Genomic DNA, 52,410 nt, shown 5'->3' on the forward strand with positions numbered 1-52,410 from the left:
ATGGAAAGAGACCTGTAACTACGGGTGAACATTCTTAAGCGGAGCCGGCAGGACCTGTTCTGTTACGGGCTGTTTCCACCAGCGCTGCGGCCGGCTCTTCCACAGTGCCGCCAGCCACCAGACCATCAGTCCCACTCCCCAGAAGACACCTGCACTGGAGGCCATGAGCCACGCCTCGGGCAGCTGGGAATCGAGGTCCGGCGCCCCCATAAGCCACCCGATGGCCTTGGGCGAAAGCAGGAAAACGACAAAGGACGAGCCCAGCAGGACCTTGCCCCAGATGCGCACCCCTGTTCCGGGCTGCGTAAAGTCCGCGATGTTCCGCCAGAGGACCGGGATGAAGAGAGCCACCCACACCCAGTGGTGGGACCAGGAAACCGGTGAGATCAGCAGCATCAGGAGCGCGGTTGCCGACAGGGCGGTGACCAGGTCTCCGCGGTTGCCCGCGAGCCTGATGATGACGGCCGCGGCGGCAGTCATCAGCAGGGACAGCAGCAGCCAGGGCAGGTCCACGGGGAAGTCAGGTCCGGTGAAGTGCAGGATGGCGCCCTTGATGCCCAGGTTGTCCACGTATCCGGCGCCGCCGATGCGGGAGGTGTCGGGCAGCAGCTCGGCCCAATACGTGCGTGATTCCCGGGGCAGAATCAAGAAGCCCAGCCCGAAGGTGGCCAGGAAGCCGAAGGTCATGTTGCGCAGGCCGCGCCAGTCTCCCCGCGCCAGGTAATACAGCCCGAACACCAGCGGCGTGAGTTTCAGGCCAGCGGCGACGCCGGTCAGCAGCCCGGTGGGCCAGGTGTCCCGTTTGATCAGGAAGTCCGCCATAATCAGCCCGAACAGCAGGATATTGATCTGCCCAAACGCCAGGGTTTCCCGCCAGGGCCCCAGCAGGACAACGAAACCAATGCCGGCCAGGGCCAGCGGGCGCAGCCACTGGTGCTTCAGGACGGCGCGCACTCCCGGCTGCCGGGAGGCATAGGCAACACCCAGCACGGCAGTGGCTGCGGCGATCAGCAGCGAAATTGCGGTGAAAATATTGAGTCCGAGGCTTTGCCCGAACGGCGCCAGAACGGCAAAGAGGAGCGCTGAAAAGGGTGGATATGTGAACAGGAGACTGCTGCCCTCGCGGTACTGCACTTCCTTGGTGTAGAGCTGGCCTCCGGCGTCGATGACGCTCTGCCCGCCGGTCAGGTACACGCTGAAATCCAGCCCGTGCCGGGGTGAAATCACAAAGGCTGCCGTGATCATGAGTGCTGCGGCGACCAGTGCCGCCAGGGTTACAGCCAGCCGGGCCATTCCGGATCGGGTCTTCAGGCCCATGATTCTCCCTGCACTACAGCCAACTGACGTATTAACGCTCGCTAGTCTACCGGGGGCCGCCCGTCGGTGAACTGTCCGGGGCACAGGATAGGCTGGGCGCAGTCAATCCACCTTCGGAAGGTTGCTCATGTCCGCACCGCTTTTGGCCATCGTTAATGCCCGCGTTGTTCCCGTCACCGCGCCGCCGTTTGACGGCACGGTTTTGCTGGAAGAGGGCAGGATCCGGGAGCTTGGACCGGATGTCACCGTTCCGGAGGACGCACGGGTGATCGACGCCGGCGGCGGGTGGCTGCTGCCCGGCCTCATTGACGCGCACACGCATCTCGGCGTCCATGAAGAGGGTGAGGGCTGGGAAGGCAACGACACGAACGAGATGACGGATCCCGTGATGGCCGGAGTCCGCGCCATCGACGGCGTCAACCCGCACGATCTGGGTTTCGATGATGCGCTCGCCGGAGGAGTCACCGCCGTAAACATCAACCCCGGATCAGGCAACCCGATCGGCGGTCTGGCCGTGGCCCTGCACACGCACGGCCGTTACGTGGAGGAAATGGTCCTGCGCTCCCCCAGCGGCCTGAAGTCCGCCCTCGGCGAGAATCCCAAGCGGGTCTACAACGACAAGAAGCAGACCCCGTCCACCCGCCTGGGCACGGCGCTGGTCATCCGCAAGGCGTTCATGGATGCGCAGAACCACATGGGAAAGAACGACGACGACGACCGCGACCCCCAGCTCGAAGCCCTCGCCATGGTGCTGCGCCGGGAAATCCCGTGGCGCCAGCACGCCCACCGTGCCGACGACATTGGCACGGCCCTCCGGCTGGCCGACGAGTTCGGCTATGACCTGGTCCTGGACCACGGCACCGAGGCCCATCTGCTGGCCGACATCCTGGCCGAGCGCGGGGTACCGGTGCTGATCGGCCCGCTGTTTACCACCCGTTCCAAGGTGGAGCTGCGCCGGCGGAGCCTGGAAAATCCCGGCAAGCTGGCCGAGGCCGGGGTGGAAATCTCCATCATCACCGACCATCCGGTGGTTCCGATCAACTTCCTGATCTATCAGGCGGCGCTGGCGGTGAAGGAAGGACTGGATCCCGAGACAGCCCTGCGTTCGGTCACCATCAATCCCGCCAAGGTCCTGGGCCTGGCAGACCGCATCGGATCGCTGGAACCGGGTAAGGACGCCGATGTGGTGCTCTGGAGCGGAGATCCGCTGGATGTCATGCAGCGGGCGATGACCGTGTGGATCGGCGGACGCGAGGTGTACCGCTACGACGCCGAGACCCGTACGCCCGTGGTGGCCGGCCGGCAGTGATCAGACCCGCAGCCCGCACACCTGCTCCGGGCAGTCCCCGCCCTCCCCTGCCCGGGATTATCCGCGCCGCGTTTGGAGCATGGCTGGCCGCCGCCGTTCTGGTGGCCGTGGCGGGGGTTTCCTTCATCACCTCAGCGCAGACCCAGCACCGCGACGGCGCCGCGCTCACCAGCTTGGGGCTGGTGACCTTGTCTGTGGCGCTGGTGATCGGGTTTTATGCGCTGCGCCTGCGGACCGGCAAACGCAGCGCACGCGAAACACTCACGACCGTGGGCATGATTGTCGGGATACCGCTGCTGTTCCGCGGCCCGGCACTCATCGCCCTCGGAGCCGTCCTGCTGCTCTGTGTACTGCTGCTGTGGCTGCCGCAAAGCAGCAGATTCTTCCAGGCACGCGATCCGAAGGCCCGCCGCCGGCTGCCGGGCCGGCGGCGGCCCTAGGGCTGCGGGTCTCCGGACTTCCTACAGCCGGCCCAATGCCTGCTCCAGGTCCGCGATCAGGTCTTCGAGATCCTCGATGCCCACCGAAAGCCGCAGCAGGTTCTCCGGAACGGCAAGCTCGGTGCCCTTGACCGACGCGTGCGTCATCTCCGACGGGTAGTTCATCAGCGACTCGACCCCGCCCAGGGACTCAGCGAGCGTGAACACGCGGGTGGATTCGGCCACCTTCCGGGCTGCTGCCTCGCCGCCCTTGAAGGACACCGAGACCATGCCGCCGAAATCCTTCATCTGGGCCTTGGCCAGATCATGTCCGGGGTGATCCTCCAGCCCCGGATACAGCACGTTTTCCACGGCCGGCTGATCCTTCAACCATTTGGCCACAGCCATGGCGTTGGAGGAATGCCGGTCCATCCGCACGCCCAGGGTCTTCAGCCCGCGGGTGGTCAGCCAGGCTTCCATCGGAGCGGACACCGCGCCGACAGCAAACTGGATGAAGCCGATCTTCTCGGCGGCGTCGTCGTCGTTCAGGATGACCGCGCCGCCCACCGCATCGGAGTGACCTCCAATGTATTTGGTGGTGGAGTGCACCACGATGTCCGCGCCCAGGGCCAGCGGCTGCTGAAGGTACGGGGAGGCAAAGGTGTTGTCGACAACCAGCCAGGCCCCGGCGCCGTGCGCTGCCTGTGCGACGGCGGCGATGTCGGAAATCTTCATCATGGGGTTCGACGGCGTTTCCAGCCACACCATTTTGGTGTTGCCTGCCGCGATGGCGGCGGTGAGGGCGGTGGTGTCGGACATGTCCACTGCGGTGTTGGTGATGCCCCAGGCCGACAGGACCCTGTTGATCAGCCGGTAGGTGCCGCCGTAGGCATCGTTGCCGAGCACGATGTGGTCCCCGGGGGCCAGAAGGGCGCGGATCAGGGCGTCCTCGGCGGCCAGGCCGGAGCTGAAGGAGTACGCGTGGGCGCCGCCTTCCAGTGCGGCCAGCTGATCCTGCAGCGCATCGCGGGTGGGGTTGGTGCCGCGGCCGTACTCATAGCCGTTGCGCAGTCCGCCAATGCCGTCCTGGGCGTAGGTGGTGCTCTGGTACAGCGGCGGAATGACCGCGCCCGTGGCGGGGTCGGGGGCCTGGCCCGCATGGATGGCGCGGGTGTTGAAGCCTTCGCTCATGGTTTACTCCCTTGCTTCAGGATGGATGTCGGTTAGGCGCTCAAGTAGGACAGCAGGTCATGCCGCGTGAGTATTCCCACGGGCGCACCTTCCGAGGTGACCATGACGGCGTCGTTCTCCTGCAGTTTTTCCTTGGCGGCGGCCACCGAGTCACCGGTGCCGACCATGGGCAGCTGCGGTCCCATGTGCTCGCGGATGCTGTCCGTGGGCTTGGCCTCGCCGCGGAACAGCTTCTCCGTCAGCGAGCGCTCGTCGACCGATCCGAGGACCTCGCCGATGCGCACCGGCGGTTCCTGCGACAGGACCGGGATGCAGGAAACGCCGTACTCGTTCAGGATGTTGATGGCATCCAGGACCGTTTCGTTGGGATGGGTATGCACCAGGTCCGGCAGCGAGCCGTCCTTGGCCGCGAGGACGCGGTGCACGGAGGCTTCCTGTTCCGCACCCTGCAGGAAACCGTAGGAGCGCATCCACTCATCGTTGAAGATCTTGCCCATGTAGCCGCGGCCGCTGTCCGGCAGCACCACCACCACAACGTCGTCGGGTCCCAGGTCCCTGGCGGCGCGCAGGGCGGCCACTACTGCCATGCCGGAGGATCCGCCCACCAGCAGGCCTTCTTCCCGGGCGAGCCGGCGGGTCATGGCGAAGGACTCGGCGTCGTTCACGGGAATCACCTCGTCGGGGACGGACGGGTCATAGTTGCCCGGCCACATATCCTCGCCCACGCCCTCCACGAAGTAGGGGCGCCCTGTACCGCCGGAGTACACCGATCCCTCGGGATCAGCGGCGATGACGCGGACGGGACCGGAGGGACGGTCCGCGGAAATGTCCTTGAGGTACCGGCCGGTGCCCGTAATGGTGCCCCCGGTGCCGGCACCGGCAACGAAGTGGGTGACCAAGCCGTCGGTATCCGTCCAGATCTCCGGCCCGGTCGATTCGTAATGGCTTTGGGGCGCGGAGGGATTGGAGAACTGGTCCGGCTTGTAGGCTCCTGGGATTTCCCGGACCAGGCGGTCGGAGACTCCGTAATAGGAGTCGGGGCTGTCGGGTGCCACGGCGGTGGGTGTCACCACCACCTCGGCACCGTAGGCGCGCAGCACATCCCGCTTTTCCAGCCCCACTTTGTCCGGTGTGACGAAGATGCAGCGGTATCCCTTTTGCTGTGCCACCAAAGCCAGGCCGACGCCGGTGTTGCCGCTGGTGGGCTCAATGATGGTACCGCCGGGCTTCAGTTTGCCTTCCCGTTCAGCGGTCTCAATCATCCGGACCGCGATGCGGTCCTTGATGGATCCGCCCGGGTTCAGGTATTCCAGCTTCACCAGCACCGTGGCCGCGATGCCCTCGGTGACATGGTGCAGCTTCACCAGCGGGGTCTTGCCGATCAGGTCCAGGACAGTATCTGCAAACTTCATGTGCAACACGTTACTGGTTCGCTTCCACGGGTCCAGCTTTCGCCGGAACCCGGCGTAGCAAAAGCCACACCGCCCGGACCCTTCCCCGGCCCCGGCCTGTCAGAGCTGCGTGCAACCATGGAGATATGTCCTTCTCCGTACCGGCTTCCGCCCCTGCGGGAACCGGCGCCCGCTCCGGAGCCGGGCCGCTCTCCATGCTCTGGGAGTCGGACCGGCCGTTGAGCCTGGCACAGTCGCTGGGTATCCTGGCCCACGGCCGAAAGGATCCGGCGGTGCGGATTGGCCCCGGGGCGGCGTGGTTGGCCTTTTCGACGCCGGAGGGGAATGCCACGCTGGCACTCAGCGAGCAGCCCGCCCCGGCACCGGGCTCACGCGTGCTGGCCCGGGCCTGGGGTCCGGGTGCCGGGGCGGCGCTGGCCGGTGTACCGGCGCTGCTCGGGGAACGTGATGACTGGACGGCCTTTGACGACCCCGGGTTCGCCGCGGCCCTGCCTCCCGCAGTGGCGGAAACCCGGCGCCGGAATCCCGGTCTGCGTTTGCCCAGCACGGGCCGGATGCTGGACAGCATTGTTCCCGTCATTCTGGAACAGAAGGTCACCGCCATGGAGGCCTACTACGCATGGCGGTATCTGGTGACCAAATACGGTGCCGATGCTCCGGGACCGGCACCCGCCGGTATGAAAGTTCCGCCCCGCGCCGAAACCTGGCGCCGGGTTCCCAGCTGGGAGTGGCACCGTGCCCGGGTGGATTCCCACCGCTCCGGCACCATCCTAAGGGCGTGCGGGGTGGCTTCCGGCCTGGAACGGCTGTCCGGAGTTCCGCTCGGCACGGACCTGACGTCACGGCTGTGCTCGGTCCCCGGCATCGGCCCCTGGAGCGCCGCGGAAATCAGCCAGCGCACCCACGGCGCCCCGGACTCAGTGTCCGTAGGCGACTACCACCTGGCAGCGTTCGTGGGCGAGGCGCTGACCGGACGCCGGACGGACGACGCCGGGATGGTGGCGCTGCTGGAGCCATGGCGGGGCCACAGGCAGCGCATCGTGCGGCTGCTGGTGCTCAGCGGCTTCCGGAAGCAGGCCTTCGGGCCCCGGCTGGCGCCGGAGGACCACCGCGGCCGTTAGAACACGGATTTCCCGGCGGGCGGGGCCGGAAGCTCCGTCGCCGGAACCAGCTGTTCCACCACTTCCTCGCGCATCTGCACCTTTCGGATCTTTCCAGACACCGTCATGGGAAAGCTGCTCCTCACCTGTACATAGCGGGGAATCTTGTAGTGCGCCAGCTTCCCCCGGCAGAACTCGGCAATGGACGCGGCGTCCGGTTCCGGTGCGCCGGGAACCGCGATGATGCACGCCATCAGTTCCTCTCCGTAGCGCTCATCCGGGATGCCGATGACCTGGACGTCCGAGATGGAGGGATGGGAGTAGAGGAACTCCTCGATCTCACGCGGATAGATGTTCTCCCCGCCGCGGATGACCATATCCTTGATCCGCCCCTCGATGCTGACGTAGCCTTCCTCGTCCATCCGGGCCAGGTCCCCGGTGTGCATCCATCCCTCGGAGTCGACCGCTTCGGCGGTCTTCTCCGGCTCATTCCAGTACCCGGCCATCACGCTGTAGCCGCGGGTGCACAGCTCGCCGATTTCTCCGAACGGAACGGGGCGTCCGGTCCCGGGATCCACCACCTGGTTCTCCAGGTGGGGCATGGTCCGCCCCACGGTGCGGGTCCGGCGTTCCAGTGAATCCCCGCGGCGGGTCATAGTGGATACCGGGGAGGTTTCAGTCATTCCGTAGCAAATGGCCACTTCCGCCATATTCATGTCCCTGATGACCCGCTTCATGATTTCCTCGGGGCAGGGGGACCCGGCCATCACTCCGGTGCGCAGGGAGGAGAGGTCATACCGGTCAAAGTCTTCCAGTCCCAGTTCGGCAATGAACATGGTGGGCACCCCGTACAGGGAGGTTGCCTGCCGGCTCTGGACAGCCTCCAGCGCCGCGGCGGCGTCGAACGTTCGGGACGGGATGATGGTGGCGGCGCCGTGGGACAGGGCGGCCAGGTTTCCGATGACCATCCCGAAGCAATGGTAGAACGGGACCGGCAGCACCACCCGGTCTTTTTCCGTGTAGCCCAGGAGCTCTCCGATGAAGTATCCGTTATTGAGGATGTTGGAGTGTGTCAGTGTGGCGCCCTTGGGAAAACCGGTGGTGCCGGAGGTGTATTGGATATTGATGGGATCCCCGGGCTGCAGTGTGGCCATCCGCTCTGCCACGGGACCGCCCCCGTCCGGAGTGCCTGCGGCGGCTCGGCGACCATCCGCTGCGAGGGCGGCCAAGCCGTCGGTCCCCGCCCCGGCCAGGTAAACGACGTCGAGTAAGTCCGCCTGCTGCTGTGCGTTGCGGGCCATGACCTCGTAATCATTGCGGGGATCCCCGGGTGCAGTGAACAGCATCCGCATGCCGCTTTGATTCACGACAAAATCGAGTTCACTCTGCCGGTACGCAGGATTGACGTTCACCAGCACAGCCCCGGCCTTCGCCGTCGCATATTGAAGAAGGGTCCATTCAGCACAGTTCGGCGACCAGATTCCCACCCGGTCCCCCGCCCGGACGCCCCGCGCCAGGAGTCCCGCGGCGAGGTCATCGACATCGCGGTTGAATTCCGCATACGTCCAGGACCGCCCCGTGGGGACATCGATCAGCGCGTCGGCGTCCGGAAAGCGGCTGGCGTTCCGCTCCAGGTTGGCTCCGATGGTTTCGTTCAGGAGCGGGGCGGGAAAGGGTGAAGCGGCGTAAGAGGGCAAGGCACAGACTCCTTCGGCTGCGGGGCAATGACTGCCCCGAACGCTACCAAGACTTGCCCCGCCTGCGAAGGGCTAGTAGGGCGTAATCGTTAATCGGTAAATGGACGACGGCCCCGCACCGAAGCGTTTCAGCACTGCCACCACGGCTTCCTCGTGCTCGCTGTCAACGGCCACCTGTGCGCGCAGCCGGTCCTCGAAATCCATTTTCCGCTGGTTGCCGCGGAAGGTCTCCGTGCGGAGCCTGTCCGAGTACACCGCGGAGTCTGACAGTTCCAGGGACCGCGCGCCTGCCAGCAGCAGGGCATCACGGAGGCCGTCGATGCGGTCGGTATTAACGAGCGCGCTGAGCACATAGTCCGGGATGCCGGAAGGGCGGCGAGTGCCGTCTTCGGCCGTCGAGGTCATATCGGAGCCCCGTCCCCGCGTGGTGGGACGTGAGGTGATCCCGCTGAGCGCATAACCGGAAGCTCCCTGCTGGACCTGGTCCAAATCGTCCTGTTCCGGGCCGGGCTCGCGCAGTCCCATGCTGCGGCTGATGATCGCGGCGATGATCCAACTCAGGGTGAAGGAGAACAGGACCACGCAGACAATGGCCACCACCTGATGCCAGAGCAGCAGTCCTCCGCCGCCGTTGAAGAGCCCGTCGTCGCTGACGGCGTTCACTGAGCTGTCCGCGAAGAAGCCGAGCAGGAAGGATCCCAGCACGCCGCCCACAAAGTGGACGGCGATCACGTCCAGGGCGTCGTCATAGCGCAGCCTGTGCTTGAGCCCCACCGCGAAACAGCAGACGCAGCCGGCAATCAGGCCGATCAGGAGCGCCCCGCCTGTGCTGACAAATCCTGCGCATGGGGTGATCGTGGCCAGTCCGGCCACCGCCCCGGAGACCGCGCCCACGAGGGTGGAGTGGCCGCTGGTCAGGCGTTCCACCAGCAGCCAGGTCAGCATGGCGGCCCCGCCGGCCACGTGCGTGTTGATCAGGGCCTGGGCTGCGATGTCGTTGGCCTGGAGTCCGTCTCCGGCGTTGAATCCAAACCAGCCGAACCACAGGATGCCGCCGCCCACGAGCATCAACGGCAGGTTGTTGGGCGAAGTCTTGAGGTTGGGCCAGCCGCGGCGCCGCCCTACCACCAGGAGCACAGCGATGGCGGCGGCTCCTGCCGAGGCGTGCACCACCATCCCGCCGGCCCAGTCCTGGGCACCGAGCTGAACCAGCCACCCCTTGGGATGCCACAGCCACCTGGCCGCCTGGGGATAAACCAGGATGGACCACGCGGCCAGGAAGACGGTCCAGCCGGCGAACTTCAGCCGTCCCGCCGTCGCTCCGGTCAGCAGCGCCGGTGTGATGATGGCAAACATCATCTGGTAGGCAACAAAGGCCAGGGCCGGGATCGTTACGCCCGCGGCAACGGTATGGAACTGGGGCGTCTCCACGTCGATCAACGCCAGGGCATCGAACTCCCCCACCAGCGAGTTGCCCTTGTTGCTGAACGCCAGGGTGTACCCCACCAGCACCCAGGTGACTGTGATGATGCCCAGCGGGATGATGTTCTGCATCATCATGGTCAGGACGTTGCGGACCGGGACCATTCCGCCGTAGAAGAGAGCCAGCCCGGGAACCATGAACAGAACCAGGCCCGCGCAGATCAGGACCCAGGCGGTATCCGCCCCGTTCACAGCCGGCTGCCCTGTGTGCAGGATCCCGGGATGCGGTTGTTCCCGGGTGTTGAGTGCCACTGGAGGGCGTATCGGGCGGCAAGAGTGCACGTGGCCATGACATCCCCGTTTCCGGCTCTGCATAAGGGTGGATGGTGCGTCCCGGCCCACCGCTGCCACAGCGGGCAACCGGGGCTACGAGCTTACTTCCGTGCCCAAACCCATAAGAAGAGAACAGGCACCTCCACGCGCTCAAAGGGCCGAAACCGTTTCCGGTCCCGGCCCTTTGGGCTGTCTATGCTGTGGTCAGGACGTCTTGGCGCCCACCATCCCGTGCGGATCGATGACGTATTTGCGGGCCACCCCGGAATCGAATTCACGGTAGGACTCCGGCGCCTGTTCCAGGCTGATGGGCGTGGCGTTGACGGCCTTGGCTATCTGGACCTTGTCATGCAGGATCGCCATCATCAGCTCCCGGTTGTACTTCATCACCGGGCACTGGCCCGTGGTAAAGGACAGCGATTTGGCCCACCCGGTGCCCAGATCAAGGCTCAGTGACCCCTTCTGCGCAGCCTCGTCCACTCCGCCCGGGTCACCGGTGACGTACAGCCCGGGAATGCCCAGGGCCCCGCCGGCAGCGGTGATGTCCATCAGTGAGTTCAGCACAGTGGCCGGTGCCTCCGTGGCCGAGCCGTGGCCGTGGCCGCGTGCCTCGAACCCCACTGCGTCCACGGCGCAGTCCACTTCGGGAACGCCCAGGAGCTGTTCAATCTGGTCCTTGGGGTCGCCCAGGGACACGTCCACCGTTTCGCAGCCAAAGCTGCGGGCCTGTGCCAGGCGGTCCTTGTTCAGGTCACCGACAATCACGACGGCGGCCCCCAGCAGCTGCGCTCCGGCAGCTGCGGCCAGACCCACCGGACCGGCACCGGCGATGTACACCGTGGATCCGACGCCCACCCCCGCGGTGACTGCCCCGTGATAGCCGGTGGGGAAGATGTCGGAGAGCATGGTCAGGTCCAGGATTTTCTCCATCGCCTGGTCCTTGTCCGGGAAGCGCAGCAGGTTCCAGTCCGCGTACGGAACAAGTACATACTCGGACTGTCCGCCCACCCAGCCGCCCATGTCCACATAGCCGTAGGCGCTGCCGGGCCGGTCCGGATTCACGTTCAGGCAGATGCCGGTCTTCCGCTCCTTGCAGTTCTTGCAGCGGCCGCAGGAAATATTGAAGGGCACCGACACCAGGTCTCCCACGGAGTGAAATTCCACGTCCGGGCCGGTTTCCACGATTTCACCGGTGATCTCATGTCCCAGGATCAGATTGGGCGGGGCGGTGGTGCGGCCGCGGACCATGTGCTGGTCCGATCCGCAGATATTGGAGGTCACTACCTTGAGGATGGCCCCGTGGGGCACCTTCCGGCCAACATTGGCAGGGTTGACCCCGGGTCCGTCCCGGAGTTCAAAGGTTGGATAGTCGATGTCCTGTACTTCCACGACACCCGGTTCTATGTAAGCAACTCCGCGGTTTGTGCTCATGGGTTTTTCCCTCGCCTTATCGTCGTTGATACGGACCCGGGGTTAAACGCCCTGCGCCGTGAACCGGAGCGGGGCCAACCGCGGGATATCTGACCCTAGCCCGGGACGGCGGCCTGCGCCAGAGTGACCACGGTCCGCGGCGCAACCCCGTGCAGCCCTCCCTTCCGCACTTAAAGCGCACCGCGGAGGCTCCCCTTGCGGGGAACCTCCGCGGTGCGTGAAGTCTGTGCCGCTGTTTGGCGGCTGGAGCGGGAGGCTAGTTGGTCTGTCCTTCGGACCCGGCGGCTGCCTGTCCGTTTTCCTGTGCCGCGATCTGCTCGTGAACGGCTTTCATGTCCAGTCCCTTGACCGCATCCACCAGTTCGCTGAACTGGGAGGCGTTGAGTGCACCGGGCTGCGAGAAGACCAGGACCTTTTCGCGGAAAGCCATCAGCGTGGGGATGGAGGTGATGCCGGCAGCGGCAGCCAGGCCCTGCTCCTTTTCGGTGTCCACCTTCGCAAAGGTGATGTCCTCGTGCTTCTGGGACACGGCGTCGTACACCGGTGCGAACTGCTTGCAGGGGCCGCACCAGTCCGCCCAGAAGTCAACGAACACAATGTCGTTTTCCTCAATGGTTTCGGGGAACGTTGCCTCAGTGATGTCGATAGTTGCCATTCTCCAACGCTATCCGGGGCACGCGGAGATGTCTGCAGTTGTTCGCTCAGCGGTGAAGGCGGCAGCGCGGGGCCGTTCCCGGGAAAGAAAAAACCCGCCCCGGCCAGTTTCCTGGCGGAGCGGGTTCTTCCCGTTCGGTGGCAGATACTGGATTCGAACCAGTGAAGGCGTTGCCAGCTGATTTACAGTCAGCCCCCTTTGGCCGCTCGGGTAATCTGCCGAACATCTTCGTGAGAAGACTGCCGCAAGCGACTGCGGCCTAAACAACTTTACAGAACTTTTGCCCAAGATACGAATCGGCGGCCGGAATTGGTTTTTACCCCGCCCGGAAGACGCTCCGGCCTAGAGGCCGCGGGCAATCCGTGACTGCATCTGTGCGTAGAAGGCATCAGCCTGTGCCTGGCTTACGGAGCCCCACGCGACGGCGTTGGCCAAGTCTTCCCGGATACCCGTCAGCCGGCGCTCAGCTGAGTCGCGCGGGGCTGAGATTTCCTCATCTGCGCCTGCAACCGCTGCACCCAACCCTTCCACCGGTGTAAGGAATGACCGCAGCTCCGACGCTTGGGCAGGGGCCGCGGCAGCCCCCACACCCGTAATGGAAACCGCAGCCAGCACGGACCCTGCCGCAGCGGTGCGCAGCCTGCCCATCTGGCTTCGCCGGGGACGGGGTTCGGACGGAGTGTTGGTGTTGTCCACCCCGCTACTGTCCCCCGGCAAGATGGGACCAATCCCGGGAAAAGCTGGGCGCAGCCTGTGAGGGCTGCCACGGATGCCCGGACCTACTAGGCTGGATGCAGGAGAAAAACTACTGCAAGGAGCGCACATGGCCAGCGAGTCATCATTTGATGTTGTGAGCAAGATCGACAAACAGGAAGTTGCCAACGCCCTGAACCAGGCGCAGAAGGAACTGTCCCAGCGCTACGACTTCAAGGGTGTAGGCGCCGAGGTGGACTTCAGCGGCGAGAAGATCCTCATGAAGGCCAACTCCGAGGAACGCGTCAAGGCCGTGCTAGATGTCCTCCAGTCCAAGCTCGTCAAGCGCGGTATTTCGCTGAAATCACTGGACGCCGGCGAGCCCTTCGCCTCCGGCAAGGAATACCGGATTGAAGCCTCCATGAAGGAAGGCATCGCCCAGGACCAGGCCAAGAAGATCAACAAGATCATCCGCGACGAAGGCCCCAAGGGCGTCAACTCCCGCATCCAGGGCGACGAACTGCGTGTGACCTCCAAGTCCCGCGACGACCTGCAGGCCACCATGGCGCTGCTCAAGGGCGCCGATCTGGACGTTGACCTGCAGTTCATCAACTACCGCTAGGCCTTCCCCCGCCGCGCAGCTGTTCGGCAGCTGACGGACCATTGACAGCACAACGACGGCGCCGCTCCCCTTCCGGGATGCGGCGCCGTCGTCGTTTGGGCCGGCCAGCCCCCCGTAGCTTGAACAGATAACGGGCCTAAAAGCTCCGGATAAGCCCCATATCTGTACTAGGAAATTCCCGTAGGCCCCTTTATCTGTACTAAGGACAATCTGTACTAAGGACTATCTGTACTAAGGACGGTCTGTGCGCCTGTTTGCGCCTAAAGCTTCACATCTTCGCCCGCAGGGCCGTCCTCGCCGTAGTCTCGCAGTGCGCGGCCTCCCACTGCCTCGCCCATCCAGGTGAGCAGCTTCCACGAGCCCCGCATGCCGCTGCCGCTGCCGCCCGATTCCATCACCGCTACCCCGGTGTTGCTCAGCGCGTTCTCCACGATGAAGTCAGGCTCGGTGTTTTCGGCACGGGCCGTGCACCAGGCGCGGATCATAGCGCCGTGGCTGACCACCACGGGATTTTTCAATCCGGCGGCCTGCAGTTCGTCGATCACGGCATCAAACCGCGCAAACGTTTCGTGGCCGTCCGGCCCGCCCGGCATGTGCACGCCCAGGTCTCCCTTGACCCAGCTGTACACGGTCTTCAAATAGGCGATGATCGCCTCGCGGTCGTTGCGCATTTCCAGGTCGCCGGCGGAGACCTCCCGCAGCCCGGGGCGGATCTCCACGGGAAGTCCCAGCGCTGCCCCCAAGGGCGCGGCGGTGAGCTGGGTGCGCACCAAGTTGGAGGCAAAGATGCCGTCAACCGGTTCGCCGGACAGGGCATCCGGCAATGCTGCCGCCTGGGCAAGGCCCAGATCCGTCAATCCCGGCCCGGGAACATCCGTATCGAGGAAGTGGTGTTCGTTGGAGGGAGTCTGACCATGGCGGATAAGGATGAGACGCATACCGGAGAGCCTACCTTTTCCCGCCGGCCGGCAATGGTGCCGGCCGGCGCAGACAGGGACAGCCCAGACCGGCGCCGGCAGCGGCAGAGGACGGTCAGGAACCGAGCGGACGTCCGGCCATGTTTTCCAGCCGGCGGATGCGGTCGGCCATGGGCGGATGGGTGGCGAGCAGGCCGCGGACGCCGTTCCGGAACGGATTGGCGATCATCAGGTGCGATGTGTTGACCAGTCTCTGGTCATTGTTGGGCAGCGGTGCGCGCTGCGTTCCGGTCTCGAGCTTCCGCAGGGCCGAGGCGAGCGCCAGCGGATCATCGGTCAGCTTGGCGCCGTCCTCATCGGCATCGTATTCCCGGGTCCGGCCAATCGCCGTCTGGATCAGCATGGCGGCAAACGGTGCCAGGATTCCCATGGCAATGGCCGCAAGCGGATTGGCGTTGCGGCGGTCCCCGCCGCCAAAGAGAAGCAGGAACTGACCCAGCGAGGTAATTGCGCCGGCAATGGCGGCAGCCACCGAGGACGTCAGGATGTCGCGGTTGTAAACGTGCATGAGCTCATGGCCCAGGACTCCGCGCAGTTCGCGTTCGTTGAGCAGGGCCAAGATGCCCTGGGTGCAGCAGACGGCGGCGTGCTGCGGGTTGCGGCCGGTGGCGAAGGCATTGGGCGCCATGGTGGGCGAGATGTACAGCGCCGGCATGGGCTGGTTTGCCCGGGCGGACAGCTCGCGCACAATGCGGTACATCTCCGGCGCCTGCTGTTCACTGACCGGCACGGCACGCATGGCGCGGATGGCCAGCTTGTCGCTGTTCCAGTAGCTGTACGCGGTGGTGGCCAGCCCGATGAACAGGAAGATCCAGATGAAGGAGGAACTGCCGGTTCCGCTGGAGAGCAGGGCACCGACGCCCAGCAGCACGGCGAAGAGCACACCGAACAGCGCGGCGGTCTTCAATCCGTTGAAGTGTTGATGCACGTAGTGGTCCTTTCGTCAGTGGATTCACCGATATCAACGTTTCACGGAGCTCCTCTGTTCCGCTAGGGCTCGGGGTGCCGGGCGTCGTACCGGGCGAAACGCGGCTGGTTCCGCGCCAGCACTCCCACCAGCGCCACGCAGACCAGACCGCCGATCACTGCAGCCCATCCTTCACCCAGGAAGGAGGCATCGACGCCGGCCACCAGGTCACCCAGCCGCGGCCCGCCGGCAACAACCACAACGAACACACCCTGCAGCCGCCCGCGCATGGCATCCGGCGTGGCGGACTGGAGGATGGTGGAACGGAACACCCCGCTGACCGAGTCGGCAATGCCCGCACACGCCATGGCGACGGCGGCCGGAATCAGCCACACGGTGGGTTCGGCGCCGTCGTTCCGTCCGGCCATCACCACCACCACGCCGAACGCGGACACGGACAGGCCCCATGCCACCACAGACCAGAGCACCGCCAGGCCCTGCCGCCGCACTGCGCCCAGGGGTCCGGAAAAGAGTCCGGCGAGGAAGGCGCCGACGGCGGTGGCCGCCAGCAGCACTCCCACCGTTGTGGCTCCCCCGCCCAGCAGCACGGCACCGATGGCGGGCAGCAGTGCGCGGGGCTGGGCCATGACCATGGCCGCCAGGTCCACCAGGAAGGTCATGCGGATATTGGGCCGGGTGGCCAGGAAGCGGAAGCCCTCCAGGACAGATTTCAACCCGGCTCTCTGCACTTCACCGACGGGCGGCATCGGGTCCAGCCGGTACACCGCCCACATGGCGGCGGTGAAGGTGACGACGTCGATGGTGTAGGTCCAGCCGTAGCCCACCCGGGCCACCAGGACGCCGGCCAGCAGGGGGCCGATGGTCATGGCCAGACCGAAGGTGATCATGCTCAGGGCGTTGGCGGCGGGCAGCAGCTCGGGCCGGACGAGCCGGGGAATGATGGCGCTGCGTGCCGGATGATTCAGGCCGCCGGCACCGGCATTGACCGCCACCAGGGCATAGAGCAGCCAAATATTGCCCAGGCCCGCCCACGCCTGGGCGGCAATCCCGATCGTGGACAGCCAGAGCAGCACCGAGGAGAACAAGGCCACCTTGCGGCGGTCATACGCGTCCACCACGGAGCCGCCGTAGAGCCCTGCCAGTACCAGCGGAACCAATCCCACCAGGCCCAGCAGCCCCACATAGAAACTCGACTGGGTCAGGGAATAGACCTCCAGGCTGACGGCCACCAGGGTCAGCTGAGTGCCGACGGCGGAAAGCGCCGTACCGGTCCAGAGTCGGCGGAAGTCGGGGCTTTCCCGCAGCGGGGTCAGGTCAGCAAGGAGTTTTGGCACCCGAGCAGTCTAAGCCGGAGGCCGCCGGCCCCTGCCGCAGGGCGCGTCCGGCGGGTTGCCCCGAAAATAGAAAGCACTCTTAGTATGGTGGGGAACCGTTGTCGTCCCGCAGGAGGTCATGTGTTTACCCGGAATGTCGCAGAGGGAATTCACCGCATCGAGCACGCCTACGTCAACACCTATCTGGTGGAGGATGGCGGCGGTCTGGCCATCATCGATGCCGGCCTGCCCGGCATATGGCCGGAGCTCTCCCGCGCTGTCCGAGACCTGGGGTACGGTCCGGGATCCGTGTCGGCGCTGGTGCTGACCCACGCGCATTTCGACCATGTAGGTTCTGCTGCCAAAATCCGGCGGGAGTTTCGGACGCCCATTTTGGTGCACGACGACGACCGGTACATAGCCGCCCATCCCTACCGGTACGAGCACGAGAACAACCGGTTCCTCTATCCGGTCCGCTACCCCGCATCAATCCCCTATCTGGGCGCCATGACCCTGGCGGGAGCACTGAATGTCCGCGGTGTTACCGATGTACACAGTCTCGGGGAAGACACCGGAGCCGCCCTTCCCGGCACGCCGCGCGTCATCCATACCCCCGGCCACACGGCAGGGCACGTGGCCCTGCACTATCCGGACCGGGGCGTGCTGATCTGCGGGGATTCCCTCGTGACACTCAACCCGTACACCGGTTCCAAGGGACCGCAGATCGTTTCCGGAGCGGCCACCGCCAGCAGCCCTGAGGCGCTGCGATCCCTGGAACTGCTGTCCGCAACAGGCGCCGCCACGCTGCTGACCGGCCACGGCGAGCCCTGGACGGGAGGCGCGGAGGCCGCCGTGGAACAGGCGCTGGCCCGCGGCGCGTCCTAGGAACCGCGCCCCACTTCCTGCTTGAGCACATCCAGCAGCCGGGAATCGCCGATGGGGCGAAAGTGCCCCATCGTGTCCAGCCGAATATTCCGTGCTCCCTGCAGGAAGCTCCCGCCTGGAATATGGGGGTCGAACCGGCTGAAGACCGAGGTGATGCGCGCATTAACGTCGCTGCTGCCCTGGAGCCGGAGCAGCAGCTTGTCGCGCGGCGAAAAGGCCCGGATGGACGGAACCAGGAAAAAGCGGGCATAGACGGAACCGGAAAAGGGCGTATTGACGGCGACCATGTGATCCACCCGCCGGGCGCCCTCCGGCAGCAGCATCAGCTGCTTGCCGATGAGCCCGCCCTTGCTGTGGGCAACCACAATGACCCTGCTGAGGTCCTGCTCCACGAGATACTGCCGGACCAGTTCCGCCATCCGGTCAATCCGGCCCCGGTTGAAGCCCAGCGGCGCCACCGTGTGAACCGGGTGGCCCCAGGAAGACAGCGCCTGTGCCAGCGGGCGCAGGAATTGCCAGTTCTCGTAGACGCCCGGAATCAGGACCACCGGGCGGCCCTCCGCTTCGGCCTGCGGATCCGGCACCAGGTATTCGGACGGATCCCGGCGGAACAGGAACCCGTTCACCTGCCAAAACCCCACGTAGGCATAATCCGCCGCCCAGGCCCGGCCCAGCCATACCCAGCCGCGCAGGCGTTGCCCCATCACTGCCGGTGTGCCGCTGCCCGCAGCAGTGCAGCAGTCCGTGCCGGTTCGGTATACATGCACACGTGCGGCTGCCCGGGCAGTTCCACGATGCGGGTGCCGGGACGGGACGCAGCCAGTTCCCGCACCCAGCGCAGGGGCACAATGGGATCCCTCGCACCGCGGGCAATGGTCACGGGAGCCTCAACGTTGCCGATGCGTTCTTCCAGCCGGTGCCGCACCATCTTGGGCAGGGTCCGCAGGTACCAGAGGGGGCCGGCCCGCAGGTAGTCGGTGAAGACGATCCAGTTAACGAGCGGCGGTTCCCGCAGGCAGTCCTGCGCCAGCCGCAGGCCCTGCAGCACGGCATGCCGTTCCCCGCGGTTGATCGTGGGCCCCATCAGCACCACGGATGTGACGAGATCCGGTGCATACAGCGCCATTTCGGTCACCACCTGGCAGCCCATGGAATGGCCAACCCACTGGGCGGAATCGATCCCGGCAGCCCGCAGCGCATCGCAGTTTATGCGGGCAAAGTCTTCCATCTCCAGGCTGCGGTGCGGTTGGGGTGTCGAACCGAAGCCCGGCATTTCGAGCGTGTGCACCGTGGAATCCTTCGCGAGCTCTGCCACCAGCCGGGAGTAGTAACGCCCGGAGGCTCCAATGCCGTGCAGCAGCACAGTGTGGTTGGTGCCGGAACCATAGGTGCGGATATCGACGTCGTACTCCCCCGCCCGGACGCGCTGAAGGCCCGGCTGTTCTTTGGTGCTTGTCAAAAGATTCCCCTGCTGCTGAACGTCGTCCTAACTCCTGAGACCACCCTAGCGGGCACAGCGCCGGGTCTTATTATGAATTATTCATAATAAGTGGTTAGCTTGTGGGCATGACATCGACAGCAGCTACCACTGAGGCCACCGCACGGTGGTCAGAAGAGTTGCGCACCCACGGCCGTCGGGTCACCAAGCAGCGGCTGGCGGTCCTCACCGCCGTCGAGCACCACCCCCATGCTGTGGTTGACGACGTCGCCGCCGCAGTACGCGGGGATCTCCCGGACATCAGCCTGCAGTCGGTCTACGTGGTCCTCGCGGACCTGACGGAGACCGGGCTGCTGCGGAAGATCGAGCCGCCGCACTCCCCCGCCCGCTACGAGACCCGCGTGGATGACAACCATCACCACGCGATCTGCACCGGTTGCGGACGGATTGAGGACGTGGACTGCGCAGTGGGGCACGCGCCCTGCCTGACGCCGGAGAACACCCACGGAATGACCATCCAAATTGCGGATGTGCTCTACCGCGGGCTCTGCGCAGACTGCGCCGACCAGGCTTCCTGACGTCATCTCAACACCCTTAAGAAAGAGAGAGCATGTCTAATTTCACCACCACCCAGACCGGCACCCCGGTTGGCAGCGATGCCAACTCGCTGAGCGCCGGCCCCAACGGAGCCATTGCGCTGCACGACCGTTACCTGGTCGAGAAGCTGGCCCAGTTCAACCGCGAGCGCATCCCGGAGCGCATTGTGCATGCCAAGGGCGGCGGCGCATTTGGTGAGTTCGTTGTTACCGAGGATGTTTCCAAGTACACGCGTGCCGCTGTCTTCCAGCCGGGCACCGTGACGGAAACCGTCCAGCGCTTCTCTTCGGTGGCCGGTGAGCAGGGCTCCCCCGACACCTGGCGCGACGTGCGCGGTTTCGCACTGCGTTTCTACACGACCGAGGGCAACTACGACATCGTGGGCAACAACACCCCTGTGTTCTTCATCCGCGACGGCATCAAGTTCCCGGACTTCATCCACTCGCAGAAGCGCCTCCCGGGCTCCGGCCTGCGTGACGCTGACATGCAGTGGGATTTCTGGACCAACTCCCCCGAGTCCGCACACCAGGTCACGTACCTGATGGGTGACCGCGGCATCCCGACGTCGTGGCGTGAAATGCCCGGCTTCGGCTCGCACACCTACCAGTGGATCAACGCCGCCGGCGAGCGCTTCTGGGTGAAGTACCACTTCACGTCCAACCAGGGCAACCACGAAATCACCGGTGCCGAGGCAGAGAAGATTGCCGGCGCAGACGCCGACTACTACCGCCGCGACCTGTACGAGGCCATCGCCGAAGGCAACTTCCCGTCCTGGGACCTGCACGTTCAGGTCATGCCGTACGAAGATGCCAAGACGTACCGGTTCAACCCGTTCGACCTGACCAAGGTCTGGCCGCACGCGGACTACCCGCTGATCAAGGTGGGTACCCACACCCTGAACCGCAACCCGGAGAACTTCTTCGCGCAGATCGAGCAGGTTGCCCTGTCCCCCGCGAACCTGGTTCCCGGCATTGACGCCAGCCCGGACAAGATGCTGATGGCCCGCATCTTCTCCTACCCGGATGCACAGCGTTACCGCATCGGCGCCAACTACAACCAGATCCCGGTGAACGCACCCAAGGCTCCGGTGAACAACTACTCGCAGGACGGCGCGCAGCGTCACTTCTTCAACTCCCCCGAGACCCCGGTCTACGCGCCCAACACCCTGGGCGGCCCCGCAGCCGACGCTGCACTTGCCGGCGAGGGCTCCTGGGAGAGCGACGGCTCGCTGGTCCGCGCCGCCGCAACCCTGCACTCCGAGGACAGCGACTTCGGCCAGGCCGGCACGCTGTACCGCGAGGTGTTTGACGACGCCGCCAAGGAGCGTTTCCTGGAAACGATCACCGGTGCCGTCTCCGGCGTTCAGCGCCCGCACATCCGCGAAGCTGCGATCCAGTACTGGACCAACGTTGATGCGACCCTGGGCGAGAAGCTGCGCCTGAACCTGGCTGCAGGCGAGACCACCGCAAACGAGAAGGCCGAGTTTGTGGGCGTTGCCGACTAACTCCGGACTTCCGGCAGCCGCTTCCGCGGCTGGCGAATGACAAGAGCGGCCGGTCCCTTCGGGGGCCGGCCGCTCTTGTGTGTGCGGGCTGCCGCTACCGGTTGGGCCAGTACCAGATGATGAGCATGGTTACGAGGAACCCGGTGAAGAAGTTCAGCTTCAAAAAGCGCTTCCAGCCGAGATTCGCCCGTTCCGAATCCGCATCCGAAATGCCCAGGAAGGGCAGCAGGTTGAGGATGTACGGCAGTGCCAGCAGGCCGCCGAGCGTGGCCGGCCACGGGGTCAGCAGCATCAGGAGTCCGCCGGCGAGGTAGGCTGCGGCGGCAATCCAGACCACGGCTTTGGCACCGAGGACGGTGGCGATGGAGCTGATCCCGCCTTCACGGTCCGGCACCACGTCCTGCACTGCACCGAATGCCTGGCTCGCCATTCCCCACAGGAAAAATGCGCCCAGCACCGCCCAGAGCCCCGGCGTGAACACTGCTCCCGCCAGAACCAGCCCGTAGACCGCCGGCGAAACGAAGTGCGTGCTGGAGGTGATGGAGTCCAGGAACGGGCGTTCCTTGAACCGCAGGCCGGGGGCACTGTAGGCAATGACGGCAAAGACGCTCACGGCGAGCACCAGCCAGGACAGCGGATTGCCCAGCAGGATCAGGGCGGCCAGGAACGGAACATTGGTGACGACGGCGGCCCACAGCGTGATCCGGTGGAAACCGCGGTCCAGCACCGCACCCTCCACTCCGCCTTTGCGGGGATTGTGCAGGTCCGATTCATAGTCGAAAACGTCATTGATGCCGTACATCGCCAGGTTGTAGGGAATCAGGAAGTACAGCGTTCCCAGCACCCAGGTCAGGTCAATGCCGCCGGTGGTGATGAGGTAGGCGGCGGCAAACGGAAATGCGGTGTTCACCCAGGACAGCGGCCTGGATGAAACGAGCAGCATCCGCAGCGTTGAGCCCGCCGTGCGGGTGGTTGTGGTCACTGCTTCTCCCGGGGATTGGTGGTGGCGGCGGGGGCCTTCATGGTGTTCTTCCGTTTTCCAAGGAGCATCCACAGCGCCGGCAGCAGCAGCACGGCGGCAACTGTGTAGGCGAAGTCTTCCAGCGGTGCCCTGCCGATAAAGGCACCGGAAATACGCTCCGGGTTGTACCAAAACAGTCCCGCTGCGATCATCACGTTGTCGAACACGGCGGTGAGGATCAGCAGCACGGCGGCGGTGATGCCCAGCGCGGCCAGCATGCCCCCGCGGCCGCCCGCCGTCGTCGTCCGCCGCATCAGTGCAAGGACCAGTACCGCGGCGGCCGGAACCAGGAACACTGCGTTCAGTGCCCAGTACGTCACTGGCCCTCCTCCTGCCGGGAGCCGCTGAGTCTGTCGACGCGGTTCAGTACCAGTGACACCAGGCCGAAAAGTACCATGGTCAGGTAGCAGAGGAAGCCGAGGAAAAAGACTTCTTCCACCGGCAGGTGCGGTGCGAGGACAATCCCGAGCATGATCGGCGTCTCGCCCCGGTAGAAAATGTCCAGGCCAATGCCGCCCAGATCCCACAGCAGAAAAAATGCCAGGCCGATTCCCGTGACCAGCGAGGCACGCCGCGCGTCGGCGAAGAAGAAAAGCTTAAACCGGTGATCCAGCAGCGCCATGCAGCCTATCGACGCAAACAGCAGGAAAAGATAGAGAAATCCCACTAGGCACCCTTCGCCGGTACCGGGAGCTCTTCCGTGCTGACGTCTCCGCGCAGCCGCTTGAGCACCAGTTCCGCGCTGATGAGGCACATCGGCAGTCCGATGCCCGGCAAGGTGGAACCGCCGGCGTACAGCAGGCCGTCCACCTTGCGGCTGGCGTTGGAACCGCGGAAGAACGCGCTCTGTTTGAGCACGTGGGCCGGGCCCAGCAGTGTTCCGCGCCAGGAGTTCAGGTCCTGGACAAAGTCCTGCGGGCCCACCGTCCGCCGGACCGTGATGCGTTCGGCGAGGTCCGGGATGTCCGCCCACTGCGAGATCTGTTCAATGACGGCGTCGGCCATTCGTTCGATCCGTTCGTCACCGCCGCCGTCAATGCCGCCGGCGCCCAGGGAGGGATCAGAGGGCACCGGCACCAGGACGAAGATGTTTTCGCAGCCCTCGGGAGCGGCGTCGGGGTCGGTCGCGCTGGGGCGGCAGACATAGAGCGACGCCGGATCCGGCACAGAGGTTTCCCTGCCGAAAATCTTGCCGAAATTCTCTTTCCAGTCCTTGGTAAAGAGCAGTGTGTGGTGGGCCAGGGACGGCAGTGTCCCGCGGACACCCAGGTGCAGCAGCAGCCCGCCGGGGCCGGGGATGCGGTGCTTCCAGTAACTCTCAGGATAGGTCTGGAGGTTCCGGGGCAGCAGCGAGGTTTCAGTGTGGTGCAGGTCCGCCGCGGAGACCACCAGATCGGCGTCCAGCACCAGTGACTGTCCGGAAACGTTGGTGTATTCGACGCCGGTGGCCCGGACGCCGGGGCGGCGGCGGAAACGGTCCAGCCGCCCGGCGGGTTCAGGCTCCGTAGTGCGGATCCGGGTGACGGTGGCGTCCGTGCGGATCGTGACGCCCTCCGCGGCGGCCAGATCGGCGATGACGCTGATCAACCGGGTGAACCCGCCCATCGGGTAGAGCACTCCGTCCGCCAGGTCCAGGCGGCTCATCAGGTGGTACATGCTGGGCGTGGTGAACGGTGACGAGCCCAGGAATACCGCCGGGTAGCCCAGAATCTGCCGGATGCGGGGGTCGGTGAACTTCTGCGCCACGAAGGAGCTCAGCGGCTGCAGCAGCAGCTGAGCCAGCCGGGGCCCGCGCTTGAGCACGTCGGGGCGCAGCAGCGGGAGGAAGGACGCGAAGGTGGAGTACAGGAACCGCTTTTTGGCCATGTCATAGACGTCGGCGGCGGAGTCCAGGTACTTCTCCAGCTTGGCTCCGGCGCCGGGCTCGAGGGATTCGAACAGTTTTACGTTCTCTGCGCGTGTGGCGGCAATGTCCACCGGCTCGCTGGAATCCTCAAAGAGGACACGGTAGCCGGGATCCAGCTGGACCAGGTCCAGCTGCTCCTCGGCCGAGGTACCCATCAGGCGGAAGAAGTGGTCGAAAACCTCGGGCATGAGGTACCAGGAGGGGCCGGTGTCGAAGCTGAAACCGGCGCTTTGCCAGGTGCCGGTGCGGCCGCCGGCCACGGATTGCTTCTCCAGGACGGTGACCCGCAGACCCTCTCTGGCCAGCAGGGCAGCCGTGGCCAGGCCGGTGATGCCTCCGCCGATCACCACGGCGGTGCGGGGAGGTGCGGATGCGGTCCTGCGGGTCATGGCTGCCTTCCGGCCTTGGTGATGCCCGGCACCGGACGGCGCAGGCGGTGGGTGTAGAGGGTTGCCGCGGCGATGCGAAGCTTCACCGGGTTGGGTACCCTGACGCGTGTGCCCCGCAGTTCCACGGCCGGGGTGGCACGCAGCCGGCGGGCCAGTTCACTGAACAGTTCCTGGGCGAGCGCGACGGCGGGCCGGGCCGCCGGCGGGAGCTCGGCGATGGACGCCCCGGAGATCAACAGATCAGCATCGATGTCATCCAGCAGGCGGTGCTTATCCGCCTCGGAGAAGGACCCCACGCTGACGCCCGGAAAATAGCTGCGGCCCAAGGTGTCAAAGTCATCGGCCAGATCCCGCAGGAAGTTGACCTTTTGGAAGGCGGCTCCCAGCCGCTGGGCACCTTCCTGCAGCCGTTTGGCACGGTCCCCGCTGACCTCGGTGCCGTGCAGGAAGCACTGGAGGCACATCAGGCCGATCACTTCGGCAGAGCCGTAAACGTAGTCATTGAAGGACTCGGCAGTGTGCTCGGTGCGGAGAAGATCAGCACGCATGGAACGGAAGAACGGGGTGGTCAGTTCCTCGGTAATACCGGTGGTCCGGGCGGTCAGGGCAAAGGCGTGCACCACCAGGTTCACGCTGTACCCGGTTTTCAGGGCCCGGTGCGTCTCCGCCTCCAGCTCATCCAGCATGCGGCCCACGGCGTCCGGAGGCAGGTCCGCTTCCGCAGCCACTCCGTCCACAATTTCATCCGCCAGGCGCACCAGCGCGTAGATGGCCTCGATCTGCAGCCGGGTCCGGGACTTCAGCAGCCGCGATGCCAGTCCGAAGGACGTGGAATAGGAGCGGATCACCATGGATGATGTCTCCACGGCGACCCTGTTGTAAAGCGACAGACCGCTTTCCCGCACCACCGCCTACCGTCCCCGGTTTACGGCGCCGGCCACGATGCGTTCGAGCACCTGGCGCAGCGATTCCGGAAGTGAGGGGCAGTCCAGGTGGGAACGGGCGCGGTCGGCGTACTCCTCAGCCAGGTTTCGGGCGTAGTCACTGGCACCCGAACTGATGAGCAGCTCACGGGCACGGTCCGCCTCTTCGGGAGTGAGCTCCGGGCAGCCGATGAGGTGGGACAGTTCATCCCAGGATTCCCCCTGGGCGGCGTGGGCAATCAGGACAGTGCGCTTGCCCTCCCGCAGGTCACTCAGGTTCGATTTGCCGGTGGCGCTTTCCTTGCCGAAAACGCCGAGCAGATCGTCGACAAGCTGATAGGCGATCCCGGTGTTCCGGCCAAAGTCACCCAGGGTTGCGACGGCGTCGTCATCTGCCCCGGCCAGCACCGCACCGGCCTGCAAAGGTGCTTCGAACGAGTAAACCGCCGTCTTCAGGCGCTCCATGTCGAGGATCTCGGGGATCTGCGGGGCACCGGGGGAAAAGGAAAAGTCCACGTCGATGAGCTCGCCTGCTGCGGAGGCGAAGACTGCGTCATCCAGGATCGCCGCGAGCCGGAGGCGGGTCTTCTGGTCGGTGTCCACGGTGTCCAGCATCCGGAACGCACCGATCAGAGCCAGGTCTCCCGCGATAATTCCCGCTGACATGCCCCGGTGCCGGGCGGCCTCCTGCGTCTGCCCTGCGGTCTGCGCCAGGTCCCGGTAGGTGCCTGAAACATTCTGTTGTCCGCGCCGCATGAAATCCAGGTCGATGACGTCATCGTGAATAATCAGCGCAGTGTGCAGCAGCTCAAAGGCTGCTCCGACGCGGGCCGCCGCTTCCGTATTCGTGCCGCCCAGATGGTGGTAGGCGGTCATCAGGATTCCCGGGCGGACGCGCTTGCCGCCCACCGTGGATTTCTCCAATGTGTCCCACAGGCTAAGGTAGCTGGGACTAAGTTTGGCTGCACGACGCTTTGCCTGGGAAAAGAATTCACGCAGAACACCTTCCACCTGCTCGTGTCCGACAGCTGGGTCAAGCAGTGGTTCGGTCTCCATAGGTCAAGTAAACACGTTGAATATACGGAGGAGAAATGACGCAACGCGGGGAACTGGTAGTTCTCGTGGATTCGGATGGCAGGCCCGTCGGAACGCAGGAAAAATCGACGGTCCATACAACGAATACGCCCCTGCATTTGGCGTTTTCCACTCACGTGTTTAACCGTACGGGGCAATTGCTCGTTACCCGGCGGGCCTTGAGCAAGCTGACCTGGCCGGGGGTGTGGACCAATTCTTTCTGCGGGCACCCCGGTCCGGGCGAAGCCACCGAAGATGCCGTCATTCGGCGGGCGGAGCGGGAGCTGGGCCTGACGCTGGTGAGGGACCGGCTTGAGCTCCGGCTGCCGGATTTCCGCTACCGTGCCGTGGACGCCTCGGGGATCGTGGAACACGAGATCTGTCCCGTCTATACGGCGGTCACGGATGCAGATCCCGTGCCTGCCGCGGACGAAGTCATGGACTGGGAATGGGCGGACCCGCTGGCTCTGGCCGAGTCCGTGCGCCTGACCCCGTGGGCCTTCAGCCCCTGGCTGGTGCTGCAGTTGCCCCTGCTCTATCCGGAGGTTTTCGCCGGAAGTGATTCTGCCCTGCCTGCGTAGGCAGGGGAGAAACGGCGGGGCCAGCGAACCCACGGAGCTTCAGCCGGCCAGTGTGCCCGCAGGGTGTGAAAGGCACGGCGGAAACGCCGCATCACGTTCGCCGTTCCAATCAGCGCCCGGGGAGCCATCCCCACCACCAGTGTCCGGTCAAAGCGGGTCCGGCAGCGCTGGCCCAGGTGCAGGCTCAGACAGACGTCGTCATGCATTTCCGGATCGCTGCGGTGCACCTCGGAGCGGATCCCGGACCAGACTGACCGGCGCAGGGCGAGGTTTGACCCGAAAAGCGGCAGATGCCCCATGGCCAAACCCATGGCCAGGTAATAGGACCCCAGATACAACACACTGAGCGCCGCACCGATCGGGCGGGGAAATCCGTAAAAGGCGCCGGGCCCGGAAAGGGTGCCGAGTTCCGGATCGGCAGCGAAGGATTCTGCTATCCGCTGAACCCAATCCACGGGAAAAAGACAATCAGCGTCGGCCCGGGCAATGATGTCTCCGGTTGCGGCGTCGTATCCGGCCGCAGCCGCGGCCGGAATTCCCGGATCCGCTTCGAAGACCACGCGGGCTCCATGGGCGCGGGCAACGTCGGCACTGGAATCGGTGCTGTTGTTGTCCACCACCACTATTTCAAGCGCAGGCACTGACTGCGCGGCAAGAGAGGACAGGCACGATTCCAGGGCGGCGGCATCATTCAGGCAGGGAATCACCACGCTGACTGAGGGCAGGGCAGCAGACATGGAGGAATTCTACCGGCGGCCGGATGCGTCTCGGACACGGCGGACGTTCCAGCCCCGCTCCGTCTGCCGCCCGGCTGCACGCTGCGCTACCGTGAAGTCATGATCGACGCCCTCCTCCGCCGTCCCGCCGGTTCCGGAGAGTTCTTCGCTGACGGGGTGCGGCTGACCGTCCTGTTTAGCCTCGCGGCAGCCCTCCTCTGGTACGGCCCGGTGGACGTGGCCCTGTTCTTCCTGGTCCTGGGAGGAACGCTGATCTCCCGTTCCCTGGAAATCCCCCGGGTCTTCGACGGAATCTACGGATTGACCCTGCTAGGGGCGGCCTGGAGCAGTGTCCTGGACCTGTACGCCAAAATCAGCTGGTGGGACATTCCGATCCACTTCGCCGCCACAGGCGTCATCGCCGCCATGACCTATTTCCTGCTCTCCTGTGTGGGTGTCGTTCCGGTTCCCGGCCATCGTTCCACTCCTTCCGCAGCCCGCGTGGCAGTCCCGGTCCTGGTGTTGTCCCTGGGACTGGCCGTGAGTGTGTTGTGGGAACTGGCGGAATGGTGGGGCAACGCCTACGTGGATGAGGCCATCAACGTTGGCTACCAGGACACCATGGGGGACCTCGCCGCCGGCGGACTGGGCGCACTGCTCGCCGGGATTGTCATGAATCGAATGATCCCGCGGGACCCGGAACCGGCAGCTCCCGCCTCAAATGCCGGATCGCCGCTTCAGCGCCGTCTCCACCGCTGATACCAGCGCGTACAGCACGATCGATGCCAGGGTGACGACGACGACGCCGGCCCAGACTTCGTCATACCGCGCACGGGAAACGGCGGAGACTATCCCGTAACCTATCCCCTGGCCGGTCGCCAGCCATTCAGCCAGCAGCGCCCCCGTCAGTGCTCCCGGGATCGACACCCGCAGGGCAGTGAAAAAGGCCGGGGCAGCGCACGGCAGTGCCACCTTCCGGAACACATCCAGCCGGCTGCCGCCGTATACCTGGACAACTTCCAGCATGGCCGGTGAGGCTGACCGCAGACCGAAGACCATGGTGACCAGGGCCGGAAAGAGCACCACGATACCGCCCATGGCAGCCACCGCCGCTTCCTGCCGGCCAAAGATCAGGATGATCATGGGTGCCAGCGCCACCAGCGGCACCGAGCGCAGGAGCATGGCCAGGGGCATCAGTGCCTGTTCCACTCCCCGGAAGACCGTGAAGAGGCAGGCCCCGACGGCGGCGGCCAGCATTCCCGCGGAAAAACCCATTCCGGCGTCCAGCAGGGTCCGGCCCAGCTGCCCCATGATCAGGGCACGGTTTTCCGCTGACTCCGGGTCGCGGAGCAGGTAGGCATAAATTTCCCGGGGCCCCTTGCCGATGTAGGCGGAGACGTCGAAGAAGCGCAGCAGCCCAACCCACAGCACCCCAACCACGGCCAGGGACAGGGCAAGGCCGAACAGCATCTTTCCAGTGGAACGGAACACTCCCTGCATCAGAACCCTCCCGTCCGGACACCGGAGGACCAGGGGGCGGCGAACCGGGAGATGAGTCCCAGCAGCGCGAACGCTCCCCCGGCCAGGCCGGCACAGGCAAAGGCAACACCCCAGACCCGGGCGACTTCCAGGGTTTGCTGGGCGTTGACCATGGCCGGACCCAGCCCGCGGTCCACTCCCCCGACGTATTCGCCCAGGACGGCGCCAAGCAACGCAGCCGGGGCAGCAATTTTCAGGGCTGCCAGGACGGCCGGAAGGGCAGCAATGATGCGGACTTTCACGAGCTGGTGGATTCTGCGGCCGCCAAACACCGCCACGACGTCCAGGCAGGACCGGTCAGCGGCCTTCAAACCGGCCAGGGCACTGACCATGGTGGTGAAGAAGACTGACAGTGCGGCCAGGGCGACGGCGGTACCCGAAGGATCTCCGGAACGGGGAGGACCCAGGACAATGAAGATCACCGGTCCCACGGCCACCACCGGCAGGCAGTAGCTGATCACGGCCAGCTGGGTGGCCAGGCGTTCCAGCGGCGGTACCAGCAGAACGAGAAAGGCCAGCGCCAGTGCCAGCGCATTGCCCCACGCGTAGCCGGCACCGGCTTCGAGCAGGGTCACCGAGGCATTGCGCCAGTAGAACCCCCATCCGTCAGCTCCCATTTGGGTCAGTACCTGCCAGGGCGTGGGGATGGCCCCGGTGCCGCCGCCGGCCGGAGCGCCGACCCCGCGCAGGAACGTGGCGGCGCTGATCCACCACAGCGCCAGTACCCCGCCCGCGCCGGACAGGCCCGCGGCCCAGACCGGAAGCTGTCTGCCTCTCACGGTGTCCCCCCGGGTGCCGGACCGCTGAACAGCAGGTCCGAAGCGTGGTCATGCAGGGCGTGGAATTCAGGCGTGCGCATCATGTCCGGGGTGCGCGGGCGCGGCAGGTCCACCGTGATGACTTCCTTGATCCGTCCCGGCCGCGGGCTCATGACCGCCACGGTGTCGGACAGGAAAATGGCCTCGGAGATGCCGTGGGTAACCATCAGCGTAGTGGCAGGCTTTTCGGTCCAGATCCGCAGCAGTTCCAGGTTCAGCCGTTGGCGGGTCATATCATCCAGGGCTCCGAAGGGCTCATCCAGGAGCAGGACTGACGGCTTCAGAATCAGGGCACGTGCAATCGAAACGCGCTGGCGCATTCCGCCGGAAAGCTGGGCCGGCCGGGCCTTCTCAAACCCGGTCAGCCCCACGAGATCAATCAATTCACGGATATAGGCGTCATCAGCGGGCATCCCCGAGACTTCGAGCGGCAGCCGGATGTTGGTGAGGACGCTGCGCCACGGCAGCAGTGCTGAATCCTGGAACGCGATGCCCAATTCGTGTCCGCGGCGAAGATCCCGGGGGGACTTTCCATCCACCAGCACTTCCCCGGTGGTGGGGGTTTCCAGACCGGCCAGAATCCGGAGCACGGTGGACTTGCCGCAGCCCGACGGCCCGAGCAGGGAGAGGAAGGAGCCGCGTTCCGTGCTGAGGTTCGCAGCTTCCAGCGCCGTAACCGTCTGACGGCTGGCGGCGAAGGTCTTGCCCAGGTCCGAGAGCCGGATTCCCGTTCCTGAGCTGGCCTGCGGCGGGTCCTTGTGCACCGAAGAGCCTGCGGGCGGCAGTGCGGCCGGCCGCACGTCCTGACGCATCTACTTCAACTCCGGATTCTCTTCATAGACCTCCGCGAGCAGGCTCAGGTCAAAGATTTCTTCGGCTGCGAGGTCATAGCCGGCAAGTTTCAGGATCGACAGGTTCTCCTCGATCAGGGAATCAGAAATGGTGAAGAGGCCGTTGGCTTCGGTCTCCTCGGTAACCACCAGCTTGGTATTCTGCTCCTCGGCCTGCATCTTTTCCTTGGCCGGGTCCAGGTTGAGGTCGGCGCCGTAGACCTCAACAGCGAGACGTGCGGATTCGTCCGCATCCGCCACCGCGTCCTTCCAGCCGCGCAGAGTGGCGCGGAGGAAGTCCTTGAGCTCCCCGCGCCGGTCCTCGATGCTCTCGTCAGTGGTGACAAAGCTCTCCGCCACGAAGGGCAGCCCGTTGTCCGCGAAGGGCAGTACCGCCGTCGTATGGCCGGCCAGTTCCAGAGTGAGCACCTCATTGGTCAGGTATCCGAAGAAGCCGTCCACATCGCCGTTGACGAGAGGCTGGGGATCATACTGGACCGGCACCTTCTCCACCGCCCCGGCATCGATGCCGTTAACTTCCAGCAGGGCGTCAAACAGGGTCTCATTGACCCCGGCCTGCACGCCTATCCGCTGGCCTAACAGGTCCTCCGGAGCGGTAATCGGGTTGCCGTCCAGCGAAATGATCACAAACGGATTCTTCTGGTACGTGGTGCCAATGATCTTCAGCGGTGCGTCTTCCTCCACAATGACCGGAGCAACGCCCATAGGGCTTGAGGTGCCCACAAGTGCGCCGCCGGAAAGCAGCATGGTCTCCGTGGATGTGCCGCCCGGGCCGCCGGCGATCAGGTTCAGCTCGCTGAAGCCCTCCTCGGCGTAGTAGCCGTTTGCGTCGGCGAAGTACTCACCGGCAAACTCCGCGTTCTTGATCCAGGAGAGGTTCACATCCAGGGGGCCGTAGTCTGCGGCATCTGTGCCGGCTTCAGCCCCGGAACCCGCGCAGGCTGTCACGAGGAGCAGGCTGGACGCGGCCGCTGCGGCGGCAAGGACTGGTATGAAACGTCGTGTGGGCCGGGAGATCTGGGGCATCGTTATCAGGCTTTCCGTAGGCGAATAAGGCCCGAGCCTATGAACGTATTGTTACCGTCCGCGCCTTCCTCCGTTACGTTGCGGTAAACAGGCGGATCCGCGCTTGCGCTGCCTTCAGGGCCGGTAAACGCCCCGGGACCGCCAAAAGCGGTTGCAGGCACAAAAAAGTCCGGTCGGGGCACTGGCCCCGACCGGACTTCATCCTGCTGTGCAGCCGCTTGCTGAGGTGTTTCTGCTTGCTGCGGTATTTCTACTTGCTGATGTACTTCGCGTGCGCCTCATGCGCCCGGGCTACCTCTGCCCGGATTTCCTCGATGTCCTTGACCTTGTTCCGGTACTTGAGGTCCATCCCGGCAATCTGCTGTTCCTCCTCGCAGAGTGCGGTGTAGATGCGTTCCCGTTCACCTTCGTCCGTCGTGTAGGACAGGTCAAGGTAAGCGTTGGCGTGGCGGCGTGCGTTGTTCACGGCGGTCTGCGCCTTGCCGGCCGGGCTAATCAGCGAGCCGATGACGGTAACGGCCAGGACGCCGATGATGACGCTGAGCGAAAGGCCGGTGCTGATCTCCACCACCGAGACGTGTTCGCCGTCGTTGATAAACCACAGGGTGTTCTCATGCAGCGCGTGCAGCACCAGCTTCACGCCGATGAAGGCCAGGATCGCGGCAAGACCGTAGGAGAGGTAGATCAGGCGGTCCAGCAGGCCGTCGATCAGGAAGTAGAGCTGGCGCAGGCCCATCAGGGAGAACGCGGTGGCGGTGAAGACAATGAAGGTGCTCTGGGTCAGGCCGAAGATGGCCGGAATGGAGTCCAGGGCGAAGAGAATATCGGTTCCGCCGATGGCCACCATGACCAGCAGCATGGGGGTGAGGACCTTCTTGCCGTTCTCGACGGTCATCAGCTTGTCGCCGTCGTAATGGTCGGTGGTGGGCAGCACGCGCTTGGCGATGCGGATGATGAAGTTGTTGGCCTCATCCTTTTCGCTGCTCTCGGGCTTGAGCAGGTTGCCGGCGGTGATCAGCAGGATCAGGCCGAACAGGTAAAAGACCCACGAGAAGGAGTTGATCAGCGCCGCGCCCAGGAAGATGAACCCGGTCCGGGCAATAAGGGCAAAGACGATGCCGAAGAGCAGCACCTTCTGCTGGTCTTCACGGGGTACCCGGAAGCTGGCCATGATGATGAGGAAGACAAAGAGGTTGTCTACCGAGAGGGCCTTCTCCGTGATGTAGCCGGCGAAATACTCGCTTCCGGCGGTGGCGCCGCCGAAGACCAGGACCAGGACACCGAAAATGACCGCCAGGCCCACGTAGATGGAAGACCAGACTGCGGCTTCCTTGAGCGTGGGAATGTGGGCCTTGCGGATGTGGAAGAAATAATCGAAGGCCAACAGGCCCAGAATGACGGCAATCGTCACTCCCCAGATCAAGGGGGAAACAGTCATGGAAATCCGCTTTCGTAGGCTCGTCAGATAACCATAGGTCTCTCCGGCACCCCAAAAGGGCGCCCGCTGCATCCGGCAGGGCAATCGGTGCCCGGCGTGCTGACGGATAACGGCGAGGTGGATACTCCCCTACGAATGGATCAGTCTAACGGGTTTTGGAGTGTTACTGCCACTTCTTATTCGCAGCGATCTCCAGAAGCGGCAGGTCAGCCGGGGTATCGACGTCCAGCCCGTCAGCAAGGTCAGAACAATCGACGACGTCGATGAGTGACGGGTTGGCGTGCAGGTAAGCCCTGGCGCCGGCGTCTGCTTCCGCCGTCTCCGCGGCAGCAGCTGCCAGGACCGGGTCAAAAACCAGCGGGTGGCCGCGGCGAAGATTTCCGGACCCCGGGTGCCGGTAGCCGGCGGCGGTAATCCGGCCGGGCTGATGGCGTCCGGCCAGCCGGCCAACGACGGCGGCGCTCACCCCGGGCTGGTCGCCGAGCGCCACCAGCAGCGCCCGGGCCCCCGGGTGGTCCGCAAGCGCGGCGGCGACACCGAGGGAAAACGAGGATCCTAGTCCGGTACCCCAGGACGGGTTGACAATGATGCCGGCGCGGTCCAGCTGTGCCCGGGCCAGCACCCGGTCGGCCTCGGCGCCCAGGACCACGGAAACGTCAGTGCAGCCGCCGCCGAGAAGCTGCATGAGGATGTGTTCAATCAGCGGCCTGCCCCGGAAGGGCAGCAGTGCTTTGGTACCCAGGCCTAAACGGGTGCCCGCTCCGGCCGCCAGCACAAGGCCGATCACCGGGGCGGGCACGATATCAGCCTTCGCAGTCAGAGCAGTACTTCATGCCGTTCTTTTCCAGGGCCACCTGGGAGCGGTGGCGAACCAGGAAACAGGACGCGCAGGTGAATTCGTCATCCTGCGCCGGAACCACGCGGACCAGCAGTTCCTCGCCGGAGAGGTCAGCGCCGGGAAGTTCAAAACTCTCAGCAGCCTCCGTTTCGTCAACGTCTACGGCGGTGGCGGACGGGGTCACACTGCGCTGGGCCTGCAGCTCTTCAAGGGACGCGGTGGATGCTCCGTCGTCCTCGGTCTTGCGCGGTGCGTCGTAATCTGTCGCCATCTTCTTTGGCTCACACTCCTATTTTCAGCTCATTGTTGGGATCCGGCCTTGATCGTAACGGATGGATGCCAACTCCCCCGTTTCCGGGGGCAACAATCCGGAAATATTAGCCGCAGGCACGCCGAAGGGACGCTCCGCGTGCACGGAACGCCCCTTCAGAGAATCTGTCTGGGGTTTTGCTACGGCTTCTTGGGCTCGGGCTGCACCTCGGCCGGAGCCATGGTGTGGTTGCCGCCAGTGGTGAAGGATCCGTTGGAAGCGGAGCCGGTTCCGCTTGCCTCAGCGGGCTTGGGGGCGGACGAACCCGCCGAGGAGGCGGGCTTGCCTGTATCTGCTGAAGAAGAGACCTTGTCCTTTGCTGTGGAAGCCGCCTCGGATACCTTCTCCTGCAGGCCGGGCGCCTTTTCCTTTGCCCACTCCGTGCCGTGCGAAACGGTGTCCTGGACCTTGGGGTCCTTCCACAGTTCCATCAGTTTTTCGCGGCCGGCCTTGGAACCGAGCAGGTAGCCAACGCCTGCGCCGGCCAGGAATACGAATTTCTTAACCATGGTGCTCCTCATTCCTGCCCCGGGTAGGGACATAGCGAATAACGTCAGGGTGTTCATACGCACACTACCGCCGGAAGCGGAAGAATCAACAGCAACCTTACTATGTCCTGGCCGGTTCCGCTGACAGGTGTTCCTAGCCGCCCATCAGGCGGGAGCGGATGAGAAACCGCTTGCCCTCCGGAGCTTCGACGGAAAAGCCGCTCCCCCGGCCCGGGACCACGTCCACCGTCAGGTGAGTGTGCTTCCAGTATTCGAACTGTTCCAGGGACATCCAAAAGTCCAGGTGCTCCCCCGGTGACAGCTCAAATGTTCCCAGCAGCACATCCGCTTCAGAGGTTATGAAATCTCCGGCCGGATAGCACATGGGCGAAGAACCGTCGCAGCAGCCGCCCGACTGATGGAACATCAGCGGTCCGTGCTGTTCTCTCAGCTGCAGCAGCAGCTCCTGCGCCGCAGGCGTCAACGCCACCCGGGAAAAGGCTTCCCCGGGCAGAGTGACGGCGGCGTCCAGCACTCCGGCAGGCCGAGCTGCGGCGTGGCGGGTGTCTGCCTGCTCATTGGCAACCATCAGTACCGGACAACCACCCGTCCGTCGACCCTGCCCTGCTCCAGCTCCTCAAACACGGCGTTGATCTCGTCGAGGTTCCGGGTGCTCACCTTCGGGTGGATGAGGCCGCGGTCATAGAAATCTATGGCCTCGGCGAGGTCCTGTCTGGTCCCCACAATTGAACCGCGGATGGTCAGACCCTTGAGCACGATGTCGAAGATAGGTGCCGGAAAGTCGCCCGGCGGAAGGCCCACGAAGACAATGGTGCCGCCGCGCCGGGCCATGCCGATCGCCTGGCCGAACGCCGAGGGATGGACCGCCGTCACCAGCACGGCATGTGCACCGCCGATCTTGGACTGGATCGCCTCGATGGGGTCCTCGTTGCTTGCATTGACCACCACTTCGGCACCGAATGACGCAGCGAGCTCCAGCTTGTCGTCAGCGATGTCCACTGCAGCCACCCGCAGGCCCATGGCCTTGGCATACTGAACCGCAACATGGCCCAGCCCGCCAACCCCGGAGATCACCACCCATTGGCCGGGCCGTGCTTCGCTGACCTTCAACCCCTTATAAACAGTCACTCCGGCACACAGCACCGGAGCGATTTCCACCGGGTCCGCCCCCTCGGGGATGCGGGCGGCAAATTTGGCGTCAACCAGCATGTATTCTCCGAAGGACCCGTTAACGCTGTAGCCGCCGTTCTGCTGCTGCTCGCAGAGCGTCTCCCACCCGGTCCGGCAGTATTCACAAACGCCGCAGGCGGACCACAGCCAGGCATTGCCCACCATGTCTCCCACCGATATGTCCGTCACGCCCTCTCCAACCGCTACAACTTCACCAACGCCTTCGTGGCCGGGGATGAAAGGCGGAGCGGGTTTCACCGGCCAGTCGCCCTGGGCGGCGTGCAGGTCAGTGTGGCACACGCCGGTGGTGACCAGCTTGACGAGCACCTGGCCGGGCCCGGGCTCCGGAACCGCTGTTTCTTCCACTGACAGTTCTTCTCCGAGTGCATTGACTACGGCTGCTCGCATATTTGCCATGAGGTCCTCATCTCTTCGACACGCAGGGGTCTGTTCAGCGTAGGTTCGGTTGGCCGGGGTTAGAAGAAGCCCTGCTTGTTTTCGGCGTAGCTGACCAGCAGGTTCTTTGTCTGCTGGTAGTGGTCCAGCATCATGGCGTGGTTCTCGCGGCCGATGCCGGAGGACTTGTACCCGCCGAACGCCGCGTGCGCGGGGTACGCGTGGTAGTTGTTTACCCAGACCCGGCCGGCCTGGATGTCCCGTCCGGCACGGTACGCCGTGTTCCCGTTGCGGGCCCAGACACCGGCTCCCAGCCCGTAAAGGGTGTCGTTGGCGATCGCCAGTGCCTCTCCGTAGTCGGAGAACCGGGTCACTGACACCACCGGGCCGAAGATCTCTTCCTGGAAGATGCGCATATTGTTGGTGCCTTCAAACACCGTGGGCTTGACGTAGAAACCGCCGGCGAGATCGCCGTCGAGGACCAGCCGTTCTCCGCCGGTGAGGACCTTCGCTCCCTCCTGATGGGCAATGTCCATGTAGGAGAGGATTTTCTCCAGCTGGTCATTAGAGGCCTGGGCACCCACCATGGTGTTGGTGTCCAGCGGGTTGCCCTGGATCATCTGCGCGGTCCGGGCCAGCGCATCGGACATGAAGGAGTCGTAAATGGATTCCTGGACCAGGGCCCGGGAGGGGCAGGTGCATACTTCGCCCTGGTTCAGGGCGAACATGTTGAAACCTTCCAGCGCCTTGTCATAGAAGGCGTCGTCCTCCTGCGCTACGTCTGCGAAGAAAATGTTGGGGCTCTTGCCGCCCAGTTCCAGGGTGACCGGAATGAGGTTCTGGCTGGCGTACTGCATGATCAGCCGGCCGGTGGTGGTTTCCCCCGTGAACGCGATTTTGCGGATCCGCTTGGAGGATGCCAGCGGTTTGCCGGCCTCAACTCCGAAGCCGTTGACCACGTTGAGCACGCCGGCAGGCAGGATGTCAGCAATCAGCTCCATGAGCACCATGATCGAGGCCGGGGTCTGTTCCGCCGGTTTCAGTACAATCGCGTTGCCCGCGGCGAGCGCCGGGGCCAGTTTCCACACTGCCATCAGAATGGGGAAGTTCCACGGGATAATCTGCCCCACCACGCCCAGCGGCTCGTGGAAGTGGTAGGCCGTGGTGTCGTCGTCAATCTGGGAGAGGGTGCCCTCCTGGGCGCGGACGGCTCCGGCGAAGTAGCGGAAGTGGTCCACGGCCAGCGGCATATCCGCGGCCAGCGTCTCACGGACGGGTTTGCCGTTGTCCCAGGTCTCGGCGACAGCGAGCATTTCGAGGTTTTCCTCAATGCGGTCGGCGATGCGGTTCAGGATTTGTGCCCGCTCCGCCACGGAGGTCTTGCCCCACGACGGCGCGGCCTTGTGTGCCGCATCCAGTGCCAGATCGATGTCCTCCGAGGTACCCCTGGCTACTTCGCAGAAGACCTTGCCGGTGACCGGAGAAACGTTCTCAAAGTACCCGCCCTTGACCGGAGGCACCCATTCGCCGCCAATCCAATTCTCGTAGCGGGGCTTGAAGGAAAGTTTGGAACCCTCGGTGCCGGGCTGTGCATATACGGTCATGTTGCGCTCCTGGAGTTGTGACGTCGGTGTCTTTTTCCGTCGGTGGACTGAGCATAGGCGCGGCTACGTTGCATCTACGTAGCACGAAGGATGGTGCAGCTGCCCGTAAAGGCATTACTGTTGCCGTGGGCAATTACTCCGGCCCTGCCCCCGGACAGATCTCATAAGGACGGCGCATGGCTACCGAAGGCAATACCGGCGGCGGAACCCCGGGGACCAGCCGCTACGTCCGTTACCGGTGGTGGGGCCTGCTCGCCATCAGCCTCGGCGTAGCCATGATCATCATGGACGCCACCATTGTTTCGGTGGCAGTGCCCTCAATCGTGGGTGACCTGGGCATCTCCAGCACCCAGATCCAGTGGGTTCAGGAAATCTATACCCTGCTCTTCGCCGCGCTGCTCCTGACCTGGGGCCGGATCGCGGACCGGGTGGGACGACGGCGGGTGATGCTGGCCGGCGTCGTCCTGTTTGTTGCGGCGAGCATACTGTGCGCCCTCGCCGAGTCCGGCGGCGTTCTGATCCTGGGGCGCGCCATCCAGGGGCTGGGCGGATCCATGATCCTGCCGACAACACTGGCTCTGCTGAACGCCAATTTCCAGGGACGCGAACGCGGCATCGCCTTCGCCGTCTGGGGATCAACGATCGGCGGCATGGCGGCTGTCGGTCCGCTGCTGGGCGGCTGGCTGACCGAGAATGCCAGCTGGCGCTGGGCTTTCGGCATCAACATCCCGGTTGGTGTCCTGGTTGTGGGCGGACTGCTGCTGTTTGTCGCGGAGTCCTCCGAGCCCGTAGCCGGTGCGGCCCAGCGGCTGGACCTGGGCGGAGCCGCCCTGTCCATTGTCGGCTTCGGCGCGCTGGTGTTCGGGCTGATCGAAGGCCGAACCTACGGCTGGTGGACAGCGTCTGAGGACGCCCTGTTCCAGGTGGGGAGCCTTTCCCCTGTTCCGCTGGCCTTCCTGCTGGCGGCCGTTGCCCTGACGTGTTTTGTACTGCTGCAGCGCTCGCGGACGGCTGCGGGGAAGGGCGTCATCCTCGATCTGTCCCTGTTCCGGATCCCGTCCTTCGCCAACGGCAACATCACCGCGCTCATTGTCAGCTTCGGTGAGTTTGGCCTGATCCTCTCCCTGCCGCTGTGGTTCCAGAACGTGCTGGGCTTTACCGCTTTCCAGGCCGGCCTGGCTCTGCTGCCGCTGGCTGCGGGTTCCTTCCTCGCCAGCGGAGGCGTGGCGGCCCTGGCCCGGAGGTTCAGCCCTATCCTGGTGGTGCGGATGGGACTGGGGCTGGAGATCCTAAGCATTGCCGCCCTGGCGCTGCTGATCCGCCCGGACAGTACTGCTTGGCTTACCTCCCCGATTCTGCTGGTTTACGGCATCGGCGTGGGACTGGCCACTGCCCAGCTCACTTCCGTGGTCCTGGCCGAAGTTCCCGTCGCCAGGAGCGGACAGGGGTCGGCCACCCAAAGTACAGCCCGGCAGACCGGATCAGCGCTCGGTATCGCGGTGCTGGGAACGGCATTCTTCTCCACCCTGCGCACAGGCACCGAGGACCGGGTCGCGGATGCCGTTGCCGGCAACCCGCAGCTGGGTGCTGTCGTGGATTCCGTCAATGCAACCTCCGGCGGCAGCATCTCTGCCCTGGCGGCGGATCCACAGACCGCTTTCGTGGCGGACGCTGCCCGGGAAGCCATGACCGACGGGGCATCGCTGGCGGGGTGGATCGCCGCTGCCGCACTGTTGATTGGGTTCGTGACCAGTCTGCGCATCAAGCCGGTCATCGGGCCGCAGGCCGGTGAGCCTGCCGGGGTGCGTGCTCCGGAGGAGGGCCCCGCGGCTCACTCCGCCTAACCTGCCGCGGTGCGGGTCAGCCCAGTTCGGCCTCGATACGCTGGAGGCCCGCCATTATCGAGGCTTTCCGCGGCGAGCGCTCCGGAAGCAGCCGGAGTGCGCGGGACCAGGCTTCGACGTCGTCCCTGCCCTCCGGCAGGGCCAAGTACTCCAGCAGGGAATCCGGACCGGCGTCGGAGAGCATGGCCTCGCGCAGGACCATGCTTACTTCGCTGCGGAGGGCTGTAATGGCGGGTGCATCCGAACGTGGGAGGACCGGCCCCCGGTAGAGGCCCAGGGCAAGCCGGTAGGCGCCGTTCTCCAGGTATCCAAGCACCTGTTTGGCGTCAATAACCACTTCGTGCGGAAGCCGGTAGGGCCGGGACTGCGGTACAAGCGGTGGTTCGGGCGAGCCCTGGCTGTGCTTTCCCAGCAGGTTCCGCAGCCGCAGCATTTCCGCACGGACGGTGCTGACCGAGGTGCTTTCGGGGTAGACCATGACCGAGAGTTCATCAGCGGTGAGCCCGGCGGGATGCAGAGCCAGGAGCGTGAGCAGTTCAGCGTGCCGGGTACTCAGCGTCGCGGGACGGCCGCCAACATTGACCACGGCCGGATCACGGCCCAGGATTTGCAGGCTGTCCTGCCGAAGCAGGTTCCGGCGCTGCGGACGCGGTGCTGAACCCACCACGCGCGGGCGCCGGCGCCTGCTGCGGCCGGCCTCCTGGAGCCGTTCCACTTTTAGCTGGGATTCCGCAGCGGCCACCGTGGCTTCAACCAGCGCCAGGGTGTGGGCTGCCACGGCTTCGTCCCTGCCGGTGATGTCGACGACGCCGATGAGGGTTCCCGTGTCCGGATCATGCACGGGTACTGCGGTGCAGCTCCACGAGTGGACCTGGCGGCTGAAGTGTTCAGCTCCAATGATTTGAACGCTCTGCCCCGAGGCCAGTGCGGTTCCGGGGGCGCTTGTTCCTATGGAACGCTCGGACCAGTCCGTGCCGGGGATAAACAGCATTCGCTCCGCGAGCCGGCGTGCGTCGTCGTCGCCCTCCACCCACAGCAGCCGCCCGAGTTCGTCTCCCACGGCCACGAGGAGCCCGGTGTCGGTGCCGGGGCGGACCAGCAGCCGCCGGATGACCGGCATGACGGCTGCAAGCGGATGCGAGGTGCGGTACTCCGCCAGTTCGGATCCGGTAAACACCAGCTGCGGAACAGCCTCGTCCGGGTCTGCGTGGTGGCGCAGGGAACGCTGCCAGGATTCACGGACCGGGGGCCGGAGCCAGCGCGTCAGGCCGTCCGCGGAGCCAAGATTTTCGTGGGCGCGGAAAGCATCCCGCTGCAGGGCATCCGCGGTGCGCTGAGGCGGATCACCGTAGTCCTGATTGTGCACTGCCCCAACCTATCCACACCGATAAGGAGACTGTCCTGACACCCGCAGGTGCAGGTGTCAGGACAGTCTACTCATGCCGCTTCGATCCCTTCCACGGAAAGGGGTGAAGCGGCGGTGTTTGTTTTGTCAGGGGTGCGGCGCGGTTACTGCCCGCGGGCAATCCGGACCATCTCGGCGCGGTCCACCACCTTCACCCGCTCACGCACCAGCTCGCCGGTTGCGGGATCGGGATGGACATAGGACGCTCCAAGGCTCTTTTCGTAGGCGTCCAGCTTCAGCCAGCCCTCCCACGTGGTGTATTCAACACCGCGGTCTTCAAGCAGCTTGATGATGGCTTCCTCGTCCGGTTCCTCGGCCGCCGGCAGGTTGAGCCGGTCCTCCAGCAGGAAGCCGATGGTTTCCAGTGCGTCACCCTTGGTGTGGCCGATCAGGCCAACGGGGCCGCGCTTGATCCAGCCGGTGGTGTAGATGCCGGGAACGGGGCTGCCGCCTTCGTCGATGACGCGTCCGCCCTCGTTGGGGATGACGCCGCGCCGGGCGTCAAAGCCGACCTCCGGCAGTTCAGAGCCGAAGTAGCCGATGGCCCGGTAGACCGCCTGCACGGGGTAATCGACAATCTCGCCGGTGCCCCGGGCGTTGCCGGTTCCGTCCAGTTCATTGCGTTCGAACTTCATGCCGGCCACCTTGCCGGGGTTGGCGGGGTCCTCGTAGATCTCAACAGGGCTGTGCAGGAAGTGCAGGTGCAGGCGGCGGGAGGCACCGGAATCCTGCTCTTCGACCAGCCAGTTGGTCAGCGTATTGACCATGGTCTTGGTCTGGTTGTTGGTGCGGATCTGCTCGTCCGAGCCTTCGTCGAACTCGAAGTCCTCCGGGTAGAGCACAATATCGACGTCGCGGGAGTGCGAGAGTTCGCGCAGTTCCAGCGGCGTGAACTTCACCTGTGCCGGACCGCGGCGTCCAAAAACGTGGACGTCCGTGACCGGGGACTTCTTCAGGCCCTCGTAGACATTGTCCGGAATTTCGGTGGTGAGCAGGTCATCGGCGTGCTTGGAGAGGATGCGGGCAACGTCCAGAGCCACGTTGCCGTTGCCGATGACGGCAACTTCCTTGGCGTCCAGCGGCCATTCGCGCGGAACATCGGGGTGTCCGTCATACCAGGACACGAAGTCGGCGCCGCCGAAGGATCCCTCGAGCTCCACGCCGGGGATGTTCATGTCCGCGTCCTTAATGGCACCGGTGGCGAAAATGATGGCGTCATAGAAGTGCCGGAAGTCGGTGAGGGTCAGGTCCTTGCCGTAGTGCACGTTTCCCAGGAAACGGATGTCACCGCGGTCCATGACCTTGTGCAGGGCGTTGACGATGCCCTTGATCCGGGGGTGGTCCGGAGCCACGCCATAGCGGATAAGGCCGTAGGGCGCGGGGTATTTATCAAAGAGGTCAATGCTGACCTCGAAGTCCCGTTCAGCTTTGGTGAGGATATCTGCGGCATAGACACCGGCGGGGCCAGCGCCGATGATGGCGACTCGCATGGGGCGCTGCGACCGGTCCGCGGCTGAATTAGACACTGATAGTCCTTCGTCTCGGGGAGAAATCCTGTGCGGAATAACGCACAGTTTCCTATTCTAAATGCCGCGTACGACGGCGTCTAAACGGTTCGGTGCGATAGTCCCTGCGGATGGGCGGGGGCTGCGTTGAGCAGACAGGGTTGATGGCGGCGGACGGCGGCAGTAACCGGATGTGCTGCGGCGGGAATAGCGTGAGGGCTCCGCAGGTTGTTGCTCACGTGTCTTCTTCGAACGGAACCGGCGCCGAGCGCTCCGCATCCATGTCCGCCACGGCTTCCTCCCAGGCGCCGGCCCGTTCCGCCCCGCAGGGGCCTGCGGCCCAGGCACCTGCACCGCCGACTGCCGGCAGGCGCAGCGAAAATTCCACGGGCATCCTGTTCGGCGTTGGCGCGTATGTGCTGTGGGGGCTGCTGCCCCTGTACTTTGTCCTCCTGGTTCCGGCGGGAGCTGTGGAGATTGTCGCTTCCAGGATCGTTTTCTCCCTGGTGTTCTGCGTTGCGCTGCTCACCACCCTGCGGTCCTGGAAGGCCACGGCCGCAGCTGCAAGGAACCCGAGGCTGGTGGCCACGTTAAGCGGTGCCGCCGTGCTCATTGCGGCCAACTGGCTCACCTATGCCTGGGCCGTCCTGAATGAACACGCGGTTGAGGCCGCCCTGGGATACTTCATCAACCCCCTGGTGTCCGTGCTTCTGGGAGTCGTGATCCTCAAGGAAAAACTCAGGCCGCTGCAGTGGGTGGCTATGGCGGTGGGATTTGTGGCCGTGCTGGTTCTGACCTTTGCATACGGCACGGTGCCCTGGGTGGCGCTTGCCCTTGCCTTTAGCTTTGGCCTGTACGGACTGGTGAAGAAGGGTGTGGGCGGGAAAATTGATGCAATCTCCAGCCTTACCATTGAGACCGCTGCCCTCACGCCTATCGCCGCCGGTGTGCTGATCTGGCTCTCCCTGAGCGGAACGGCCACCATCCTCAGCAACGGCGCCGCGCACTTCTGGCTGCTTGCCGCTTCCGGCATCATTACGGCCGTGCCGCTGATCTTCTTTGGCGCCGCTGCCCGGCGCCTTCCGCTCTCTACGGTTGGCATGCTGCAGTACCTGGCACCCACCCTGCAGTTCATTATTGCCCTGGCGGTCTTCAAGGAAACCATGCCGCCTGAACGCTGGGCAGGGTTTGGATTGATCTGGCTGGCGCTGGTGATCCTGACTGCGGACATGATGGGCGGCCCCCGCCGGAACCGGCTGCTCCGCGCCGCCGGTGTCTAATGCCGCCGGTGTCTAATGCCCGGTGTCTAATGCCCGGTGTCTGATCGGGAGCCCCGCTGCATTAAAAAAGCCCCCGCTGTCCGAGGAGGACGGCGGGGGCTTTTTTGGTCTGCGTGCTGCGTTAACGGACCGAGGCTGCGCGCTGGCGCCGGACCGCCACCAGGGCGGCACCGCCGGTCAGCGTCATGAGGGCACCGATCCCGCCGATGGCCAGCTGGGCAGAGTTCAGCCCGGTAGCAGCCAGCTCTGCGGCCCCGTCAGCTCCGGCCGGAACCGGCTGCGCAGCAAGAACAGTGACAGCCTGCTCCACGGTGAACGTGGTCCAGCCGGCAAGAGTGCCGTCCCGGAACAGCGCCACCTCGTGCTCACCTGCAGCCAGGGTTGCAGGAACCCCCACGGCAATTGATCCCGAGGTGTCTGCGGCAAGCGCTCCCAGGTTGATGCCTGCGGAGGGCAGTACCACCTCGTAGGCAGCTTCGCCGTTCAGGCCGGAGATGCGCAGCTGGCTGCCGGCTGCAGCAGCGGTGACCGTTCCCCGTGTGGCTGCGGTGAGGAGCGTCTCCTGCCCCGGCGTTTCCTGCTCCATAGCGGCGACGCGGACAGCAGCCTTGGCCTTGGCCTGCTCAGCTGCGCGCCGTGATTCTTCTTCCGCAGCAGCTTTCGCCGCGTCGGCTGACTGCGCGGCCTGCCTGGCTGCGGCCTCGTTGGCCGCTTCCTGCGCGGCCGCTTCGACAGCGGCGGCTTCCTGTGCAAGTGCCTGGTCAGCGGCTTCCTCTGCAGCTTTCACGGCTGCGGCGTCTTCGGCGGCTTTCACGGCGGCAGCGTCTTCGGCGGCATTTGCGGCGGCCTCTTCAGCTGCTTTGAGCGCGGCGGCTTCCTCGGCAGCCTTCAGAGCTGCGGCTTCCTCAGCTGCCTTTGCGGCCTCCTCTTCAGCTGCTTTGAGCGCGGCGGCTTCCTCGGCAGCAGCATCCGCCGCGGCCTTCTCTGCTTCAGCCTGACGCGCAGCTTCAGCCTGACGCGCAGCTTCAATCTGGCGGGCTGCTTCAGCCTGACGCGCAGCTTCAACCTGGCGGCCTGCTTCGGCAGCGGCTTCCTCGGCAGCAGCACGGGCAGCGGCATCGGCCGCGGCCTTTGCGGCTGCCTCCCTTGCAGCAGCTTCCTCGGCAGCAGCACGGGCAGCTGCTTCAGCGGCAGCCTTCTCCTGCGCAGCACGGGCTGCAGCTTCTCGGGCTGCTGCCTCGTCCTCCGGTGAAACGGCGTACTGACCGAATTTGGCAGTGGCGAGGTAGGCGCCCTGATTGGGACCGGCGGTCAACTGGACCGCTCCGATTCCAATGTCCGTGTCCGCCGCCCGAAGCATGTTGGCACGGTGTGCCGGCGAGTTGACCCACCAGGTGAACGCCTGATCGGCGCTCATGTTCCAGACGATGTTTTCCGGGAACGCATAGGAACCCGGGCTGTGCTGGAAAACTCCGGCACCGTAAATGTTGGCCTGGTCTGCGGACTGCTGCGTCCAGGACTGCGACTCGGCGGACATCCGGTCATTCCAGTGCAGCGGGGCCAGCGCATGCTGTGCCCGGTAATCGTTGATCAAGACGTACAGGCGATTCGCGAACTGAGCGTCCGTGGAGCTTGCTGCTGCGGACGGGATCGAGATCACCGCCGTCATAAGTGCGATGGCGAGCGCGGTGAAGACGCCCACAAGTTTTCTCAAGCGCAAAAGTGCATCCTTATGCCTCGGGACCCGGTTAGACACCGGAGCCGGACGTGCGCAGACTCCCCGAAGACTGCGGTGCCCGGCTGAAATGTCACGGGGCAACGAAGCGAATTTACCGCAGGCACCCCTAATAGACAACAACCTCCCCATTAGCACCAGTAACACTAATAACAAACGAGACACACTGGAATTGATTAAAGACACGTAGCAGGGGCAGGATCCGCAACCCATCAATGCGGACCCTGCCCCTCCGTGCCGGGAAGGCCAACTCTGCCTCCCGGCTTGCTGTTATTTTCCGGCGGTCCTTTCCGCGACGCCCTTGCGCAGGGTCTCGCCCCGGAAATAGCCGGGGTTGCGCCGGTACATCACCAGCATCAGCACCGCGCCGAGCGCAATCACCCCGGTGCCGAGAATGAACACCAGCCCAACTCCCCCAAGGGAGGAACCGGAGCCGTAGTCCGGATCCATGGAGTCCACCGCGGTCTTGAGGAACATGACAAACAGGATGACGGCACCCGTCAGCGGGGCAAGGAACTTCAAGGCAAAGCTGCGCAGCGAGCTGAATGCCTCCGCACGGAAGAACCAGACGCAGGCCAGTGCAGTGATGCCGTAGTAGAAACAGATCATCAGGCCCAGCGCAGTGATGGTGTCCCACAAAGCGTTTTCGGAGAGCAACCGTGTGACCGTGTAAAACCCTGCCGCTGCCACAGCCGCGGCAATGGTGGCGTATCCCGGGGATTTATGCACCGGACTGATGCTTCCGAACCTGCGGGGCAGCGCCCGGTAATGGCCCATGGCCAGCAGGGTGCGGGCCGGGGACACAAACGTGGACTGCAGCGAAGCGGCAGAGCTGCTGAGGATGGACAGGGACATGAGAATGGCAAACGGCCCCATAACCGGTCCGGCCAGGACGGCAAAAATGCTCTCCTGGTTGTCCGGATTGCCGGCTCCCAGTTCCCCCTCACCCACTCCGGCATAGGCCAGCACCGCCAGAGCCACCATCATGTAGATCAGCACGATGACGAACACCGTTACGGTAGCCGCCCGGCCGGGGGTCTTGTCCGGATTCCGTGTCTCCTCGTTCATTGTGAGGGTGACGTCCCAGCCCCAGTACACAAAGATGGACAGGGAGACGCCCGCCGCGAAGCTGGAGAAGGATTCCACGGCAAACGGATTGAACCATTCGGCGGTAATCGGAGTGGCATCAAACGCAGTTCCGGCGCCCACATGGATAAAGGCAGCCACCGAGAACCAGCCCAGCACCAGCAGCTGGAAGCCCACCAGGACATATTGGAACGTCTTGGTGGTTTCCAGCCCGCGGTAGGAAATCCAGCAGGCCGCAGCAATGAAGACGCAGGTGGTAAGGATGTTCAGCGGCAGGTTGGTGGTCAGCTCCGCCAGGGAATCATTGCCGGTGACCTGCGCCAGCATCAGATAGAAAAAATCCACGGCAACAGCGGCCAGGTTGGACAACACAATGATGGTGGCCGCGATCAGGCCCCATCCGCCCATCCAGCCCACCCAGGGCCCGAAGGCCCGGGTGGCCCAAGTGAAGGACGTCCCGGAATCGGGCATCGCATTGTTCAGTTCCCGATAGCCCAGTGCCACGAGGATCATGGGGATGAAGCCCACCAGGAAAATGGCCGGCAGCTGCACGCCCACCTCCGACACCGTGGGGCCCAGACCGGCAGTCAGAGTGTACGCCGGCGCAATGCAGGACACTCCGATCACCACTGCGCCGAGGAGCCCCACGGTTCCGGATTTCAGCCCTTTTTTGCTGATTCCGCCGGTGCTTTCCTCCCGGGAAGGAACAACTTGGTTGGTACTCATTCCGCAGCCTCTCTGGAGCTGGATGCACGGTCCGCCCGGAAGTTCCGGGGAACCACAACCATGGGGACGGGAAGACTGCGCAGCACCTTGCCGGCAGTGGCTCCCAGGAACAGCCGGTTGTTCTCGGCAAGCCGGCTGGACCCGATCAGCATGATTTCGCCGTCGTCAAAGTCCAGGTCATCGATCGCGTTTTCGATGGTGCGGCCGGAAGCAACGACGGCAGTGACCGGGCAGCGTCCAGCAGCGAGTTCCTGCGCCCGGGCCAGCCTGTCCTGCGCATGCAGCTCTGCCTCCAGCACTGCTTTTTCATCGCCGGACGGTGAATCCAGGGCCACCAGGGACACGAGCCGCAGCGGCAGTCCGCTGCGTGCTGCCGTCTGGACCGCTGTTTCCAGCACATCCTCGGAGCCGCGGCGGTTGCCCACCGCACAGGTGATCCTGGTCAGCGCGCCGGTCCTGCTGTAACCGTGCGGAGCCAGGGCCACCGGCACCGGAGCGGCATGCAGCAGCGCGTTGGCAACGCTGCCCACGGTGTATCGCTTGAAGATGCCGTTGCTCGCCGCGCCCACCACGATCAGGCCTGCCTTCAGCTCGGCGGCCGCATTAATGAGTCCGGCGGCATCGGAATCTGCGTTGCGGATGTATCCGGCGGCTGGCACATCTTCGGGAACCAGGGACAGTCCCTCGGACAGCCACTGTTCCAGCTGTTCCTCCAGGAGGTCGCGGTATCCGCTCTCGGGAGGATAGACCGCGGTGTACGGCGAATGAACCGGGTCAACCATGACCAGGTCCAGTTCCGCGTCCTGGCTCCGGGCGAGCACGGCAGCTAGGTTCAGGGCGTCCCGGCCCCTCTCATTGGCGGTGTACCCGACGATGTATCGCATGGGTGCGCCCTTCAACCCTGTCCGCGCACTTCGGCGAGGATGCGCTCAGCGGTGAGCCGGCCCATCCGCACGGCGCCGTCCACATGCTGGTAACCTTCGGCGGCCAGATCAGAGGATGACCAGTGGATCGGCCCCACGGGCTTGAGCTGGTCAGGGCCGTAGCGGTGCAGACCGCCCAGATCGTAGCTGGCTGCGTACGCGCCTCGGGTCCATTCCTCCGATCCCCAGTCCGACTCGTAATAGACCTCGGGGGTCAGGGCTTCGTCGCCGAGGAAACCGGCCATCGATTCGAGGATCGCCCGGCGGCGCTCGTCGGCTGTGAGCTCGAACATCCGGTCGGCCTTCTCATCAGAGACAAAACCCACCAGGGTGCCGCGGGGATCCCCGTGGTTGGTGTTGTCATAAATTTCCTGCACCAGCTCGTTGGCGCCAAAGCAGGTGCCGGACAGGCCGGCCCTGCGCCAGAAGGGTGTGGAATATACGGCGTGAACCTTGATCACCAGGCCCAGGGACTGGTGCTGGTGCATCTGGTGCTGACGGCGCGGCAGCGGCGGATCGAAGGAGACCCGGGAATACAGGTTCGGCGGCACAGCCATGACGGCCCTGCGGGCGTGGACCGTGACGTTGTCAGCGACGGCGGTGACGCCGTCGTGCGCAGTGCCGTCCTCACCCGGCCAGCGCAGGAAGCGGACGGGAGCCGAGAGGAAGACATCCCCGTCCAGGTCAGCGGCTATGCGCTCGGAGACCTGCTGCATTCCGCCGGCCACGCGGCGGTCCAGGATGAAGTCTTCATCCACCAGGTTGGAGAAGGAGCCGGCGGAAGCCGCCATAAGCACAGCCTGCAGCACGGAGAAGGAGTGGGCCGGCTTGGTGAGCATGCCGCCGGCCACAAAGAGGCCGATGTTGTTGCAGGCTTCCTCGTCGGAGGACTGCCCGCGGAGCCAGTGATGGAAAGAGATGGTGTCCAGTTCCCGGGCGCGGGGATGATTCCAGGGTGCGGCGGGGTCCGTCTCCGCAGCCAGGCCGTCAAGGAGTTCGATGAGGCGGAGCATTTCCTTTTCGGTCTGCTCCCCCACCGGGAACATTTCCCCGGTGTAAGTGCGGCGGGTGCCGTCCGGCGAGATGTACACGGATTCTCCCGCACGGTAACGCTCGAACGTTTCCAGGCCGAGTTCATCGATGAGGGAGATCAGGGCCGTCTGGTCGGGAGACACCCACTGACCGCCAATTTCCAGCATGGCGCCGTCAATCGTGTCGGTCCAGGTTCGTCCGCCCACCCGGCTGCGTGCTTCGAGCACTGCCACGCTCAGGCCGGCGGCCTTCAGCGTGCGGGCCGCGGTCAGGCCCGACGGTCCGGCTCCAATAATTACTACGTCACGTTCCAGCGTCTTCACAGTGTCCTTTCCCGGCGGCCGGCGGGCCGCCTGCCTGCAATAAATGAATATGATTCATTTATTGCAGGTACTGTAGCGTGCGTCACGTCCACTGGGAAGCTCAAGGCGGGGGAGGCGTGTCATATGACACGATGAAGGCCGGAACCGCGGAAGGAAAAAGAGCATATGACGAGGGATGAACCGCGCCGCAGGAGCGCCGGGCGGCCGGTAAGCCGAGTCCTGTCGCAGGAGCGGATTGTCACCGCGGCCGTAAACATTATTTCGTCCGGCGGCTACGGGGCGCTCACCATGTCAGCCCTGGCCCGGCGGCTGGGAGTTGCACCCTCGGCGCTGTACAACCATGTGGCCTCCAAACAGGAGGTGCTTCGCTGGCTGCAGGACTATGCCATGTCCTCAGTGGATGTCTCCGCGTTTGGCGCTGAACCGTGGAGCGCAGCGCTGCGGACATGGGCCCGCTCCTACCGCGGCGTTTTTGCCCGGCACACCCCGCTGATTCCTGTGATTGCCGTGCTGCAGGTCAGCGGCGCCCCGCGCACGCTGGCAATGTATGAGGCAGTTGCCGCGGGCCTGGAACGGGCCGGGTGGCCGCCGGAGCAGATTGTTCCGGCCATTGTGGCACTGGAATCATTTATTTACGGCTCGGCGTATGACGCCGTGGCACCCTCCGACATTTTCGACACCGGTGCCCTGGCAGCCGAGAGCCCGCATTTTACGGCTGCGGTGCATCAGCAGGCCGGGCGGGCCGAGGGGCGGGCGGCAGATGCCGCATTTGAGGCCGGCCTGGAAGCCTTGATCACCGGGCTCGCCCGGCGCGCCGGACTCGCTGCAGAGTACGGCAGCTCTGCGGAGTCCGGCGCCCGCTGAGACAGCAGCCGGGCCGGGGTTGGCCGGGGCGTTAGGACAGCGCGCGGACGGCGGCTTCCACCACGTCGAGGGCGTCTGAGAGCAGCTCTTCCCCAATCACCAGCGGCGGCAGCAGGCGCACCACGTTGCCGTAAGTGCCGCAGGTCAGAATGATGACGCCTTCGGCCAGGCACGCCGCGGCAACAGCCTTGGTGATGTCAGCATCCGGGGTCTTGGTGCCGGGCTTGACGAATTCCAGGGCCAGCATGGCACCGCGGCCGCGGACCTCGCCGATGACGCCGGTTTCTTCAGCAAGCTGCTGCAGGCGGGGAACTGCAAGTTCCTCGATCCGGCGGGCGCGGGCCGAAAGATCGAAGGATTCCATGGTCTCGATTGCTGCCAGTGCCGCAGCGCAGGCAACGGGGTTGCCGCCGTACGTGCCGCCCAGTCCGCCGGCGTGGACTGCATCCAGCAGCTCGGCGCGGCCGGTGACGGCAGAGAGCGGCATGCCGCCGGCAATGCCCTTGGCCATGGTCATGATGTCCGGAATGACGCCCTCATGCTGCACGGCGAACCATTCGCCGGTGCGGCAGAAGCCGGATTGAACCTCGTCCGCGATGAAGATAATACCCTTGGATTTGGCCCATTCCGCCAGCCGCGGCAGGAAGCCTTCGGCCGGAACAATGAACCCGCCTTCGCCCTGAATCGGCTCAATCAGGATGGCTGCCGTCTGGTCCGCACCGATCTGCTTTTCAATGGCGAGGATCACCCGGTCCGCAGCCTGGGCGCCGGTGATCTGCGGGTTTTCCTCCCGGAACGGGTAGCTCATGGGCATCCGGTAGATCTCGGAGGCAAACGGTCCAAAGCCGGTCTTGTACGGCATGGCCTTGGCCGTCAGGCCCATGGTCAGGTTTGTCCGGCCGTGGTAGGCGTGGTCAAAGGCGACGACGGCGTCACGGCCGGTGGCGGAGCGGGCAATCTTGATCGCGTTTTCCACGGCTTCGGCGCCGGAGTTGAAGAGCACGGTGCGCTTTTCATGATCACCCGGAGTCACTTCATGCAGCTTCTCGGCCAGCGCAATGTACCCCTCGTAGGGAGTCACCATGAAGCAGGTATGCGTGAAATGCTCCACCTGCTCCTTCACCGCGCCAACGACGGCGGGATCCGACGCACCGACGCCGGTCACGGCAATGCCGGAGCCCAGGTCAATGAAGGAGTTGCCGTCCACGTCAAGGATGATGCCGCCGTCGGCATCGGAGACATACACCGGAACCGACGACGCCACGCCTTTGGCAACCACCGCTGCCCGGCGGGCGTTCAGCTCGGAGGATTTAGGGCCGGGGAAGGCCCCGTTGA

At 64.8% G+C, this 52,410-nt stretch carries 50 protein-coding genes and 1 tRNA gene; 12 read left to right on the plus strand and 39 right to left on the minus strand.

Going from position 1 to position 52,410, the window contains the following annotated elements:
- Positions 1-18 precede the first annotated feature (18 nt).
- Positions 19-1,317, minus strand: coding sequence for a glycosyltransferase 87 family protein (locus QMA10_RS15225; protein WP_290169678.1), 1,299 nt, complete (start codon positions 1,315-1,317; stop codon positions 19-21).
- A gap of 127 nt (positions 1,318-1,444) precedes the next feature.
- Between QMA10_RS15225 and QMA10_RS15230 the strand changes: the two genes are divergently transcribed.
- Together QMA10_RS15230 and QMA10_RS15235 are read left to right on the plus strand one after the other, a co-directional pair.
- Positions 1,445-2,626, plus strand: a complete 1,182-nt coding sequence (locus QMA10_RS15230; RefSeq protein WP_290169680.1) for an amidohydrolase — start codon at positions 1,445-1,447, stop codon at positions 2,624-2,626.
- Complete coding sequence (locus QMA10_RS15235) at positions 2,623-3,066, plus strand: hypothetical protein (RefSeq protein WP_290169682.1); 444 nt, start codon at positions 2,623-2,625, stop codon at positions 3,064-3,066. Before QMA10_RS15230 ends, QMA10_RS15235 begins: the two co-directional genes overlap by 4 nt.
- A gap of 21 nt (positions 3,067-3,087) precedes the next feature.
- On the opposite strand, the gene QMA10_RS15240 is transcribed toward QMA10_RS15235, so the two are convergent.
- Both QMA10_RS15240 and QMA10_RS15245 read right to left on the minus strand, forming a co-directional pair.
- Entirely contained in the window at positions 3,088-4,236 is a 1,149-nt protein-coding gene (locus tag QMA10_RS15240) for a cystathionine gamma-synthase (RefSeq protein WP_290169684.1), read from the minus strand.
- A gap of 32 nt (positions 4,237-4,268) precedes the next feature.
- Entirely contained in the window at positions 4,269-5,648 is a 1,380-nt protein-coding gene (locus QMA10_RS15245) for a cystathionine beta-synthase (RefSeq protein ID WP_290169686.1), read from the minus strand.
- A 125-nt stretch (positions 5,649-5,773) separates the two neighbouring features.
- Between QMA10_RS15245 and QMA10_RS15250 the strand changes: the two genes are divergently transcribed.
- Positions 5,774-6,769, plus strand: coding sequence for a 3-methyladenine DNA glycosylase (locus QMA10_RS15250; protein WP_290169687.1), 996 nt, complete (start codon positions 5,774-5,776; stop codon positions 6,767-6,769).
- Here the strand turns inward: QMA10_RS15250 and QMA10_RS15255 are convergent.
- The 6 genes from QMA10_RS15255 to QMA10_RS15280 all read right to left on the minus strand — a co-directional run bounded on the left by QMA10_RS15255 (position 6,766) and on the right by QMA10_RS15280 (position 12,982).
- Complete coding sequence (locus tag QMA10_RS15255) at positions 6,766-8,445, minus strand: AMP-binding protein (RefSeq protein ID WP_290169688.1); 1,680 nt, start codon at positions 8,443-8,445, stop codon at positions 6,766-6,768. The two genes, QMA10_RS15250 and QMA10_RS15255, sit on opposite strands and share 4 nt — an antisense overlap.
- A 72-nt stretch (positions 8,446-8,517) precedes the next feature.
- Positions 8,518-10,179 carry an ammonium transporter gene (locus QMA10_RS15260; protein WP_290169690.1) on the minus strand — a complete coding sequence of 554 codons (1,662 nt, stop codon included), beginning with the start codon at positions 10,177-10,179 and terminating at the stop codon, positions 8,518-8,520.
- Positions 10,180-10,404: 225 nt separating this feature from the next.
- Positions 10,405-11,631 carry a formaldehyde dehydrogenase, glutathione-independent gene (fdhA, locus tag QMA10_RS15265; RefSeq protein ID WP_290169691.1) on the minus strand — a complete coding sequence of 409 codons (1,227 nt, stop codon included), beginning with the start codon at positions 11,629-11,631 and terminating at the stop codon, positions 10,405-10,407.
- Between the two features lie 256 nt (positions 11,632-11,887).
- On the minus strand, positions 11,888-12,286 hold the full coding sequence (trxA, locus tag QMA10_RS15270) for a thioredoxin (RefSeq protein WP_290169693.1): 399 nt from the start codon (positions 12,284-12,286) through the stop codon (positions 11,888-11,890).
- A 138-nt stretch (positions 12,287-12,424) separates the two neighbouring features.
- Positions 12,425-12,506 (minus strand) — tRNA-Tyr (locus QMA10_RS15275).
- A 122-nt stretch (positions 12,507-12,628) separates the two neighbouring features.
- The gene (locus tag QMA10_RS15280; protein ID WP_290169696.1) at positions 12,629-12,982 is read right to left on the minus strand and encodes a hypothetical protein; all 354 of its coding nucleotides are present in this window, start codon (positions 12,980-12,982) and stop codon (positions 12,629-12,631) included.
- Positions 12,983-13,109: 127 nt separating this feature from the next.
- Between QMA10_RS15280 and QMA10_RS15285 the strand changes: the two genes are divergently transcribed.
- Positions 13,110-13,601: a YajQ family cyclic di-GMP-binding protein gene (locus tag QMA10_RS15285; RefSeq protein ID WP_290169697.1), complete on the plus strand. Its 492-nt coding sequence runs from the start codon at positions 13,110-13,112 to the stop codon at positions 13,599-13,601.
- A 260-nt stretch (positions 13,602-13,861) separates the two neighbouring features.
- Here QMA10_RS15285 and QMA10_RS15290 read toward each other — a convergent pair whose 3' ends face one another.
- From QMA10_RS15290 to QMA10_RS15300, 3 genes are all read right to left on the minus strand, one after another.
- Positions 13,862-14,539, minus strand: a complete 678-nt coding sequence (locus tag QMA10_RS15290) for a histidine phosphatase family protein (protein WP_290169699.1) — start codon at positions 14,537-14,539, stop codon at positions 13,862-13,864.
- A gap of 94 nt (positions 14,540-14,633) precedes the next feature.
- Positions 14,634-15,506 carry a zinc metalloprotease HtpX gene (gene htpX / locus QMA10_RS15295; RefSeq protein ID WP_290169702.1) on the minus strand — a complete coding sequence of 291 codons (873 nt, stop codon included), beginning with the start codon at positions 15,504-15,506 and terminating at the stop codon, positions 14,634-14,636.
- A gap of 62 nt (positions 15,507-15,568) precedes the next feature.
- Positions 15,569-16,840, minus strand: coding sequence for an MFS transporter (locus QMA10_RS15300; RefSeq protein WP_290169703.1), 1,272 nt, complete (start codon positions 16,838-16,840; stop codon positions 15,569-15,571).
- Positions 16,841-16,960: 120 nt separating this feature from the next.
- Between QMA10_RS15300 and QMA10_RS15305 the strand changes: the two genes are divergently transcribed.
- The gene (locus QMA10_RS15305) at positions 16,961-17,704 is read left to right on the plus strand and encodes an MBL fold metallo-hydrolase (RefSeq protein WP_290169705.1); all 744 of its coding nucleotides are present in this window, start codon (positions 16,961-16,963) and stop codon (positions 17,702-17,704) included.
- Here the strand turns inward: QMA10_RS15305 and QMA10_RS15310 are convergent.
- Entirely contained in the window at positions 17,701-18,408 is a 708-nt protein-coding gene (locus QMA10_RS15310) for an alpha/beta hydrolase (protein WP_290169707.1), read from the minus strand. The two genes, QMA10_RS15305 and QMA10_RS15310, sit on opposite strands and share 4 nt — an antisense overlap.
- Positions 18,408-19,163 carry an alpha/beta hydrolase gene (locus tag QMA10_RS15315; RefSeq protein ID WP_290169709.1) on the minus strand — a complete coding sequence of 252 codons (756 nt, stop codon included), beginning with the start codon at positions 19,161-19,163 and terminating at the stop codon, positions 18,408-18,410. The genes QMA10_RS15310 and QMA10_RS15315 overlap by 1 nt, the downstream gene beginning before the upstream one ends.
- Before the next feature lie 107 nt (positions 19,164-19,270).
- Here QMA10_RS15315 and QMA10_RS15320 point away from each other — a divergent pair, with 107 nt between their 5' ends.
- Positions 19,271-19,720 (plus strand): Fur family transcriptional regulator, encoded by a 450-nt coding sequence (locus QMA10_RS15320; protein ID WP_290169710.1) that lies wholly within the window; start codon positions 19,271-19,273, stop codon positions 19,718-19,720.
- A gap of 32 nt (positions 19,721-19,752) precedes the next feature.
- Positions 19,753-21,243: a catalase gene (locus QMA10_RS15325; RefSeq protein WP_290169712.1), complete on the plus strand. Its 1,491-nt coding sequence runs from the start codon at positions 19,753-19,755 to the stop codon at positions 21,241-21,243.
- A gap of 94 nt (positions 21,244-21,337) precedes the next feature.
- On the opposite strand, the gene QMA10_RS15330 is transcribed toward QMA10_RS15325, so the two are convergent.
- Genes QMA10_RS15330 through QMA10_RS15355 form a run of 6 tightly spaced genes read right to left on the minus strand, consistent with a single transcriptional unit; the run spans position 21,338 to position 26,538 of the window.
- Positions 21,338-22,186, minus strand: coding sequence for a prenyltransferase (locus QMA10_RS15330; RefSeq protein WP_290169772.1), 849 nt, complete (start codon positions 22,184-22,186; stop codon positions 21,338-21,340).
- Positions 22,187-22,221: 35 nt separating this feature from the next.
- Positions 22,222-22,584 (minus strand): lycopene cyclase domain-containing protein, encoded by a 363-nt coding sequence (locus tag QMA10_RS15335; RefSeq protein ID WP_290169714.1) that lies wholly within the window; start codon positions 22,582-22,584, stop codon positions 22,222-22,224.
- Positions 22,581-22,931 (minus strand): lycopene cyclase domain-containing protein, encoded by a 351-nt coding sequence (locus QMA10_RS15340; RefSeq protein WP_290169717.1) that lies wholly within the window; start codon positions 22,929-22,931, stop codon positions 22,581-22,583. The genes QMA10_RS15335 and QMA10_RS15340 overlap by 4 nt, the downstream gene beginning before the upstream one ends.
- Positions 22,931-24,559, minus strand: a complete 1,629-nt coding sequence (gene crtI / locus QMA10_RS15345) for a phytoene desaturase family protein (RefSeq protein WP_290169719.1) — start codon at positions 24,557-24,559, stop codon at positions 22,931-22,933. The genes QMA10_RS15340 and crtI overlap by 1 nt, the downstream gene beginning before the upstream one ends.
- Positions 24,556-25,425 (minus strand): squalene/phytoene synthase family protein, encoded by an 870-nt coding sequence (locus QMA10_RS15350; RefSeq protein ID WP_290169721.1) that lies wholly within the window; start codon positions 25,423-25,425, stop codon positions 24,556-24,558. Before QMA10_RS15350 ends, crtI begins: the two co-directional genes overlap by 4 nt.
- Before the next feature lie 45 nt (positions 25,426-25,470).
- Complete coding sequence (locus QMA10_RS15355) at positions 25,471-26,538, minus strand: polyprenyl synthetase family protein (RefSeq protein ID WP_290169723.1); 1,068 nt, start codon at positions 26,536-26,538, stop codon at positions 25,471-25,473.
- A gap of 35 nt (positions 26,539-26,573) precedes the next feature.
- Between QMA10_RS15355 and idi the strand changes: the two genes are divergently transcribed.
- Entirely contained in the window at positions 26,574-27,137 is a 564-nt protein-coding gene (gene idi / locus QMA10_RS15360) for an isopentenyl-diphosphate Delta-isomerase (RefSeq protein ID WP_290169725.1), read from the plus strand.
- Here idi and QMA10_RS15365 read toward each other — a convergent pair.
- On the minus strand, positions 27,092-27,874 hold the full coding sequence (locus tag QMA10_RS15365) for a glycosyltransferase family 2 protein (protein WP_290169726.1): 783 nt from the start codon (positions 27,872-27,874) through the stop codon (positions 27,092-27,094). The two genes, idi and QMA10_RS15365, sit on opposite strands and share 46 nt — an antisense overlap.
- Before the next feature lie 99 nt (positions 27,875-27,973).
- Here QMA10_RS15365 and QMA10_RS15370 point away from each other — a divergent pair, with 99 nt between their 5' ends.
- Complete coding sequence (locus QMA10_RS15370) at positions 27,974-28,612, plus strand: hypothetical protein (protein ID WP_290169728.1); 639 nt, start codon at positions 27,974-27,976, stop codon at positions 28,610-28,612.
- On the opposite strand, the gene QMA10_RS15375 is transcribed toward QMA10_RS15370, so the two are convergent.
- From QMA10_RS15375 to QMA10_RS15425, 11 genes are all read right to left on the minus strand, one after another.
- Complete coding sequence (locus tag QMA10_RS15375) at positions 28,571-29,353, minus strand: ABC transporter permease subunit (protein ID WP_290169730.1); 783 nt, start codon at positions 29,351-29,353, stop codon at positions 28,571-28,573. The two genes, QMA10_RS15370 and QMA10_RS15375, sit on opposite strands and share 42 nt — an antisense overlap.
- On the minus strand, positions 29,353-30,171 hold the full coding sequence (locus tag QMA10_RS15380; RefSeq protein ID WP_290169731.1) for an ABC transporter permease subunit: 819 nt from the start codon (positions 30,169-30,171) through the stop codon (positions 29,353-29,355). The genes QMA10_RS15375 and QMA10_RS15380 overlap by 1 nt, the downstream gene beginning before the upstream one ends.
- Complete coding sequence (locus tag QMA10_RS15385; protein WP_290169734.1) at positions 30,168-31,022, minus strand: ABC transporter ATP-binding protein; 855 nt, start codon at positions 31,020-31,022, stop codon at positions 30,168-30,170. Before QMA10_RS15385 ends, QMA10_RS15380 begins: the two co-directional genes overlap by 4 nt.
- Positions 31,023-32,087: an ABC transporter substrate-binding protein gene (locus QMA10_RS15390; RefSeq protein ID WP_290169737.1), complete on the minus strand. Its 1,065-nt coding sequence runs from the start codon at positions 32,085-32,087 to the stop codon at positions 31,023-31,025.
- A 250-nt stretch (positions 32,088-32,337) separates the two neighbouring features.
- Positions 32,338-33,525 (minus strand): TerC family protein, encoded by a 1,188-nt coding sequence (locus tag QMA10_RS15395; protein ID WP_290169739.1) that lies wholly within the window; start codon positions 33,523-33,525, stop codon positions 32,338-32,340.
- A gap of 163 nt (positions 33,526-33,688) precedes the next feature.
- A complete protein-coding gene (locus QMA10_RS15400) occupies positions 33,689-34,324 on the minus strand; it encodes a nucleotidyltransferase family protein (protein ID WP_290169741.1) in 636 nt (211 codons plus the stop codon).
- A 4-nt stretch (positions 34,325-34,328) separates the two neighbouring features.
- A complete protein-coding gene (locus QMA10_RS15405; RefSeq protein ID WP_104052900.1) occupies positions 34,329-34,634 on the minus strand; it encodes a DUF4193 domain-containing protein in 306 nt (101 codons plus the stop codon).
- Between the two features lie 179 nt (positions 34,635-34,813).
- Entirely contained in the window at positions 34,814-35,182 is a 369-nt protein-coding gene (locus tag QMA10_RS15410; RefSeq protein ID WP_290169745.1) for a YtxH domain-containing protein, read from the minus strand.
- Between the two features lie 133 nt (positions 35,183-35,315).
- Positions 35,316-35,750 carry a DUF779 domain-containing protein gene (locus tag QMA10_RS15415; RefSeq protein WP_290169747.1) on the minus strand — a complete coding sequence of 145 codons (435 nt, stop codon included), beginning with the start codon at positions 35,748-35,750 and terminating at the stop codon, positions 35,316-35,318.
- Positions 35,750-36,769, minus strand: a complete 1,020-nt coding sequence (adhP, locus tag QMA10_RS15420) for an alcohol dehydrogenase AdhP (protein ID WP_290169749.1) — start codon at positions 36,767-36,769, stop codon at positions 35,750-35,752. The genes QMA10_RS15415 and adhP overlap by 1 nt, the downstream gene beginning before the upstream one ends.
- A 59-nt stretch (positions 36,770-36,828) precedes the next feature.
- Entirely contained in the window at positions 36,829-38,352 is a 1,524-nt protein-coding gene (locus QMA10_RS15425) for an aldehyde dehydrogenase family protein (RefSeq protein WP_290169751.1), read from the minus strand.
- A gap of 176 nt (positions 38,353-38,528) precedes the next feature.
- Here QMA10_RS15425 and QMA10_RS15430 point away from each other — a divergent pair, with 176 nt between their 5' ends.
- Positions 38,529-40,196, plus strand: a complete 1,668-nt coding sequence (locus QMA10_RS15430; RefSeq protein WP_290169754.1) for a DHA2 family efflux MFS transporter permease subunit — start codon at positions 38,529-38,531, stop codon at positions 40,194-40,196.
- Positions 40,197-40,212: 16 nt separating this feature from the next.
- Here QMA10_RS15430 and QMA10_RS15435 read toward each other — a convergent pair whose 3' ends face one another.
- Both QMA10_RS15435 and QMA10_RS15440 read right to left on the minus strand, forming a co-directional pair.
- Complete coding sequence (locus QMA10_RS15435; RefSeq protein WP_290169756.1) at positions 40,213-41,562, minus strand: helix-turn-helix domain-containing protein; 1,350 nt, start codon at positions 41,560-41,562, stop codon at positions 40,213-40,215.
- A 143-nt stretch (positions 41,563-41,705) separates the two neighbouring features.
- Entirely contained in the window at positions 41,706-43,127 is a 1,422-nt protein-coding gene (locus QMA10_RS15440; protein ID WP_290169757.1) for an FAD-dependent oxidoreductase, read from the minus strand.
- Between the two features lie 218 nt (positions 43,128-43,345).
- On the opposite strand from QMA10_RS15440, the gene rarD reads away from it, so the two are divergent.
- Entirely contained in the window at positions 43,346-44,386 is a 1,041-nt protein-coding gene (gene rarD, locus QMA10_RS15445) for an EamA family transporter RarD (RefSeq protein ID WP_290169758.1), read from the plus strand.
- 121 nt (positions 44,387-44,507) lie between these two features.
- Here rarD and QMA10_RS15450 read toward each other — a convergent pair whose 3' ends face one another.
- From QMA10_RS15450 to QMA10_RS15465, 4 genes are all read right to left on the minus strand, one after another.
- The gene (locus QMA10_RS15450) at positions 44,508-46,100 is read right to left on the minus strand and encodes a CAP domain-containing protein (RefSeq protein ID WP_290169759.1); all 1,593 of its coding nucleotides are present in this window, start codon (positions 46,098-46,100) and stop codon (positions 44,508-44,510) included.
- 291 nt (positions 46,101-46,391) lie between these two features.
- Positions 46,392-47,933 (minus strand): APC family permease, encoded by a 1,542-nt coding sequence (locus tag QMA10_RS15455; RefSeq protein WP_290169761.1) that lies wholly within the window; start codon positions 47,931-47,933, stop codon positions 46,392-46,394.
- Complete coding sequence (locus tag QMA10_RS15460; protein WP_290169763.1) at positions 47,930-48,817, minus strand: universal stress protein; 888 nt, start codon at positions 48,815-48,817, stop codon at positions 47,930-47,932. The genes QMA10_RS15455 and QMA10_RS15460 overlap by 4 nt, the downstream gene beginning before the upstream one ends.
- A gap of 11 nt (positions 48,818-48,828) precedes the next feature.
- Positions 48,829-50,211 carry an NAD(P)/FAD-dependent oxidoreductase gene (locus tag QMA10_RS15465; RefSeq protein WP_290169766.1) on the minus strand — a complete coding sequence of 461 codons (1,383 nt, stop codon included), beginning with the start codon at positions 50,209-50,211 and terminating at the stop codon, positions 48,829-48,831.
- A gap of 165 nt (positions 50,212-50,376) precedes the next feature.
- Here QMA10_RS15465 and QMA10_RS15470 point away from each other — a divergent pair, with 165 nt between their 5' ends.
- Positions 50,377-51,075: a TetR/AcrR family transcriptional regulator gene (locus tag QMA10_RS15470; RefSeq protein ID WP_290169768.1), complete on the plus strand. Its 699-nt coding sequence runs from the start codon at positions 50,377-50,379 to the stop codon at positions 51,073-51,075.
- A gap of 31 nt (positions 51,076-51,106) precedes the next feature.
- On the opposite strand, the gene gabT is transcribed toward QMA10_RS15470, so the two are convergent.
- Positions 51,107-52,410: 4-aminobutyrate--2-oxoglutarate transaminase (gene gabT, locus QMA10_RS15475; protein WP_290169770.1), on the minus strand; the 1,304-nt coding region annotated here is incomplete at its 5' end.

Source organism: Arthrobacter sp. APC 3897 (assembly GCF_030407495.1).
Classification (GTDB): domain Bacteria; phylum Actinomycetota; class Actinomycetes; order Actinomycetales; family Micrococcaceae; genus Arthrobacter_B.

Bases quoted from the DNA above. Each gene is read 5' to 3' on its own strand.
- QMA10_RS15225 (WP_290169678.1), bottom strand. From the start codon at position 1,317: ATGGGCCTGAAGACCCGATCCGGAATGGCCCGGCTGGCTGTAACCCTG.
- QMA10_RS15230 (WP_290169680.1), top strand. From the start codon at position 1,445: ATGTCCGCACCGCTTTTGGCCATCGTTAATGCCCGCGTTGTTCCCGTC.
- QMA10_RS15240 (WP_290169684.1), bottom strand. From the start codon at position 4,236: ATGAGCGAAGGCTTCAACACCCGCGCCATCCATGCGGGCCAGGCCCCC.
- QMA10_RS15245 (WP_290169686.1), bottom strand. From the start codon at position 5,648: ATGAAGTTTGCAGATACTGTCCTGGACCTGATCGGCAAGACCCCGCTG.
- QMA10_RS15250 (WP_290169687.1), top strand. From the start codon at position 5,774: ATGTCCTTCTCCGTACCGGCTTCCGCCCCTGCGGGAACCGGCGCCCGC.
- fdhA (WP_290169691.1), bottom strand. From the start codon at position 11,631: ATGAGCACAAACCGCGGAGTTGCTTACATAGAACCGGGTGTCGTGGAA.
- trxA (WP_290169693.1), bottom strand. From the start codon at position 12,286: ATGGCAACTATCGACATCACTGAGGCAACGTTCCCCGAAACCATTGAG.
- QMA10_RS15285 (WP_290169697.1), top strand. From the start codon at position 13,110: ATGGCCAGCGAGTCATCATTTGATGTTGTGAGCAAGATCGACAAACAG.
- QMA10_RS15290 (WP_290169699.1), bottom strand. From the start codon at position 14,539: ATGCGTCTCATCCTTATCCGCCATGGTCAGACTCCCTCCAACGAACAC.
- QMA10_RS15310 (WP_290169707.1), bottom strand. From the start codon at position 18,408: ATGGGGCAACGCCTGCGCGGCTGGGTATGGCTGGGCCGGGCCTGGGCG.
- QMA10_RS15320 (WP_290169710.1), top strand. From the start codon at position 19,271: ATGACATCGACAGCAGCTACCACTGAGGCCACCGCACGGTGGTCAGAA.
- QMA10_RS15325 (WP_290169712.1), top strand. From the start codon at position 19,753: ATGTCTAATTTCACCACCACCCAGACCGGCACCCCGGTTGGCAGCGAT.
- QMA10_RS15330 (WP_290169772.1), bottom strand. From the start codon at position 22,186: ATGCTGCTCGTTTCATCCAGGCCGCTGTCCTGGGTGAACACCGCATTT.
- crtI (WP_290169719.1), bottom strand. From the start codon at position 24,559: ATGACCCGCAGGACCGCATCCGCACCTCCCCGCACCGCCGTGGTGATC.
- QMA10_RS15355 (WP_290169723.1), bottom strand. From the start codon at position 26,538: ATGGAGACCGAACCACTGCTTGACCCAGCTGTCGGACACGAGCAGGTG.
- idi (WP_290169725.1), top strand. From the start codon at position 26,574: ATGACGCAACGCGGGGAACTGGTAGTTCTCGTGGATTCGGATGGCAGG.
- QMA10_RS15365 (WP_290169726.1), bottom strand. From the start codon at position 27,874: ATGTCTGCTGCCCTGCCCTCAGTCAGCGTGGTGATTCCCTGCCTGAAT.
- QMA10_RS15370 (WP_290169728.1), top strand. From the start codon at position 27,974: ATGATCGACGCCCTCCTCCGCCGTCCCGCCGGTTCCGGAGAGTTCTTC.
- QMA10_RS15375 (WP_290169730.1), bottom strand. From the start codon at position 29,353: ATGCAGGGAGTGTTCCGTTCCACTGGAAAGATGCTGTTCGGCCTTGCC.
- QMA10_RS15385 (WP_290169734.1), bottom strand. From the start codon at position 31,022: ATGCGTCAGGACGTGCGGCCGGCCGCACTGCCGCCCGCAGGCTCTTCG.
- QMA10_RS15390 (WP_290169737.1), bottom strand. From the start codon at position 32,087: ATGCCCCAGATCTCCCGGCCCACACGACGTTTCATACCAGTCCTTGCC.
- QMA10_RS15395 (WP_290169739.1), bottom strand. From the start codon at position 33,525: ATGACTGTTTCCCCCTTGATCTGGGGAGTGACGATTGCCGTCATTCTG.
- QMA10_RS15405 (WP_104052900.1), bottom strand. From the start codon at position 34,634: ATGGCGACAGATTACGACGCACCGCGCAAGACCGAGGACGACGGAGCA.
- QMA10_RS15410 (WP_290169745.1), bottom strand. From the start codon at position 35,182: ATGGTTAAGAAATTCGTATTCCTGGCCGGCGCAGGCGTTGGCTACCTG.
- QMA10_RS15415 (WP_290169747.1), bottom strand. From the start codon at position 35,750: ATGGTTGCCAATGAGCAGGCAGACACCCGCCACGCCGCAGCTCGGCCT.
- adhP (WP_290169749.1), bottom strand. From the start codon at position 36,769: ATGGCAAATATGCGAGCAGCCGTAGTCAATGCACTCGGAGAAGAACTG.
- QMA10_RS15425 (WP_290169751.1), bottom strand. From the start codon at position 38,352: ATGACCGTATATGCACAGCCCGGCACCGAGGGTTCCAAACTTTCCTTC.
- QMA10_RS15430 (WP_290169754.1), top strand. From the start codon at position 38,529: ATGGCTACCGAAGGCAATACCGGCGGCGGAACCCCGGGGACCAGCCGC.
- QMA10_RS15455 (WP_290169761.1), bottom strand. From the start codon at position 47,933: ATGAGTACCAACCAAGTTGTTCCTTCCCGGGAGGAAAGCACCGGCGGA.
- QMA10_RS15460 (WP_290169763.1), bottom strand. From the start codon at position 48,817: ATGCGATACATCGTCGGGTACACCGCCAATGAGAGGGGCCGGGACGCC.
- QMA10_RS15470 (WP_290169768.1), top strand. From the start codon at position 50,377: ATGACGAGGGATGAACCGCGCCGCAGGAGCGCCGGGCGGCCGGTAAGC.